At 68.8% G+C, this 52217-nt stretch carries 48 protein-coding genes, 1 tRNA gene and 1 pseudogene (1 of these 50 running past the window's edge); 37 read left to right on the top strand and 13 right to left on the bottom strand.

All coding sequences use genetic code 11. The features are described from left to right. The 8 genes and pseudogenes from tatB to dipM all read left to right on the top strand — a co-directional run. Positions 1-237: the 3' portion of a Sec-independent protein translocase protein TatB gene (gene tatB / locus V6S85_RS19735; protein ID WP_334349993.1), read on the top strand. It extends 375 nt beyond the left edge of the window; the window shows 237 of its 612 coding nt (coding positions 376-612); the start codon falls outside the window, past its left edge; its stop codon occupies positions 235-237. After that, a complete protein-coding gene (gene tatC / locus V6S85_RS19740; RefSeq protein WP_116567485.1) occupies positions 234-1136 on the top strand; it encodes a twin-arginine translocase subunit TatC in 903 nt (300 codons plus the stop codon). Before tatB ends, tatC begins: the two co-directional genes overlap by 4 nt. A 43-nt stretch (positions 1137-1179) precedes the next feature. Then, positions 1180-1428, top strand: coding sequence for a ribbon-helix-helix domain-containing protein (locus tag V6S85_RS19745; protein ID WP_116567483.1), 249 nt, complete (start codon positions 1180-1182; stop codon positions 1426-1428). Between the two features lie 10 nt (positions 1429-1438). Further along, a pseudogene (locus tag V6S85_RS19750) lies at positions 1439-1711 on the top strand (type II toxin-antitoxin system RelE/ParE family toxin); the annotation flags it as partial. Positions 1712-1793: 82 nt separating this feature from the next. Next, positions 1794-3089: a serine--tRNA ligase gene (gene serS / locus V6S85_RS19755; protein ID WP_334349994.1), complete on the top strand. Its 1296-nt coding sequence runs from the start codon at positions 1794-1796 to the stop codon at positions 3087-3089. Positions 3090-3248: 159 nt separating this feature from the next. After that, positions 3249-4055, top strand: a complete 807-nt coding sequence (surE, locus tag V6S85_RS19760; protein ID WP_116567479.1) for a 5'/3'-nucleotidase SurE — start codon at positions 3249-3251, stop codon at positions 4053-4055. Continuing rightward, on the top strand, positions 4055-4714 hold the full coding sequence (locus tag V6S85_RS19765) for a protein-L-isoaspartate(D-aspartate) O-methyltransferase (RefSeq protein ID WP_101716468.1): 660 nt from the start codon (positions 4055-4057) through the stop codon (positions 4712-4714). Before surE ends, V6S85_RS19765 begins: the two co-directional genes overlap by 1 nt. Positions 4715-4819: 105 nt before the next feature. Further along, positions 4820-6733, top strand: a complete 1914-nt coding sequence (dipM, locus tag V6S85_RS19770; protein ID WP_334349995.1) for a cell division endopeptidase DipM — start codon at positions 4820-4822, stop codon at positions 6731-6733. Between the two features lie 85 nt (positions 6734-6818). Here dipM and sodC read toward each other — a convergent pair whose 3' ends face one another. Continuing rightward, positions 6819-7343, bottom strand: a complete 525-nt coding sequence (sodC, locus tag V6S85_RS19775) for a superoxide dismutase[Cu-Zn] (RefSeq protein ID WP_116488633.1) — start codon at positions 7341-7343, stop codon at positions 6819-6821. A 114-nt stretch (positions 7344-7457) separates the two neighbouring features. On the opposite strand from sodC, the gene gyrA reads away from it, so the two are divergent. From gyrA to V6S85_RS19800, 5 genes are all read left to right on the top strand, one after another. Beyond that, the gene (gene gyrA / locus V6S85_RS19780; protein ID WP_334349996.1) at positions 7458-10214 is read left to right on the top strand and encodes a DNA gyrase subunit A; all 2757 of its coding nucleotides are present in this window, start codon (positions 7458-7460) and stop codon (positions 10212-10214) included. 21 nt (positions 10215-10235) lie between these two features. After that, positions 10236-10724, top strand: a complete 489-nt coding sequence (gene coaD, locus V6S85_RS19785) for a pantetheine-phosphate adenylyltransferase (protein ID WP_058349426.1) — start codon at positions 10236-10238, stop codon at positions 10722-10724. Positions 10725-10955: 231 nt separating this feature from the next. After that, positions 10956-11801, top strand: a complete 846-nt coding sequence (locus V6S85_RS19790) for a peptidylprolyl isomerase (protein WP_116567471.1) — start codon at positions 10956-10958, stop codon at positions 11799-11801. Positions 11802-11816: 15 nt separating this feature from the next. Next, complete coding sequence (locus tag V6S85_RS19795) at positions 11817-12698, top strand: peptidylprolyl isomerase (protein WP_116567469.1); 882 nt, start codon at positions 11817-11819, stop codon at positions 12696-12698. 96 nt (positions 12699-12794) lie between these two features. Next, on the top strand, positions 12795-13262 hold the full coding sequence (locus tag V6S85_RS19800; protein WP_116567467.1) for a peptidylprolyl isomerase: 468 nt from the start codon (positions 12795-12797) through the stop codon (positions 13260-13262). A gap of 51 nt (positions 13263-13313) precedes the next feature. Here V6S85_RS19800 and V6S85_RS19805 read toward each other — a convergent pair whose 3' ends face one another. Beyond that, complete coding sequence (locus tag V6S85_RS19805) at positions 13314-14294, bottom strand: endonuclease/exonuclease/phosphatase family protein (RefSeq protein ID WP_334349997.1); 981 nt, start codon at positions 14292-14294, stop codon at positions 13314-13316. A gap of 149 nt (positions 14295-14443) precedes the next feature. Between V6S85_RS19805 and queA the strand changes: the two genes are divergently transcribed. Further along, positions 14444-15550 (top strand): tRNA preQ1(34) S-adenosylmethionine ribosyltransferase-isomerase QueA, encoded by a 1107-nt coding sequence (gene queA, locus V6S85_RS19810; RefSeq protein ID WP_334349998.1) that lies wholly within the window; start codon positions 14444-14446, stop codon positions 15548-15550. Further along, the gene (gene tgt, locus V6S85_RS19815; RefSeq protein ID WP_334349999.1) at positions 15551-16666 is read left to right on the top strand and encodes a tRNA guanosine(34) transglycosylase Tgt; all 1116 of its coding nucleotides are present in this window, start codon (positions 15551-15553) and stop codon (positions 16664-16666) included. It abuts the gene before it with no gap. A 1147-nt stretch (positions 16667-17813) separates the two neighbouring features. Here the strand turns inward: tgt and V6S85_RS19820 are convergent. The 5 genes from V6S85_RS19820 to V6S85_RS19840 form a co-directional block, all read right to left on the bottom strand. Next, complete coding sequence (locus V6S85_RS19820; protein WP_334350000.1) at positions 17814-19103, bottom strand: outer membrane protein transport protein; 1290 nt, start codon at positions 19101-19103, stop codon at positions 17814-17816. A gap of 320 nt (positions 19104-19423) precedes the next feature. Continuing rightward, positions 19424-20332, bottom strand: coding sequence for an SDR family NAD(P)-dependent oxidoreductase (locus V6S85_RS19825; RefSeq protein WP_116567456.1), 909 nt, complete (start codon positions 20330-20332; stop codon positions 19424-19426). Between the two features lie 201 nt (positions 20333-20533). Next, positions 20534-21526, bottom strand: a complete 993-nt coding sequence (locus V6S85_RS19830; RefSeq protein ID WP_116567454.1) for an HlyD family secretion protein — start codon at positions 21524-21526, stop codon at positions 20534-20536. Position 21527: 1 nt separating this feature from the next. Next, positions 21528-22292: an ABC transporter ATP-binding protein gene (locus V6S85_RS19835; protein ID WP_116488621.1), complete on the bottom strand. Its 765-nt coding sequence runs from the start codon at positions 22290-22292 to the stop codon at positions 21528-21530. Next, complete coding sequence (locus V6S85_RS19840; RefSeq protein WP_116567452.1) at positions 22289-23431, bottom strand: ABC transporter permease; 1143 nt, start codon at positions 23429-23431, stop codon at positions 22289-22291. Before V6S85_RS19840 ends, V6S85_RS19835 begins: the two co-directional genes overlap by 4 nt. A 237-nt stretch (positions 23432-23668) precedes the next feature. Here V6S85_RS19840 and V6S85_RS19845 point away from each other — a divergent pair, with 237 nt between their 5' ends. From V6S85_RS19845 to V6S85_RS19905, 13 genes are all read left to right on the top strand, one after another. Next, complete coding sequence (locus tag V6S85_RS19845; protein ID WP_334350001.1) at positions 23669-25738, top strand: S46 family peptidase; 2070 nt, start codon at positions 23669-23671, stop codon at positions 25736-25738. Between the two features lie 364 nt (positions 25739-26102). Then, on the top strand, positions 26103-27023 hold the full coding sequence (locus V6S85_RS19850; RefSeq protein WP_334350002.1) for an EF-hand domain-containing protein: 921 nt from the start codon (positions 26103-26105) through the stop codon (positions 27021-27023). A gap of 279 nt (positions 27024-27302) precedes the next feature. Continuing rightward, positions 27303-28586: a NupC/NupG family nucleoside CNT transporter gene (locus tag V6S85_RS19855; RefSeq protein WP_116567446.1), complete on the top strand. Its 1284-nt coding sequence runs from the start codon at positions 27303-27305 to the stop codon at positions 28584-28586. A gap of 73 nt (positions 28587-28659) precedes the next feature. Continuing rightward, the gene (locus tag V6S85_RS19860) at positions 28660-29031 is read left to right on the top strand and encodes an endonuclease domain-containing protein (protein ID WP_334350003.1); all 372 of its coding nucleotides are present in this window, start codon (positions 28660-28662) and stop codon (positions 29029-29031) included. Between the two features lie 75 nt (positions 29032-29106). Beyond that, complete coding sequence (locus V6S85_RS19865) at positions 29107-29724, top strand: glutathione S-transferase family protein (RefSeq protein ID WP_334350004.1); 618 nt, start codon at positions 29107-29109, stop codon at positions 29722-29724. A gap of 214 nt (positions 29725-29938) precedes the next feature. Continuing rightward, positions 29939-30859: a histone deacetylase family protein gene (locus V6S85_RS19870; protein WP_334350005.1), complete on the top strand. Its 921-nt coding sequence runs from the start codon at positions 29939-29941 to the stop codon at positions 30857-30859. 41 nt (positions 30860-30900) lie between these two features. After that, positions 30901-31521, top strand: coding sequence for a histidine phosphatase family protein (locus tag V6S85_RS19875; RefSeq protein WP_116567440.1), 621 nt, complete (start codon positions 30901-30903; stop codon positions 31519-31521). A gap of 65 nt (positions 31522-31586) precedes the next feature. Further along, complete coding sequence (locus V6S85_RS19880; RefSeq protein WP_116567438.1) at positions 31587-31856, top strand: exodeoxyribonuclease VII small subunit; 270 nt, start codon at positions 31587-31589, stop codon at positions 31854-31856. Then, positions 31856-32218 carry a tRNA-binding protein gene (locus tag V6S85_RS19885; RefSeq protein ID WP_334350006.1) on the top strand — a complete coding sequence of 121 codons (363 nt, stop codon included), beginning with the start codon at positions 31856-31858 and terminating at the stop codon, positions 32216-32218. Before V6S85_RS19880 ends, V6S85_RS19885 begins: the two co-directional genes overlap by 1 nt. Next, positions 32215-33096: a polyprenyl synthetase family protein gene (locus V6S85_RS19890; RefSeq protein ID WP_116567434.1), complete on the top strand. Its 882-nt coding sequence runs from the start codon at positions 32215-32217 to the stop codon at positions 33094-33096. The genes V6S85_RS19885 and V6S85_RS19890 overlap by 4 nt, the downstream gene beginning before the upstream one ends. A gap of 17 nt (positions 33097-33113) precedes the next feature. Then, entirely contained in the window at positions 33114-35033 is a 1920-nt protein-coding gene (gene dxs / locus V6S85_RS19895) for a 1-deoxy-D-xylulose-5-phosphate synthase (protein ID WP_116567432.1), read from the top strand. Between the two features lie 196 nt (positions 35034-35229). Continuing rightward, entirely contained in the window at positions 35230-35535 is a 306-nt protein-coding gene (locus V6S85_RS19900) for a PadR family transcriptional regulator (protein ID WP_334350007.1), read from the top strand. Continuing rightward, complete coding sequence (locus tag V6S85_RS19905) at positions 35535-36152, top strand: hypothetical protein (RefSeq protein ID WP_334350008.1); 618 nt, start codon at positions 35535-35537, stop codon at positions 36150-36152. The genes V6S85_RS19900 and V6S85_RS19905 overlap by 1 nt, the downstream gene beginning before the upstream one ends. Before the next feature lie 145 nt (positions 36153-36297). Here V6S85_RS19905 and V6S85_RS19910 read toward each other — a convergent pair whose 3' ends face one another. From V6S85_RS19910 to flgF, 5 genes are all read right to left on the bottom strand, one after another. Beyond that, positions 36298-36759 carry a hypothetical protein gene (locus V6S85_RS19910; protein ID WP_334350009.1) on the bottom strand — a complete coding sequence of 154 codons (462 nt, stop codon included), beginning with the start codon at positions 36757-36759 and terminating at the stop codon, positions 36298-36300. A gap of 140 nt (positions 36760-36899) precedes the next feature. Next, positions 36900-37631 (bottom strand): flagellar basal body L-ring protein FlgH, encoded by a 732-nt coding sequence (gene flgH, locus V6S85_RS19915; RefSeq protein WP_116567427.1) that lies wholly within the window; start codon positions 37629-37631, stop codon positions 36900-36902. A gap of 15 nt (positions 37632-37646) precedes the next feature. Further along, positions 37647-38408, bottom strand: coding sequence for a flagellar basal body P-ring formation chaperone FlgA (gene flgA / locus V6S85_RS19920; RefSeq protein ID WP_334350010.1), 762 nt, complete (start codon positions 38406-38408; stop codon positions 37647-37649). Between the two features lie 4 nt (positions 38409-38412). Continuing rightward, a complete protein-coding gene (flgG, locus tag V6S85_RS19925; RefSeq protein ID WP_116488609.1) occupies positions 38413-39201 on the bottom strand; it encodes a flagellar basal-body rod protein FlgG in 789 nt (262 codons plus the stop codon). Positions 39202-39214: 13 nt separating this feature from the next. Further along, a complete protein-coding gene (flgF, locus tag V6S85_RS19930) occupies positions 39215-39952 on the bottom strand; it encodes a flagellar basal-body rod protein FlgF (protein WP_334350011.1) in 738 nt (245 codons plus the stop codon). Between the two features lie 222 nt (positions 39953-40174). Between flgF and fliL the strand changes: the two genes are divergently transcribed. From fliL to V6S85_RS19955, 5 genes are read left to right on the top strand one after another with little or no spacing between them, the layout of a single operon-like run. After that, positions 40175-40789: a flagellar basal body-associated protein FliL gene (fliL, locus tag V6S85_RS19935; protein ID WP_116567422.1), complete on the top strand. Its 615-nt coding sequence runs from the start codon at positions 40175-40177 to the stop codon at positions 40787-40789. Positions 40790-40816: 27 nt separating this feature from the next. Further along, complete coding sequence (fliM, locus tag V6S85_RS19940; protein WP_058349208.1) at positions 40817-41971, top strand: flagellar motor switch protein FliM; 1155 nt, start codon at positions 40817-40819, stop codon at positions 41969-41971. Continuing rightward, positions 41968-42582 (top strand): DUF6468 domain-containing protein, encoded by a 615-nt coding sequence (locus V6S85_RS19945; RefSeq protein WP_334350012.1) that lies wholly within the window; start codon positions 41968-41970, stop codon positions 42580-42582. Before fliM ends, V6S85_RS19945 begins: the two co-directional genes overlap by 4 nt. Next, complete coding sequence (locus V6S85_RS19950) at positions 42579-43361, top strand: MotE family protein (RefSeq protein WP_334350013.1); 783 nt, start codon at positions 42579-42581, stop codon at positions 43359-43361. Before V6S85_RS19945 ends, V6S85_RS19950 begins: the two co-directional genes overlap by 4 nt. Positions 43362-43379: 18 nt before the next feature. Then, positions 43380-46262 (top strand): endoglucanase, encoded by a 2883-nt coding sequence (locus V6S85_RS19955; RefSeq protein ID WP_334350014.1) that lies wholly within the window; start codon positions 43380-43382, stop codon positions 46260-46262. A gap of 80 nt (positions 46263-46342) precedes the next feature. Here V6S85_RS19955 and pcaF read toward each other — a convergent pair whose 3' ends face one another. After that, on the bottom strand, positions 46343-47554 hold the full coding sequence (pcaF, locus tag V6S85_RS19960) for a 3-oxoadipyl-CoA thiolase (protein WP_334350015.1): 1212 nt from the start codon (positions 47552-47554) through the stop codon (positions 46343-46345). Positions 47555-47651: 97 nt separating this feature from the next. Between pcaF and V6S85_RS19965 the strand changes: the two genes are divergently transcribed. The 4 genes from V6S85_RS19965 (at position 47652) to V6S85_RS19980 (ending at position 51668) form a co-directional block, all read left to right on the top strand. Next, the gene (locus V6S85_RS19965; protein WP_116567411.1) at positions 47652-48056 is read left to right on the top strand and encodes a VOC family protein; all 405 of its coding nucleotides are present in this window, start codon (positions 47652-47654) and stop codon (positions 48054-48056) included. Between the two features lie 63 nt (positions 48057-48119). After that, positions 48120-48899: an acyl-CoA thioesterase gene (locus tag V6S85_RS19970; protein WP_334350016.1), complete on the top strand. Its 780-nt coding sequence runs from the start codon at positions 48120-48122 to the stop codon at positions 48897-48899. An 87-nt stretch (positions 48900-48986) separates the two neighbouring features. Further along, a tRNA-Thr gene (locus V6S85_RS19975) sits at positions 48987-49061 on the top strand. Between the two features lie 348 nt (positions 49062-49409). After that, positions 49410-51668, top strand: coding sequence for a TonB-dependent receptor (locus V6S85_RS19980; RefSeq protein ID WP_334350017.1), 2259 nt, complete (start codon positions 49410-49412; stop codon positions 51666-51668). Positions 51669-52217: the final 549 nt, after the last annotated feature.

Consider the following 52217-nt stretch of genomic DNA (forward strand, 5'->3'; position numbering starts at 1 on the left):
ACGCTCGAACCGCCGGCCAAGCCCGCTCGCAAGCGCGCGCCCAAGGCCGTGGCCGAGCCGACGGTCGAGATCGTCGCCAAGAAGCCGCGCGCCAAGGCCGCCTCCAAGGACATCGGCGTCGCCGCCAAACCGAAGGCAGCCAAGGCCCCGAAGGCCGAAGTCGCCGCGGCGGCCGCCAAGCCGGCCCGCAAGCGCACCACCAAGACCGCCGCCTCCAGCTCGGACATCGTCTCGTGACCAATTCGATCGGACATGATCCCGAAGACGAGATCGAGGCCTCGCGCGCGCCGCTGCTCGAGCACCTGACCGAACTGCGCTCGCGGCTGATCGTCTGCGTCGTGGCGCTGTTCGTCGGTTTCGGCGTCTGCTTCTACTTCTCCGACCAGATCTTCCTGTTCCTGGTGAAGCCCTTCACCGTCGGCCAGCAACTGCTGGCGGCCCAGCACTCGGGCGGCAAGCACGGGCCGTTCGACCTGCTGCTGGCGCTCGTCGGGCTGAAGGACATCCCCATGGGCAACGCCAAGGCCCTCGAGCTCGTCTACACCGCCGCCCTGGAATTCTTCTTCACCAAGATCAAGCTGGCGGGCTTCGGCGCCGTGGTCCTGACCTTCCCGGTCCTGGCCTGGCAGCTCTATCGCTTCGTGGCGCCGGGTCTCTACAAGAACGAGCGGGGGGCCTTCCTGCCGTTCCTGCTGGCCTCGCCGTTCATGTTCATCCTGGGCGCGGCGCTGGTCTACTACGTGATGCTGCCGTTCGTGCTGTGGTTCTCGATGAGCCAGCAGATCTCGACGACCGCCATCAACATCCAGCTACTGCCCAAGGTGTCGGACTACCTGACCCTGGTGACCTCGCTGCTGCTCGCCTTCGGCCTGTGCTTCCAGCTGCCGGTGGTCGTGTCGCTGCTCGGCATGGCGGGGATCATCGACTCGAAGATGCTGCGGGCCGGCCGCCGCTACGCCATCGTCGGCGTGTTCATCGCCGCCGCCATCCTGACCCCGCCCGATCCCATCAGCCAGCTGACCCTGGCGATCCCAATGTGCCTGCTCTACGAGATCGGCATCTGGTGCGTGTGGCTGATCGAGCGCAGCCGCGCCAAGCGCGAGGCCGAGGAAAGCAAGGACGTGGTGGCGGTCTAGGCTGTCGTTTGACAATCCGGGCGGCCGGTCTCAGGCTGAACCCATGGCGACGATGAACGTCTCTCTGTCGGAAGACGCCAAGGACTGGGTCGACGAACAGGCCCGGACCGAGCGCTACGACACGCCTGCCGACTATGTGCGCGACCTGATCGAGCGCGACCGCGTGCGCCACGCCAAGATCCAGGCGATGCAGGCGCGGGTCGACGAAGCCCTGGCGTCGGGCGACAGCGAACACAGCATGTCCGAGATCTTGGAGATCGCCCGGGCGAGGGCCAGCGCGCTCGGCCTTTAGGCTCAGCCGCCGAGCCAGGGACGATCTTGTCGATATCTATATCGAAGGCGTACGCGCTTTCGGCCGGCGACGGGCCGAGCGTTATCATGCGGGGCTCGAAGAGGCGTTCGGCTTTCTGAAGGCCTTTCCACGGGCCGCGACTGAACGCGCGGACATCACGCCGCCGGTCCGCATCCATCCCTACAAGTCGCATGTCATCGTCTACATGGTGGACGGTAGCGGCGTACGCGTGCTCCGCGTTCGGCATGCTCACGAGGATTGGAGCGCCAATCCTGTCGGCTGAGGCCGCGCGAAAAGGTTGGCGCCCTTGCCGACGCGCCTTAGAGAAGGGCGTTTCTTAACGACTTCCTGCCGAGCTCACTCCGATGCACGACATCAAGGCCATCCGCGAAAACACCGAAGCCTACGAAGCCGCCTGGTCGGCCAAGGGCCGTTCGGGCGCGGCGTCGGAAGCCGTCAAGCTCGACGCCCAGCTGCGCGCGGCCCAGACCGCCCTGCAGGAAGCCCAGGCCAAGCGCAACGAAAGCTCCAAGCTGATCGGCATGGCCAAGGCCAAGAAGGACGAGGCCGAAGCCGCCCGCCTGATGGCCGAGGTCGAGGCGCTGAAGGGCCGCATGGCCGAGGCCTCGGAAGAAGAGCACCTCGTCGGCGCCAAGCTGAAGGACCTGCTGGCCAGCCTGCCCAACATCCCCGCCGCCGAAGTGCCCGAAGGCGAGGACGAGGCGGGCAATGTCGAGCAGCGCCGCTGGGGCGACGCGTCCAAGCTGCCGGCCGGTCGTCTGAACCAGCCCAAGGACCACGTCGATCTCGGCGCGGCCCTCGGCGGCATGGACTTCGAGGCCGCCGCCCGCATGAGCGGCGCGCGCTTCGTGGTGCTCAAGAAGGAGATCGCCCGGCTGGAACGGGCGCTCGGCCAGTTCATGCTCGACCTGCAGACGGTGGAGCACGGCTATACCGAGGTCAGCCCGCCAGTCCTGGTCAAGGACGAGGCCCTGTTCGGCACCGGCCAGCTTCCGAAGTTCGCGGAAGACCTGTTCCGCACCACCGGCGACCACTGGCTGATCCCCACCGCCGAGGTGTCGCTGACCAATCTCGTGCGCGAGCAGATCACCGGCGAGGAAGAGCTGCCGCTGCGCCTGACGGCGCTGACCTACTGCTTCCGCTCGGAGGCCGGCGCTTCGGGCCGCGACACCCGCGGCATGATCCGCCAGCACCAGTTCCAGAAGGTCGAGCTGGTCTCGATCACCACGCCCGACCAGTCGGAAGCCGAGCACGAGCGCATGGTCGAATGCGCCGAGACCGTGCTGAAGAAGCTGGAACTGCCGTTCCGCACCATGCTGCTGTGCAAGGGCGACATGGGCTTCGGCGCGCGCAAGACCTACGACCTGGAAGTCTGGCTGCCGAGCCAGGCGACCTATCGCGAGATCAGCTCGTGCTCGAACTGCGGCGACTTCCAGGCCCGCCGCATGGACGCCCGCTACAAGAAGGCCGGCGAGAAGGGCACGCACTACGTCCACACCCTCAACGGCTCGGGCCTGGCCGTCGGCCGCACCCTGGTGGCCGTGCTGGAGAACTACCAGGACGAAGCCGGCCGCATCGCCATCCCGGCCGTGCTGCAGCCCTACATGGGCGGCCTGACCCACATCGGGGGCGCTGCGTGATCGGATCCGCCTTCAAGTTCCTCCCCCGTGAAACGGGGGAGGGGGACCACGAAGTGGTGGAGGGGGCGAGGCTGGGCGCTGTTGCGGCGGTCGCCCCCTCCGTCACGTCGCCGATGGCGCCGCGCCACCTCCCCCGTTTCCCGGGGGAGGAGCAGTAAGATGCGCATCCTCCTCACCAACGACGACGGCATCCACGCTCCGGGCCTCGCCAGCCTGGAGCGCATCGCCGCGGCCCTGTCGGACGACGTCTGGGTCGTCGCGCCGGAATACGAGCAGTCGGGCGCCAGCCGGGCCCTGACCCTGGCCGACCCGCTGCGGGTGCGGAAGATCAGCGAGCGCCGCTTCGCCGTCGAGGGGACGCCCACCGACTGCGTGGCTCTGGCCTTCCAGGAACTGGTCGAGGGCGGCAAGCCCGACCTCGTCCTGTCGGGCGTCAACCGCGGCCAGAACCTGGCCGAGGACGTCACCCTGTCGGGCACCGTCGCCGGCGCCATCGAGGGGATGGTGCTGGGCGTTCCGGCCATCGCCCTGTCGCAGGCCATGACCTATTTCGCCGACGAGGTCGTCGCCCACTGGGAAACGGCCGAGCACTTCGCGCCTGGCATCATCCGCCGCCTGCTGGAAGTGGGCTGGCCGTCCGACGTGGTGATGAACGTCAACTTCCCGCCGATCCCGCCCGAGCGCGTCGATGCCGTGGAAGTGACCCGCCAAGGCTTCCGCGACTCGCACTTGCGGCGCATTGAAAAGCGGACGGACCTTCGTGGTCGCGACTACTACTGGACCGGCTTCACCGCCAAGCCGTCCAATCCGCCGGAGGGCACCGATCTGAAGGCCGTGTACGAAGGGCGCATCTCGGTGACGCCCCTGCATATCGACCTGACGCACAACGCCACCGTCGCCGCCCTCAAGGGCGTGCTGGGCGGAGCGCCGCCTAAGCTCGCCCCAAAGCCGGAGCCCGGCCTGTGATGGCGAGCGCCAAGCGCCCGGAAACGCCTGAAGCGCTGCTGAAGCGGCTGCTCGACGCCCTGAGGGCTCAAGGCGTCACCGATCCCAACGTGCTGTCGGCGATCGAGAAGACCCCGCGCGACCTGTTCACGCCCGATCTCTTCAAGGAGCGGTCGTGGGAAGACTCGGCCCTGCCGATCGCCTGCGGCCAGACCATCAGCCAGCCGTTCATCGTCGGCCTGATGACCCAGGCCCTGACGGTCGAGCCGCGCTGCCGCGTGCTCGAGATCGGCACCGGCTCGGGCTACCAGACGGCGATCCTCAGCCGAGTGTCGCGCCTCGTCTACACGGTCGAGCGCTATCGCACGCTGATGAAGGAGGCCGAGGCGCGCTTTGCGACCCTGGGCCTGACCAACGTCATCACCAAGTTCGGCGACGGCTGGGAAGGCTGGCGCGAGCAGGCGCCTTTTGACCGTATTATGGTCACGGCTGCGGCGCAGGAAGAGCCTAAGGGGCTCCTGGCTCAGCTCAAGCCCAACGGCGTGCTCGTCGCGCCCGTTGGTCGCGGGCCTGTCCAGAGCCTTCGCCGCTATGCCGGCGACGGGAAGGGGGGCTTCACGGTCGAAGCCCTGTGCGACGTGCGTTTCGTCCCGATCCTGGAAGGCGTCGCCCGCGAGTAGTGCGGGCCCGGCGTCCACAGGTTCGGCGACGTCGCGCGTATTTGGTTAAGGTTTGATTTACCCTTGCGGCGGCGACTTGAAGGCTCCGCGAGGAAAGGAGAGGTCATGAGGCAGTTGTGGACGCAAGCGGCGGTGATCGCGCTGACGGCTGGAACGCTCGCGGCCTGCGAGACGACCGGCGCCCAGTATCCCACCCGCGCCGACGCCGGCGTCAGCCCGCCGCTCGTCCAGGCTCCGCCCGCCGTCCAGACCCCGCCGCCGGCCGCCCAGCCGCCTGAGGACGACGCCCCGCCGGTGACCGCGCCGGTCGCCGCCGGCGCCGTGTCCAGCCAGCCGCTGTCGCCCGTGCCCTCCGATATTCCGCCGCCGCCCCCGCCGCCGGCCGACAGCCGTCCGATCCCGGCGCCCGTGCAGCAGCAGCCTGCCATGCGCCCGGTCGTGGTGACGACCACCGGCGGCAAGGTCGTCGACGTCAGCGGCGGCCCGCAGACCTACACCGTCCAATCCGGCGACGGCCTCGACGCCATCGGCCGCAAGATGGGCATCTCGCGCGTCGAGCTGGCCAAGCTGAACGACCTGGAAGAGCCCTACCGCCTGAAGCCGGGCCAGAAGCTGAAGGGCCCCTCCACCAAGGCCAAGGCCTACGTGGTCGAGAGCGGCGACACCCTCAGCGCCATCTCGCGTCGCTTCAGCGTCACCCCGGCCGCCCTGGCCGAGGAAAACGACCTCTCCACCGGCGCCTCGATCCGCGCCGGCCAGAAGATCCGCCTTCCGGAAGGCTACAAGGACAAGGGTCCGTCCAGGACCACGGTGATGCAGCCGGTTCCGGGCGGCTCGTCCACCCTGGCCGGCGCCGCGCCGTCGCGTCCCGCGCCGACCGCTTCGGCCCCGTCGATCGGTTCGCGCCCGGCCGCCGCGCCGCCGCCCTCGCGTCCTGTCGTCGACGACGAGCCGGCTCCTGCCGCGACCACCACCACGACCGTCAGCATCACCGGCAAGGTGATCGAGGTCGCCGGCAAGCCTAAGATCCATACCGTGAAGTCGGGCGACGCCATCGACTCGATCGCCCGCGATCTGGGCACCACCCGCAAGGACCTGGTCGAGGACAACGACCTGAAGGCCCCGTACGTGATCCGTCCGGGCCAGAAGCTCAAAGGGCCGGCCACCACCGACAAGGCCTATGTGGCCGAAAGCGGCGACACCCTGGCGGGCATCGCCAAGCGCTTCAACGTCAGCGTCTCGGCCCTGGCCAAGGAAAACAACCTGCGCACCGGCGCGTCGGTCAAGAAGGGCCAGAAGGTCGTCCTGCCCGACGGCTACAAGGACCGCGGCCCTATCCGCACGACGGTGACGACGCCCGCGCCGCGGCCCGTGAGCCCCATGGCGACCCCGGCCCCGACCACGACCGCCCAGGCCCCGATCGGCGCCTCGCCGGCTCCCGCGCCGTCGACCAGCGGCCTGCCGTCCAGCCCGCGCCCCTACACGCCGTCGGGCTCGGCCTCCAGCTATCCGCGTCCCAGCGCGCCGGTCTCGGCCCAGCCGATCACCCCGCCGCCGGCCCCGTCGCGCCCGATCATCGAGAGCAGCGCCCCGCCGACCGAGGCCGAGATCACGGCCGCCGGCCGCGGCCGCTTCGTCTGGCCGGTGCGCGGCGAGACCATCTCGGACTTTGGTCCCAAGGGCACGGGCCAGCGCAACGACGGCCTCAACATCCGCGCCTCGGCCGGCGCTCCGGTCAAGGCCGCCGCCTCGGGCGAGGTGGTCTACGCCGGCAACCAGGTGCCGGGCTTCGGCAACCTCGTGCTGGTCAAGCACGCGGACGGCTGGGTCACGGCCTACGCGCACCTGGCGACCACCGACGTCAAGATGCGCCAGCAGGTCGGCCAGGGCGAACAGCTCGGCACCGTCGGCCAGACCGGCGGCGTCAACGAACCCCAGCTGCACTTCGAGGTCCGCTACGCCCCGACCCCGAAGGACAAGGCCAAGCCGATCGACCCGGGCCTGGTGCTGCCGCGCTGAGGTAGGGCATCCCAAAACAGAAACGGCCTCCGGAGCGATCCGGAGGCCGTTTTCGTTTCCGCCCGCTGGGGGAAGAGGGAAGGGGCTACTTCACCACCCCGCAGGCGCTGCGCGCGCCGGCGCCGCCGATCGGCTGGCTGGTGTGGTCGTCGGGGCTGGCGTGGATGACGATGGCCGAGCCGTCGGCGTCCAGCAGGGCCGGTCGGCCGCCCGCGCCTTTCAGCGACACCAGCGGCGAGAACACCTCGGTCACGGCCGAACCGTCGGCGGCGGCGTAGAGGTTGGGCAGGTCGCCGTTGTCGTTGCCGTTCGGGTTCAGCAGGCCGTGGACCACCGTGGCGGTCGTATGAACGTGGGCGCCGGCCGACTTGAAGTCGGGCGCGCCGCAGTCGCCCTTCTCGTGGAAGTGCAGGCCGTGCCAGCCGGGCGTCAGGCCCTTGGCCTCGATCTTCAGCAGCACGCCGTGCGGGGCCTCGGTGATCGTCCCGGTTCCGATCGTCTTGCCGTCGGCGCCCTTGATCTCGGCGGTCGCGGTGGCGGGCGCGTCGGCGGCGGAGGCCGTGGTGGCGGCCACGAGGCCGGCGGCGAGGAAGAGGGCGGTCAGACGCATGAAACTGCTCCGGTTCGCTTAGGAACGTTGGGGCGGCGAAGGTGGCGCCGTCCGTGTCAGAATGCTAACTGTTTCCGACTGTTCCGTGTTCGATTCTGACGGCGAAAAATCCCCTTGAACGACGATCAAAACACTCTGCCTCCCGAAGGGCCGCGCGGAGACATCGCCCCGATCAACATCGAGGACGAGCTGCGCCGCTCGTATCTCGATTATGCGATGAGCGTCATCGTCAGCCGCGCCCTTCCGGACGCGCGCGACGGCCTCAAGCCGGTGCACCGTCGGGTGCTGTTCTCGATGCACGAGCAGGGCCAGACGCCCGAGCGCCCGTACGTCAAGTCAGCCCGCGTCGTCGGTGACGTCATGGGTAAGTATCACCCGCACGGCGACGCCTCGATCTACTTCACCCTGGTGCGCATGACGCAGTCGTTCTCGATGGGCCTGGTGCTCATCGACGGCCAGGGCAACTTCGGCTCGGTCGACGGCGATATGCCCGCCGCCATGCGATACACCGAGTGCCGCATGGCGCCGCCGGCCATGTCGCTGCTGGCCGACCTCGACAAGGACACGGTCGACTTCGCCGACAACTACGACGGCAAGGAGCAGGAACCCACCGTCCTGCCGGCGCGGATCCCCAACCTGCTGGTCAACGGCGCGGGCGGCATCGCCGTCGGCATGGCCACCAACATTCCGCCGCACAACCTGGGCGAAGTCATCGACGCCTGCCTGCTGCTGATCGACGAGCCCGAGGTCACCACCGACCAGTTGCTCGACCTCGTGCCCGGTCCGGACTTCCCGACCGGCGGCGAGATCATCGGCCGCTCGCCGCCGCGCAACGCGCTGCTGACCGGGCGCGGCTCGGTCGTCATGCGCGGCGTCGCCAGCGTCGACGAGATCCGCACCGGCCGCGAAGCCATCATCATCACCGAGATCCCGTATCAGGTGAACAAGGCCAACCTGGTCGAGCACATCGCCGAGCTGGTCCGCGACAAGAAGATCGAGGGCGTCGCCGACATCCGCGACGAGTCCAACCGCGACGGCATGCGCATCGTGGTCGAGCTCAAGCGCGACGCCTCGGGCGAGGTGATCCTCAACCAGCTCTATCGCTTCACGGCGCTGCAAAGCTCGTTCGGCGTCAACATGCTGGCCCTGAACCGCGGCCGTCCCGAGCAGATGGGCCTGCGCAAGCTCCTGGAAGTGTTCGTCGAGTTCCGCGAGGAAGTCGTCGTCCGCCGCACCAAGTTCGAGCTGGGCAAGGCCCGCGATCGCGGCCACGTCTTGGTCGGCCTGGCCATCGCCGTGGCCAATATCGACGAGTTCATCCACATCATCCGCTCGTCCAAGGACCCGGCCGAGGCGCGCGAGCGCCTGGTGGCCAAGGCCTGGCCGATGGGCGACATGCTGCCCCTGGTCGAGCTGATCGCCGACCCGCGCTCGGTGCAGGAAGACGGCGGCTTCATCCGCCTGACCGACGAGCAGGCCCGCGCCATCCTGGCCCTGACCCTGTCGCGCCTGACCGGCCTTGGCCGTGACGAGATCGGCAACGAGGCGGCCCTGCTGGCCGAGGCCATCCGTGGCTATCTCGAACTGCTGTCCGACCGCGCCAACATCATGGCCGTGGTCCGCGAAGAGCTGGTCGAGGTGAAGGACAAGTTCGCCATTCCGCGCCGCTGCCAGATCGTCGACGGCGACGCCGACATGGAAGACGAAGACCTGATCGTTCGCGAGGACATGGTCATCACCGTCACCATGGGCGGCTACGTCAAGCGAACCCCGCTGGCCAACTACCGCACCCAGCACCGGGGCGGCAAAGGCAAGTCGGGCATGGCGACCAAGGACGAGGACGCCGTCACCCGCGTGTTCTCGGCCTCGACCCACGCGCCGCTGCTGTTCTTCACCTCGGGCGGCAAGGTCTACAAGATGAAGGTGTGGCGCCTGCCGCTGGGCGCCGCCAATTCGCGCGGCAAGGCGTTCGTCAACCTGCTGCCGATCGAGCCGGGCGAGACCATCACCTCGATCCTGACCCTGCCCGAGGACGAGGCCACCTGGGACGGCCTGGATGTGATGTTCGCCACCCGCTCGGGCAGCGTGCGTCGCAACAAGCTGTCCGACTTCGTCGACGTCCGCCGCAACGGCAAGATCGCCATGAAGCTGGACGAAGGCGACGGCATCGTCGGCGTCGCCGTCTGCAACGGCGAGCAGGACGTGCTGCTGACCACGGCGGCGGGCCGCTGCATCCGCTTCTCGGTCGACGAGGTGCGGGTGTTCGCCAGCCGCGATTCCACCGGCGTGCGCGGCGTGAAGCTGGCCTCGGGCGACACCGTCATCTCGATGGCCGTGCTGCGCAGCGTCGACGCCACGCCGGCCGAACGCGCCGCCTACCTCAAGCACCAGCGCGCCCTGCTGCGCGCCGCTTCGGGCGAGGAGGGCGACGAGGCCCCCGCGCCGGAGGAGACCGATGAAGAGGCCGGCGAGGCCAACCTCACGATCGAGCGCATCGCCGAGCTTGGCGCGGCCGAGGAGATCATCCTCACCATCTCGTCGGAAGGCTACGGCAAGCGCACCAGCGCCTACGATTTCCGTCGCACCGGTCGCGGCGGCCAGGGCCTGGCGGCCCAGGATCTGTCCAAGCGCGGCGGCAAGCTGGTGGGCTCGTTCCCGGTCGACGAGAGCGACCAAATCCTGCTGGTGACGGACGCCGGTCAGCTGATACGGTGCCCCGTCGCGCAAATTCGTGTTGCGGCGCGGAATACTCAGGGCGTAACCGTCTTCCGCACGGCGGCGGACGAGCATGTCGTGAGCGTCGAGCGCCTGGCCGAGGCCGGCGGCGACGAAGGGCAGGACGACGCAAGCGGGGCGGAAGAGACCCCGTAAGTCAAAGGCGCAGGGGGTTTCATGCGTATCGGTCTTTATCCCGGGACCTTCGATCCGGTCACCAACGGCCACCTCGACATCATCGGTCGGGCAGTCAAGCTGGTCGACAAGCTGGTCATCGGGGTAGCTGTCAACATCGGCAAGAACCCCCTGTTCTCGCTCGACGAACGGGTCGCCATGCTGCAGCGCGAGACGGCGCACCTGAGCGGCGCCGTCATCGAGGTCCGGCCGTTCGACAGCCTGCTGATTCACTTCGCTCGCGAGGTGAACGCCCAGATGATCGTCCGCGGCCTGCGGGCCGTGGCCGACTTCGAGTACGAATTCCAGATGACCGCGATGAACCAGCAGATGGATCGCGAGATCGAGACCGTCTTCCTGATGGCCGACCCGCGCCACCAGGCCATCGCCTCCAAGCTGGTCAAGGAAATCGCCTCGCTCGACGGCGAGGTCGGCAAGTTCGTCAGCCCCGGCGTCGCCACCGACCTGATCGCCAAGATCAAGGCGCGTTGATCCCAAGATCCTCCCCCTGTGGGGGAGGTGTCGCCAAAGGCGACGGAGGGGGGACGTTTTCAGCCGCGCTGCGCCTGAAGTTCTCCCCGCACCGATCGCTGCGCGATCGCCTCCCCCAGAAGGGGAGGTTCGTTGCGCGGGCCGCCCACAAGTGGCCGAAATCATCGACAAAGCTTGTGGTTCCGCTCCGCCCGTTCTACGCGGGGCGACGAGATCTGTTCGGGGAAATCCATGAAGTCTGCGTTCCGCGTTCTCGGCGTCGCCGCCCTGGCGCTCGTTTCGGCTACGGCCGCTTCCGCTCAAGTCGCCGCCCAAAGCGCCGAATGGCGTACGCCCGATCCGGAGAACGTACTGGTCGTCGAGACCAACAAGGGCCGCATCGTCGCCGAGCTGGTTCCCGAGGCCGCGCCGGGCCATGTCGAGCGCGTGCGCGAGCTGGCGCGGGCCGGCTTCTACGACGGCCTGACCTTCTTCCGCGTCATCGACACCTTCATGGCCCAGACGGGCGATCCCAAGAACGACGGCACCGGCGGCTCGGACAAGCCCGACCTGACGGCCGAGTTCAGCTTCCGCCGCCCCGGTTCGGGCGGTTCGTTCGCGCCGGTCGGCAAGGTCGGCTCGCTGGAGACCGGCTTCGTCGGTCCGCTGGCCGTGACCAGCCAGTCGTCGATGCTGGCGGCCATGACCGCCGACGGCAAGGTGCAGGCCTGGGCCAACTTCTGCCCCGGCGTGCTGGGCATGGCCCGCGCCGGCGACCCCAACAGCGCCAACAGCCAGTTCTTCTTCATGCGCCAGCACTATCCGTCGCTGGAGAAGGCCTACACGGGCTTTGGCCGCGTGCTGTCGGGCCTGGAGGTCGTGCGCGCCATCAAGACCGGCGAGCCGGTCGCCGACCCGCAGGACAAGATGCTCAGCGTCAAGGTGCTGGCCGACATCCCGGCCGACAAGCGCCCGACCGTGCAGGTGATGGACACCCGCAGCGCCGCCTTCGCCGAAGTGGTCAAGAAGAAGCAGGCCGAGCTTGGCGCCGGCTACAACATCTGCGACGTGGAAGTACCCGCGAAGGTCAGCAAGTAAGCCGAGGTCGACTGAATGCGCCTGCCGATCGTCTCCGCCGTCGCTCTTCTGGCCGCCGCGGCGGTTGTCCCGGCGGCGCAGGCCGCGCCCAAGGCCAAGCGGGCCAAGGCCGCCGCCGTCGCGGCGCCGGCCGGGCCCCGCGAATCCGACTGGCGCACGCCGGCGCCGGACACGGTGATGGTCATCGACAGCACCAAGGGCCGGATCCTCGTCGAGCTGGTCCCCGAGGTCGCGCCCGCCCACGTGGCGCGCCTGCAGGAACTGACCCGCGAGGGCGTCTACGACCGGCGCACCTTCTTCCGGGTCATCGACCGCTTCATGGCCCAGACCGGCGATCCGGAGGACACCGGGCAGGGGGCTTCGAGCAAGCCCAACCTCAAGGCCGAGTTCACCTTCCGCCGCGACCAGGCCCTGCCGTTCGTGGTCGCCGCCTCGCCGGCCGGCACGGAAGTGGGCTTCCTGAAGTCGCTGCCCGTGGTCAGCCAGGCGCTGAGCTGGAACACCATGACCAGCGACAAGAAGGTCGCCGCCTGGGGCACCTACTGCCCGGGCGTCCTGGGCATGGCCCGCGACGACGCGCCCGACAGCGCCAACAGCCAGTTCTTCCTGATGCGCCAGCCCTATCCGTCGCTGGACAAGCGCTACACCGCGTTCGGCCGGGTGATCTCGGGCCTGGAGGCGGTGCGGGCCATCAAGACCGGCGAGCCGGTGGCCGACCCGCAGGACGAGATGACCAGGGTGCGCCTGCTGTCCGACATCCCGGAAGCCGAGCGCCCCAAGGTGAGGGTGATCGACCCGAACAGCCCGTGGTTCCGGGGCCAGATCGCGGCCGTTCGGCGGGCCAAGGGCGCGGATTTCTCGGTCTGCGACCTGGAAGTCCCCGTCAGCGTTCAGTAACGGCGGTTCACAGCCGCTTTGCGGCGGGCTAAAGAGCGCCAGACTCAATTTCTCCGGCGGGCCTCGCTCGCCAAACCCCGTACCGAAGGGACGACCATGTCGGCTGACCTCGAAAACACCCTGATCCTGACGCTCGAGACCGGTCCGGTCACCATCCAGCTGCGTCCCGACCTGGCCCCCGGCCACGTGGAGCGGATCAAGGAACTGGTCCGCGAGGGCTTCTATGACGGCGTCGTCTTCCACCGCGTGATCCCGGGCTTCATGGCCCAGGGCGGCGACCCGACCGGCACCGGCCGCGGCGGCTCCTCCAAGCCCGACCTGAAGGCCGAGTTCTCGGCCGAGCCGCACGTGCGCGGCGTCTGCTCGATGGCCCGCACGCCGGATCCGAACTCGGCCAACAGCCAGTTCTTCATCGTCTTCGACGACGCCACCTTCCTGGACAAGCAATACACCGTCTGGGGCGTGGTCACCGACGGCATGGATCACGTCGACAGCCTGCCCAAGGGCGAGCCGCCCCGCGCGCCGGGCAAGATCGTCAGCGCCAAGATCGCCGCCGACGCCTAAAGTTCAAAGAGGGCCCCTTCGGAAACGGAGGGGCCCTTTTTCTTTGCGCGCCTAGCCGCGCCGCAGCGTGATCACCACCGGCCGGTGGTCCGAGCCCAGGTGCGGGCCGCGCTTGACCGACACCGTCTTCCACTGCTTGCCGGCATAGAGGTGGTCGATCGGCATGAACGGGAAGGGCGCCTTGAGCAGGCGGGTGAACGAGCCCGATGGCCAGGAGGGCAGGGCCAGGGTCCGGCGCTCCAGGCCGAACAGCCTGTCCTGTCGGCGCAGGCTCCACGACCAGGGCGTGGAGTTGAAGTCGCCGGCGACGATCATCGCCTTCTTGTCGAAGCCGTTCAGCATTTCGGCCAGGCGACGGCTCTGGGCCTGCTGGGCGCCGGCCGGGATAGGCCAGACATAGTGGGTGGCCACCACCGTGAACGGGCCGTTCGGATCGGCCAGGGTGGCCCAGGCCACCGACAGCGGCCGCTCGCGGTCATAGACGCCGCCCCGGGCGACCATCTTCTTCTTGCTGAAGATCCAGGTGTCGCACGGGCGGGTGTTGCCCACGCAGGAGACCACGAACGGATAGAGCCTGCGCAGCGGGCCGATCAGCGGCCAGGCGCTGCCGCCGCCTTCCTCGACGAAGAGGACGTCCGGATCCTCGGCCAGCACCCATTCCAGGGCCTGCGTCGGGTCGTCGTTCGAGGCCCAGACGTTGAACTGCATGACCTTCAGCGTCGCGGGACCCGGGTCGAGCTTGCGGGTCTGGGCGGCGATCAGTTCGGGGGCCATCAGGCCGCCGTGGGCCAGGATCGCCACCACGCCCATGACGACGATCGCCCAGCGCTCGCTCCGCCGCGAGACGATCGCCCCGACCAGGGCGCCGGCCAGGCCCACGACCAGCCAGACCGGCGCGAAGTGGTTGGCCACGTCCAGCCGGTCGCTGAAGGCGCCGCCGAGGCCGGCGAGGCCGAGCGCCAGGGCCAGCATGACGAGGGCCAGGGCCGTGCCGCGGCAGAACAGTCGGGCAAGGTGCAGGATCAGTTGCATGACTTCGCCCTTAGCACGGGCAGACGACGGTCGTGCAGGCCGGCATGCGTTTCTAAGCCCCCGGCGTAGCGGTTGCGCAGCCGCGCGGCGCCGATGCGGCCGCGCCGCGCCTTGACCTCGCGCCCCCTTCGTGGCCTTGAAGCCGGCCCATGCGCCTTTCCGACTTCGATTTCGACCTTCCTGACGACAGCATCGCCCTGCGCCCGGCCGAGCCGCGCGACAGCGCGCGCTTTCTCGTCGTGCGCCCGGGGCAGGCTCTTCAGGACCGCATCGTCCGCGACCTGCCCGATTTCCTGCGCCCTGGCGACGCCTTGGTGTTCAACGACACCCGAGTGATCCCCGCCCGCCTGTCGGGCCTGCGCGAGGGCCGCACGACCGGCGGGGCCGACGGAACGCCGGTGGCCGTCGAGGCGACCCTGCACCGCCGCATGGCGCCCGACCGCTGGAGCGCCTTCATGCGCCCGGGCAAGCGGCTTAAGGCCGGCGACCGGGTGGCCTTCGCCGCCCAGGGTTCGGTCGCGTGCGAGGCCGAGCGCCTGGACGCCACGGTGGTCGAGAAGCACGAGGGCGGCGAGGTCGTTTTGGCCTTTGACCTGTCGGGCCCCGACCTCGACATCGGCATCGCCCGGCATGGGATGATGCCGCTGCCGCCCTACATCGCCGCAAAGCGGGCCGAGGACGACCGCGACCGCGCCGACTACCAGACCGTCTATGCCCGCGAGGACGGCTCGGTGGCCGCCCCGACCGCGGGCCTGCACTTCACGCCGGACCTGCTGGACGCGCTGAAGGCCAAGGGCGTTTCCCTGCACTTCGTCACCCTGCACGTGGGCGCGGGCACCTTCCTGCCGGTGAAGACCGACGAGGTCTCCGAGCACAAGATGCACGCCGAGTTCGGCGAGGTCAGCGCGCAGACGGCCGAGGCCCTCAATGCCGTCCATGCCGCCGGCGGCCGCATCGTCTGCGTGGGCACCACGTCCCTGCGCCTGATCGAGAGCGCCACGGGCGAGGACGGCGTGGTCCGGCCGTTCGCCGACGAGACGGCGATCTTCATCACGCCCGGCTACCGCTTCCGGGCGGTCGACGTGCTGATGACCAATTTCCACCTGCCCAAGTCGACCCTGTTCATGCTGGTCAGCGCGTTCGCCGGTCGGGCGATGATGCGCGCGGCCTATGAGCACGCCATATCGACGGGCTACCGCTTCTATTCCTATGGCGACGGCTCGCTGCTGTTCCGCGCCGAAACCGAGACCGTCTAGATGGCCGCCTTTCCCTTCGAGATCAAAGCCACGGACGGCAAGGCCCGGACGGGCGTGCTGAAGACCCCGCGCGGCGACATCCGCACGCCGGCCTTCATGCCGGTGGGCACGGCCGGCACGGTCAAGGCCCTGACGGTCGACCAGGTCAAGGACACCGGCGCGGACATCATCCTGGGCAACACCTATCACCTGATGCTGCGCCCGACGGCCGAGCGGGTGAAGCGCCTGGGCGGGCTGCACAAGTTCATGCGCTGGGACAAGCCGATCCTGACCGACAGCGGCGGCTTCCAGGTGATGAGCCTGTCGGGGATCAGCAAGGTCACCGAAGAGGCCGTCACCTTCGCCAGCCATATCGACGGTGCCAAGCACGTGCTGAGCCCCGAGCGGTCGATGGAGATCCAGGCCGACCTGCTGGGCAGCGACATCGTCATGCAGCTGGACGAGTGCGTGGCCTGGCCGGCCGAGGAGAAGCGGGCGCGCGAGGGCATGGAGCTGTCGGCGCGCTGGGGCCTGCGTTCCAAGACCGCCTTCGGGACCCGCGACACCCAGGCGCTGTTCGGCATCCAGCAGGGCTCGACCTTCGAGAACCTGCGCCGGGAGTCGTCGGAGCGCCTGCAGGAGATCGGCTTCGACGGCTACGCCATCGGTGGTCTGGCCGTCGGCGAGGGCCACGAGGCGATGTGCGAGGTGCTGGACTACGCGCCGGGCCTGTTGCCGGCCGACAAGCCGCGCTACCTGATGGGCGTGGGCAAGCCCATCGATCTCGTGGAGGCCGTCTGGCGTGGCGTCGACATGTTCGACTGCGTGCTGCCGACCCGTTCGGGCCGCCACGGCCAGGCCTGGACCTGGGACGGGGCGATCAACATCAAGAACGCCCGCTTCGCCGAGGACGAGAGCCCGCTGGATCCGACCAGCGACTGCCCGGCCAGCCGCGACTATTCCAAGGCCTATCTGCGCCACCTGTTCAAGGCCGAGGAGATCTTGGGGCAGGTGCTGCTGTCGTGGCACAACATCGCCTTCTTCCAGGCCCTGACGGCGGCCATGCGGGACGCGATCGCCGAGGGGCGGTTCGAGCAGTTCCGGCGGGAGTTCGCGGCGAGGCAGAAGGGCGGGTAGGGCGCGCTGCGCGCGACCCCCTCCGGCCCTCCGGGCCACCTCCCCCAGAGGGGGAGGATCTTGGGGCCCGGCTTTGCGGCCTCTCGCGCGAAATCGCAGAGTTAGTGGAGAGGGCGCGGGGCGTCCGGGCTTCGCCCGGATGTGTGTGTTTCAAGTACCGTTTCGACGAAGCTGGACGCCCCGCGCGATCATTGTTCCTCAGGCCGGGACGCGCGGGCCTCTTCCGCCCTTTGTCCCTTCCCCATGCAATGCGCCCCCGTTTCTTGACGGCCAAGCGTGCATGGCGGCGCGAACCCTTGGACGGGCGGGAGCCTATTTGGGCAAGCTCCCGATGGATGGGTTTACGTCCCCCATCCTCATTTAAGCTTGGCCCGGCCCTGCTCACGCAACTCCGGCGGCCCCGCTCGATCGCATCCACGTCGCACGCTTCGGGCCGGATCCTTGCGCCCTCTCCCCGCGACGGGACCCGATGATTATTGCGCCGGGATTTGGCGCGTCTGATCCAGCACGCTGAGAAAGTTGGAAGTGGTTGATTGGGTTCAGGTCTGTTTGCTGAACGCCGGGGATCCACGCTGCTCTATCCCCGTCCACCTTCCCCTTCTCCCTGGAGGGAGAAGGTGGCCTGCGAAGCAGGTCGGATGAGGGGTTAGGGACGGTCGACGGCGTGCCGGCACGCCGGCTGGCGGCGTAACCCCTCACCCTCCCGGGCGGTCGCCTGGGCCCCTCCCTCTCCCTTCAGGGAGAGGGTCTGGGGAATGGCCGGCCAGCGCCTCGGAAGCTGAAGACGGGCCCCCACCGGCCTTTGGCCGCCTCCCCCACAGGGGGAGGTTCCTCATGGGCGCCTTCCTGGGTCTTGTGCCCAGGATCCAGGGGTCAGCCTGCTCAGACCTTTCGAGTTCGGCTCAGGTTTGAGCGGCGGCCGGCATGGGCCCTCGCCACGAGGGCGAGGGAGGCGGGTGTGGTGGGCAGGGAGAAGCGTAAAAACACCTGGGTCCCCGCTTTCGCGGGGATTTACGGGTGGGGGCTTGCGACGGCGGCGCAAGCGGGACCGGCGTCACCCGCCAACGGGAAGGGCTTTGGAAGACAAACAAAAAGGCCGCCTGGATCGCTCCAGGCGGCCTTTCCGCATTTCAGAGGCTGGGAAGCCTTAGAACGTCCAGCGGACGCCGGTCGACAGGACCGTGGCGTGGCCGGTGGCCAGGCCGTTGAGGGTCACCGACGAGCCGGTGGCGGTGGTGTCGGTGCGGTGGATCTCGGAATCGTCGAACGCGATGTAGGTCGCGGCGATGTCGAGGTTCAGGTTCGGCTTGGCCGCCCAGGTGGCGCCGACGGCGTAGAGCATGCGGTCGCCGTCCGGCACGCGGGCGGTGCGGCCCTCGTCCGGGGTCGGGGTCGGGTCCTTCTGGACGCCGCCGCGCAGGGTCAGGCGCGGGGTCAGCTGGTGATCCACGCCCACGGCCACGGTGGTGATGTCCTTGTAGTCCTGCTCGCTGACCGAGCCGCCGCCGGCGAAGGTGACGCGGATGGCGTCGAACTCGCTCCAGCCGACGCGGGCGACCTGGGCGTTCAGGGTGGTCTTGGGGGTCACGGCCCAGCGGGCGCCGAGGGTGGCCATCCACGGAGTGGTGATGGTGGCTTCACCGGCGACGGTGCGGTTGGCGGCGGTCGGCAGCGGGGCCAGGATGCCCGAGACCGCGACGTCGCCCTTCAGGGTGTGCTCGGTCTTCGAACGGTAGCTGGCGCCGAAGGTCAGGGCCGGAGTGGCGTGGAACTGGGCGCCCACGGTCCAGCCGTAGCCCCAGCCGTCGCCGGTCAGTTCCTGGCGGCCGTCGCCTTGCAGCGGCGAAGCGTTCGGCAGGGCGTTCGACAGTTCGGCGTCGGCGTAGACGCCGCTGATGCCCACGCCCAGGTCGAGCTTGTCGTTGACGCGGTAGGCCAGGGTGGCCTGCAGGTCGGCCGTCGTCAGGCGCGACTTGATGGCGTCGTAGCGAGCCCAGCTGTTGGCTTCGTACTCGGTGGTGAAGTTGTAGGGCGCGGCCATCGACAGGCCGACGACGATCTTGTCGTTCAGGCGCCAGGCGCCGGCGAAGTTAGGCACCACGCCGTCGTTGATGACGTCGGTGGCCGTGCCCGTGCCGCCCACCGGGGTGGTGACCGGAACCGGACGGGTGATGGTCGAGCCATTGTTGGTGACCTTGGAGTTCACCAGCACGGCGTGCAGGCCGCCGTAGACTTCGGCGTGCTCGACGCCGGCGATGGCGGCAGGGTTCCACCACAGGCTGGCGGCGCCGCTGTCGGCGACTTCGCCCGAATAGGCGCGACCGGCGCCGCGGGCGGATTGTTCCTGCAGGTAGAAGCCCGAGGCGGAGGCTTGCGAAGCGGCGGCGAGGGCGGTGAGCGCGGCGCCGGCGGCGAGGACTTTACGCGAGAGAGCCATGTGACTGACAGACCTTCTTGGGGAGGTTAGGTCCAACCAACACCTTGCGATGCTGGAGGTTGCCGCCGGCTCTAACGCATCTTTTCAAAAACCGTTGCTATTTATTCGCGTAACGGTGAATTTTGTTCTCGGCGTCAAAGAAAACGTGCCTTTTTGGCCTCTATTCATTCGTCGTTATGTCAAAATGAGTGCTTTCCCTTAGGTAAAGGCTTGTATTCGCCGCAATTCTTTCAGGTCGAGTTTTTTGTAATTTACGTCAAATGTGGCGATCACGGGCGCGGATGTTCCGGCGCCCGTGATCACGGCGTCCCGATGGGAGGTCAGCCGCCAGCCAGCTTGCGGAAGAACTTCTGGCCCTGCTCGCCGCCGTTGAAATAGGCCTGCTGGCCCGGCTCGGCGGTGATTGCTTCCCAGCTGTCGCGAACTTCCTCGGCCGAGAGGCCGCCTTCGCCCAGATAGACGCCCTCGGTCTCGAAGATGCGGGCCAGGGCGAAGACGCCGGCCCCGGCGGTGAGGATCGCGCCGGTGGGGGCGTCCTCCGACACCAGGTAGACGACGCCCGGTGTGACGTATTCGGGATTCAGCTTGGCCAGGATCTCGGGCGGCATCAGGCCCTCGGTCATGCGGGTGGCCGCGACCGGGCTGATGGCGTTGATCTTGACGTTGTTCTTGGCGCCTTCGAGCTTCAGCGTGTTCATCAGGCCCAGCACCGCCATCTTGGCCGCGCCGTAGTTGGACTGGCCGAAGTTGCCGTACATGCCCGAGGACGAGGTGGTGACGACGATGCGGCCGTAGTTCTGGGCCTTCATGATGTCCCAGACGGCCTTGATCGGCTTGAAGGTGCCGAAGACGTGGACCTGGATGACCGCCTCGAAGTCGGCCAGCTCCATCTTGGTCAGGGTCTTGTCGCGCAGGATGCCGGCATTGGCGACGAGGATGTCGATGCGGCCCCACTTGTCGATGGTGGTCTTGACCAGGTCGGCGACGCCGGCGTCGTCGGTGACCGAGGCGCCGTGGGCGATCGCTTGCCCGCCGAAGGCCTCGATCTCGGCCACCACGGCCTTGGCGGCGTCGGACGAGCCGCCCGAGCCGTCGACGCTGCCGCCCAGGTCGTTGACCACCACCTTGGCGCCGCGACGGGCCAGTTCCAGGGCGTGCTGGCGGCCAAGCCCGCCGCCCGCGCCCGTGACGATGGCCACCTGACCGTCGAAGCGAATGTCGTCCGCCATGCCCTTAGATCTCCCTCAAACGCGTGTTTGGTTTGCGCGTTTGTGCGACCGCGAGGAGGGGGCGTCAAGAAGGATCGCCATCCGCAAACAGGGGCGAAACCTCGCCCTTCGACAAGCTCAGGGTGAGGTTTTCCGGCGACCGCGCTTGCCAATGGTCCTCATCCTGAGCTTGTCGAAGGACGAGGACCACGCGCGGGTCGATCAGGTCTTGGCCGGATCGGGCGACTGCGGGCCGGTGCGCTTGGCGCCGGCGGTCTGGCCCGGCTTCATGAACTTCACCAGCACGCGCTGGCCGATCAGGAAGGGGGTCTCGTCGGCGCTGACCACCACCTCGACCACGCGGGCGTCGGTGCGCTCGGACGGGTCGTCCGATTGCAACTTGCGGGCCCCGAACACGGCGGCGCGGCGCAGGACTTTGCCGGTGTAGGTCTTCTTCTGGTCGGCCTCGGGGATGATCTCGACCGACTGGCCGATGGTGACGAACGGGATGGCCGACTCGCTGATCTCGGCGCGGACGATGCGGGCGGTGGACGGCTCGAGGTCGAACATCGAGGTGACGTTCAGGGTCGAGGCGCCCGAGCCGGGATTGGCGTAGCGGCGGGCGATGCGGCCGTCGGCCGGGGCGCGGATGATCGTCAGTTCCTGGTTGTAGCGGGCCTGGTTCAGCTGGGCCGCGAAGGTGGCCACCAGGGCGCGCTGGGCGTCGAGCTCGGCGTCGGCGCCGGCGATGGCGTCGCGGGCCTGGTCGAGGCGCTGGCCGGCCACGAAGTTCGAGGCGGTCAGGCCCTGAAGGCGGGCGTACTCGCGCTGGGCCGTGGTCTTGCGGACCTCAAGCACGCGGATCTGGGCCTTGGCCTGGGCGAGATTGGCCGACGCGGTCTCGGCGGCCAGGCGGACGTCGTCGTCCTCCTGCTTGGCCAGCGGCTGGCCCTTGTGGACCATGTCGCCTTCCTGGACGTAGACCTCGCTGACGATGCCCTGGCGGCGGGCGGCGACGGCGATCATGCCGCCCTCGACATCGGCCTTGCCGTCGGCGACGGCCCCGTAGGGGGTGGCGGGCGTGGCGGCGGCGGTCTTGGCGGCCTCGACCTTCTTGGCCTTGGCCTGGCTCTGCATCCAGAGGCCTCCGCCGAGGATGGCGAGGGCGCCGACGGAGATCAGCCAGAAGCGGCGACGACGGAACAGGGCGGGCATCTCAGGCTCCGATGAGAGGACGGTCGGCCGCGGCGGGCGCGGGCTGCGACGTGACGCGGCGGTCGTCGAGGATGCGGCCGTCCTCGATGTGGATGACGCGGTCGGCGAAGGATTCCATGCGGTGGTCGTGGGTCACGCAGATCACGGCCGCCCCATGCTCCTTGGCCGCCCGCTGCAGCAGGCGGGTGACGATCTGGCCGTTCTCGCCGTCGAGGGCCGAGGTCGGCTCGTCGGCGAACAGCAGCCGGGGCTGCTTGGCCAGGGCGCGGGCGATGGCCACGCGCTGCTTCTCGCCGCCCGACAGCTCGGACGGGCGCTGGTTGACGCGGTGGCCAAGGCCCACCTCGTCGAGCGCGACCATGGCCATTCGGCGGGCCTCGGCGACGTCGTAGCCCTGGTACTTCAGCACGGTGGTGACCTGCTGCAGGGCGGTGAGGGCGGGGAACAGGTTGAAGCCCTGGAAGATGAAGCCGCAGTTGTCGAGGCGGAACTTGTCGATCCGGCCCGACGGCAGCGACCACAGGTCCTGGTCCATGGCCCTGACCCGGCCTTCATCGGGCCGCAGCAGGCCCGACAGGCAGGCCACCAGCGTCGACTTGCCCGAGCCCGAAGGGCCCATGACCATGGTCACATCGCCGTGCAGGGCGTCGAAGTCGACCGATTTCAGCACCTCGATATAGGTGCGGCCGGTCTTGAAGCGCTTCTGCAGGCCCTTGGCGACGATCGCGGTCTTGCCCGGGGTGAGGAGGTGAGGGGATTGGCTCATCGCAGCAGATCCGCCGGTTGGCTCTTCTTGAGGATGCCCAGGGCCAGCAGGCCCGAGACGATGGCGATCAGCATCAGGAACCCGGCCGAGGCGATCACCATGGGGATCGGGAAGCTCATCGGCAGGCCGCCCATCTTGGCCAGCTGCGAGACGGCGCCGACCAGCACGGCGGTGGCCGCCAGGCCCGCGATGCCGGTCCAGAAGCCCAGCTCGATGACGATCATCCGCAGCGAGCCCATCGACACGCCCAGGGCGCGCAGGGAGGCGAACTCCTTGATGTTGGCCAGGATCGCGCCGCGCAGGGTCTGGGAGGTGATGCCCACGCCGATCAGGAGGCCCAGGAACACCGAGAAGCCCAGCATGATGCCGATGAAGCTCTCCTTCATCATCGCGCCGTCGTTGGCTTCGGACAGTTCGGCGCGGGTCCAGGCGCGGTAGGCCTTGTCGGAGGTCGCGTTCAGCTGGTCGCGGACGATCTCGGCGCGGGCCGGGTCCTTGATGCGCACCATCAGCGGGCCCACCCGGCTGCCGGTCGAGGCCTGGCCCAGCAGGCGCAGGGTGTCGCGCGAGACCACGACGGTCGGCTGCATCATGTTCGGATAGCCGTCGAGGATATAGCGGATGTAGACGGTCTTGCCGTTGATGCTGGCGCGGTCGCCCAGCTTCTGGATGCCCAGCTTGGCCATGCCGGTGCGGTCGATCGCGACCGAGTAAGGCTCCAGCAGCGCCACGCGGATGTTCTCGTTGTAATCGCGCGGCCAGGTCACCGCGTCGCTGCGGGTGTCGACCGCCGAGGTCTGGATCCACTCGCGCACGCGCTTCTTGCCAGGCGGCGGGTCGTTGCTCCACATGCCGCCGCCGCCGTCGAGATCGGCGACCTCGACGACCTCGGGGTGCATGTACATCTGGGCCATGACCCGGCGCGGCAGGCCGTTGCCGCCGTTCATCAGGCTCTCGGCCTTGGGGCCCAGCACCATGATGTCGGCCGGCGAGCGGTCGATGGTGGCGGTGAACGCCTTGCCGATGCCGGTGAACATCCCGACCTGGGCGAGCACCAGCAGGCCCGAGAAGGCCAGCGCGATGATCGCCGCCAGATATCGCCGCCATTCGTACAACAGTGTGGCCAACGCCAGCGACATGCCGACACGCTCCCCCAATCAACGGTTGCACAAGAACAGCGCAGAACCGCTCAGGCCAAGTTAAATCGGGGTAAGACGGAACTCTTCGACGGAATGTGATCGGGGCGCACGTTTGTTGCGTCGGGCGCCCGACCGACGAAACAAGGATGGCGAAACAGGGGTGGCTCTGGCGGCCTGGCTTGGCTATGGCTGTTACATTGTACGCCACGACGGCGCTGCGCCGTGCAAGGACGACTCATGAAGACTGTGACGCTGGCCGCCTCGGCCCTGGTTCTCTCGTTCGCCGCCGCCGGCGCGGCCCAGGCCGACGAGGGCATGTGGACCTTCGACAACTTCCCCTCGGCCAAGGTCAAGCAGGCCTACGGCGTCGACATCGACCAGAAGTGGCTCGACACCGTGCGGGTCTCGGCCGTGCGCCTGACGACGGGCTGCTCGGCCTCGGTGGTCTCCAAGCAGGGCCTCGTCCTGACCAACAACCACTGCGTGGCCGACTGCACCCAGGCGCTGTCGAGCGAGGGCAAGGACTACGTCAAGGACGGCTTCCTGACCGGCGCGCGCGAAGAGGAACTGAAGTGCGCGGGCATGCAGGCCGAGGTGCTGCTGTCGATCACCGACGTCACCGACCAAGTGAAGGCCGCCGGCGCGGGCAAGACCGGCCAGGACTTCGTCAAGGCGCGCGACGCCTCCTTCGCCACCGCCGAGCTGGCCGCCTGCGGCCAGGACAAGACGCTGCGCTGCCAGACCATCAGCTTCTACCGCGGCGGCCAGTACAAGGTTTACAAGTACCGCCGCTACGCCGACGTGCGCCTGGTGTTCGCGCCGGAATACGCCACGGCCTTCTTCGGCGGCGATCCGGACAACTTCAACTTCCCGCGCTTCAACCTCGATAGCGCCTTCCTGCGCCTGTACGAGGACGGCAAGCCGGCCAACACGCCCAACCACCTGACCTGGCGCGCCACCGCCCCGGTCGAGGGCGAGCCGACCTTCGTGGCCGGCAACCCGGGCACCACCCAGCGCCAGCTGACCGTCTCGCAGCTGGAGACCAACCGCGACCTGGTCATCCCGATCGGCCAGCTGCAACGCTCGGAGATGCGCGGCCGCCTGATCCAGTTCGGCGAGCAGTCCGAAGAGAACAAGCGCATCGCCAACCAGCCGCTGGCGGGTATCGAGAACAGCTACAAGGTGTTCTTCGGTCAGCAGTTCGTGCTGAACGACAAGACGTTCATGGACGCCAAGCGCGCCGCCGAGACCGAGCTGAAGACCAAGGTCGCCGCCGATCCGAAGCTCTCGGCCGAGATCGGCGACCCGTGGGGCGAGATCGACAAGGCGCAGGTCGCCGTGGCCGACCAGTTCGTGCCGATGCGCCAGCTGGAGACCTCGGCCGGCGGTGGTTCGGACCTCTACGGCTATGCCCGCACCCTGGTGCGCGGCGCCCAGGAGCGCGCCAAGCCGGCGGCCGAGCGCCTGCCGGAGTATGCCGACACCCGCCTGCCGCTGGTGGAGAAGCGCCTGCTGGACGTGCGCCCGGTCGATGCGCCGCTGGAGCGCATCTATCTTGAGCACTGGCTGCTGAAGACCCGCGAGTACCTGACCGCCGACGCCCCGGCCGTGAAGCTGCTGCTGGGCAAGGAAAGCCCCGAGGGCCTGTCGGCCCGCCTCGTCGCCGGCAGCAAGCTGGCCGACCCGGCCGTGCGCAAGGCGCTGTGGGACGGGGGCCTGACCGCCATCCAGGCCTCGGACGATCCGATGATCCAGTTCGTGCTGAAGACCGAAGGCCAGGGCCGCGAACTGCGCAAGGCCTACGAGGCCAGCGTCACCGCCCCGACCGACGCGGCCGCCGAACGCATCGCCAAGGCCCGCTTCGCGGTGCTGGGCGACAGCGTCTATCCGGACGCCACGTTCAGCCTGCGCCTGTCGTACGGCAAGGTCGCCGGCTGGACCCATCGCGGTCGCACGATCACCCCGTTCACCGACTTCGCCGGCTTCTACGACCGCGTCACCGGCGCCGAGCCCTTCGAGGCCGCCCCGCGCTGGATCGCCGCCAAGGACAAGCTGAACCTCAAGACGGTCTACGACTACGTCACCACCAACGACATCATCGGCGGCAATTCCGGCTCGCCGGTGATCGACGCCAAGGGCCGGGTGATCGGCGCGGCCTTCGACGGCAACATCCACTCGCTGGGCGGCGCCTTCGGCTATGACGGCTCGATCAACCGCACCGTCGTGGTCTCGACCGCGGCCATCACCGAGGCGCTGACCAAGGTCTACGGCCGCGACGCGCTGGTGAAGGAACTGGCGGGGAAGTGATCCTTTCCTCTCTCAATAGAGGGACCTGATCTCGAACGAACGCCGCGACAGCCGATCCGCTGTCGCGGCGTTCTTTCGTTGGAGCGGCGGGGACCTCTCCCTCCGTAAAATCCCCGCGAAAGCGGGGACCCAGGCTTTTTCTGCATCCACCGCACTCGACGATAAAACTCCTGGGTCCCCGCTTTCGCGGGGATTTTACGGGGAGGGGGAGCCGACGCGGAGAAGGACTGGAGAAGCCCGCATTTCAGCGCCGTAACCTCCCGAAATGTGGAATGTTTTTCGCTGGAGCCCGGGCGCGCCCAGGGCAAGGGCGCGCGTAACGCCCGCGCCATGATGCGCATCACCGGTTCCAGGAGACATCGCCTTGAGCGTTTCCAGCCTGAGCAGCACGTCGATCATGCAGCAATTGCTGCAGTCGATGCGCGGCTCCTCGACGACGTCGGCGGCCAGCGCCGCCTCGTCCTCCAGCGGCGCGTCCGCTGGGCAACAAATGCAGGTCGGCAGCGGTCAGCCGCCGCCGCCGCCTCCGCCGCCCATGAGCTCGCAGGGCTCCAGCGGCGAGAGTTTCAGCTCTGAAACCCTGGGCTCGCTCCTCTCCATGCAGGAAGGCGGCATGAGTCAGATGGGGGGCATGGGCGGTGGTCAGGGGATCTTCGAGAGCCTCGACACCGACGCCGACGGCGCGCTGTCGACGGACGAGCTGACCACGGCCCTGAGCAATGCGCTGGGCGAGTCCGACGACATCTCCTCGGCCGTGAACAACCTGATCTCCGACGGCGACACGGACGGCGACGGCGTGCTGACCGGCGGCGAGTTCGCGGCGCTGGCCCAGGCGTCGGGCGGCCCTGGCGGCATGGGCGGCCCGCCGCCCGGGCCTCCGCCGTCGGGCGGTGGTGAAGGCGGCGGCGCCGGTGGGGCTGGTGGAGGCGGCGGCGTCAGCCAGGTCTTCGACAGCCTCGACACCAACCAGGACGGCACGGTGTCGGCCGCCGAACTGGCCGCGGCCGACACCGACAGCGCCGATGCGGCCACCGTCGCCGCCGACCTGATCTCGGCGGCCGATACGGACGGCGACGGGAGCCTGTCTGGCCAGGAGTTCGGGGACCTGCTGAAGCAGGCTTCGGATTCTTCCAGCGCCACGACCCTGGCCGGCGCGCTGTCGAGCTCGTCCCTGGCTTCGGAAATGATGCAGAAGCTGTTGCAGCAACTGGCCGACGCCGCGACCAGCAGCGCCGCCAGCGGGGAGGGCGTCAGCTCGACCTCGTCGGTGAGCATCGCGGCCTAGTCGCTTAAGCCCTCCCCCTTGATGGGGGAGGGTTGGGTGGGGGTGGCTCGGGCCTCGCCGGCTGAACCGCCGTGTCACCCCCAACCCCGACCCTTCCCCCATCGAGGGGGAAGGGAGATATGATCATATCTCGACGCACAGCGCTCGCCGAGCGGGCGCCGCCGCTCGCCGCGCCGAAGGTCAAGCAAGCCGCTTGCGCCGGGCGCGCTTGTGTTGGACAAACTGGCCCCTTGGTCGGCGTCGCGGGGGCGTCGCTTCACAATTCAAGGTTCTGCCGTCTTGCTTTTCCGTCCTGAGAACGTTCAGGCCCTCGCGGGTCTGGCGCTCACCCTGGGCCTCTGCTGGCTCGTCTCCGAAAACCGCAAGCGCTTCCCGTGGGTGCTGGCCATCGGCGCCCTGATCATCCAGGTCGGCCTGGTGGTTCTGCTGTTCGGCCTGCCGCAGGCCCAGCAGATGCTGCGCGGCGTCAACGGCGCGGTCGAGGGCCTCGGCGCCTCTACCCAGGCCGGCACGGCGTTCGTGTTCGGATTCCTGGCCGGCGGCGACCAGCCCTATCCGGTCAGCAACCCGGGCGCGGGCTTCATCTTCGCCTTCCGCGTGATGCCGGTGATCCTGGTGGTCTGCGCGCTGTCGGCGCTGCTGTGGCACTGGAAGATCCTGAAGTGGGCCGCCCAAGGCTTCGGCTTCGTGTTCCAGAAGACGCTGGGCCTGCGCGGCCCGCCGGCCCTGGCCACCGCCGCCACCATCTTCATGGGCCAGATCGAAGGCCCCATCTTCATCCGCGCCTATCTCGACAAGCTGTCGCGCTCGGAACTCTTCATGCTGATCACGGTCGGCATGGCCTGCGTCAGCGGCTCGACCATGGTGGCCTACGCCACCATCCTGGCCGACGTGCTGCCCAACGCCGCCGCCCACGTGCTGACCGCATCGATCATCTCGGCCCCGGCCGGCGTGCTGCTGGCCCGCATCGTGGTGCCGTCGGACCCGCTGGAAAAGGGCGGCGATCTCGACCTGGCCGCCGAGGACAAGACCTACGGCAGCTCGATCGACGCCGTGATGAAGGGCACCACCGACGGCCTGCAGATCGCGCTGAACGTCGGCGCGACCCTGATCGTCTTCGTGGCCCTGGCCACCATGCTCGACAAGTTCCTGGCCATGCTGCCGGCCGTCGGCGGCCAGCCGCTGAGCCTGACGCGAGGCCTGGGCGTGATCTTCTCGCCGCTGGCCTGGTCGATGGGCATTCCCTGGAAGGAAGCCGGCGCCGCCGGCGGCCTGCTGGGCACCAAGCTGATCCTCACCGAGTTCACCGCCTTCATCCAGATGGCCAAGACCGGCGCGGCCAGCCTCGACGAGCGCTCGCGGATGATCATGACCTATGCCCTGTGCGGCTTCGCCAACATCGGCTCGGTGGGCATGAACGTCGCCGGCTTCTCGGTGCTGGTGCCGCAACGCCGCCAGGAAGTGCTGAGCCTGGTTTGGAAGGCGATGATGGCCGGCTTCCTGGCCACCTGCCTCACCGGTTCGCTGATCGGCCTGATGCCGCGGGTGCTGTTCGGGCTGTAATCAGTCCACGGTTGCCCTCGTCCCTCCCTTCCCCCTTGATGGGGGAAGGGCCGGGGATGGGGGTGGCTGCGGCGTGTCCGAACGAACACCGAAGCCGACGCACGCACCTGGCGCCGTCGGCCGAGCCCGCCGCCTTCGGCGGGACATGACCGCCAGCGAGCGGAACCTCTGGAAGGCGCTTCGAGCGCTGGATCTCCACATTCGCCGCCAGGCGCCGATCGGCCGGTATGTGGCCGACTTCGTCCATCACGGATCGCGCCTCGTCATCGAGGTCGACGGTGGATGGCACGATCTTCCCGAACAGCAATTGCACGACGCTGAACGCGATAGCTGGCTGGCGAGCCAGGGCTATCGCGTGCTGCGCGTGCGCGACGTCGAGGCGTTCGGTCGACCCGACGAGGTGGCGGAGCGCGTGGCGGCGGAGATACGGCGACTTGTCGTCTGACGCAGCGTCACCCCCATCCCAACCCTTCCCCCATCAAGGGGGAAGGGCTCTTATGGCGACGGGAGGACGACAAGAATGAAGCTCTACGACAGCCGGCGTGCGCCCAATCCCCGGCGGGTGCGGTGGTTCATGGCCGAGAAGGGGATCGAGGACGTCGAGATCGTCGAGGTCGACATCTTCGCCGGCCAGCACCGCACGCCCGACTACATGGCCAGGGCCGGCCTGCCCAACGTGCCCGCCCTGGAGATGGACGACGGCACGACGATCACCGAGTCGGTGGCCATCTGCCGCTATCTGGAGAACGTCTATCCCGAGCCCAACCTGTTCGGCGCCGACCCGCGCGAGGTCGCGGTGATCGAGATGTGGGCCAGGCGCGCCGAGATGCTGGTGGCCACGCCGCTGATGCTGACCGTGCGCCACAGCCACCCGGCCCTGGCGGCGATCGAGACCCAGATCCCGGAAGTGGCCGCCAGCAACCGCGCCGCCGCCGAGAAGGGGATCAGGGTGCTGGACCGGCGCCTCTCCGAAAGCCCGTTCATCGCCGGCGACCGGGTGACCATCGCCGACATCCTGGCGGTGACCGGCATCGACTTCGCGCGGATGGCCAGGTTCCGGCCGGACCCTGAACTGGTGAACGTCAAGCGGTGGCTGGACGAGATGAACGCCCGCCCGGCTGCGAAGGCGGGGGTGTAGGGGGCTCACCTATACTTCCCGTCATTCCCGCCCTTGTGGCGGGAACCCCTCTGTCAGCCGCATGGGCGAATGGGGCGGCGTGCTGAGCACGCCGCTGGCGCTTCACGCGCAAGCGGAACCAGGGTTTCCCGCCACAAGGGCGGGAATGACGGGAGGTGGGGGAGGGCGCCAGCCCCGCTTGGCTCCCGCGCGTCATCTGGCATAACCTTGTTCCATGGCTGTCTCGCTGTTCACCCATGCCGACATGCTCGACCACCGGCCGGGCCCGGGCCACGTGGAGAGCCCCGCGCGGCTGAAGGCGGTGATCGACGCGCTGGAGGACGAGGCGGGCCTTGATCTGGAGCCGTTCGAGGCGCCGCTGGTCGATCCGGGCGACCTGGCCCGCGTGCATCCGGCCGCCTTCGTCGATTCGATCTTCGCCGCCGCGCCGCACGCGGGAATCCATGCTCTGGACCCGGACACGGTGCTGTCGACCGGCAGCCTGGTCGCCGCCCGTCGCGCCGCCGGGGCGGCGGTTGCGGCCGTGCGGCAGGTGGCGGCGGGAGAGGCCAGGCGGGCCTTCTGCGCCGTGCGGCCGCCGGGGCATCACGCCGAGCCGGCCATCGCCATGGGCTTTTGCGTGTTCTCCAACGTGGCGGTCGCCGCCCGCGTCGCCCAGGCCAGCGGCCTGGCCCGGGTGGCCATCGTCGATTTCGACGTCCATCACGGTAACGGCAGCCAGGCGGCGTTCGAGCACGACCCGACAGTGATGGTCGCCTCGATCCACCAGTCGCCGCTCTATCCCGGCACCGGCGACCCGTCGGAGAGAGGTGTGGGCAACATCGTCAACGCCACGCTGGCGCCGGGCGCGCCGCGCGAATCCTGGCGGCGGGCGTTCGAGGGGCTGATGGAGCGAGTCGATGGTTTCGCGCCCGACCTGATCCTCGTCTCGGCCGGATTCGACGCCCACGAGCGCGATCCCCTGGCCGCGCAAAGCCTTCTCAGCGAAGACTTCGCCTGGGCCACAAGGGCGATCGTGTCGGTCGCCGACCATCGGGCCAGAGGGCGTATTGTCTCCTCGCTCGAGGGCGGGTACGACCTCGAAGCGCTCGGCCGTTCGGCCAAGGCGCATGTCAGAGCGCTTCAGGAAGGATGAGACCCGGCTCCGCGTCAGCGGCTATCGGGTCGTCGAGGAAAATGGCCGACGCACCGACCGCCGACCAGACCGCCTCGAGCGTGGTCCGCCCGCCCGGGGCCATCGTCCTGGCCCGCCACGGCGAACCGGCGCTGTCGCGCAAGGTGCGCTTCGACGCCAAGACCTATGGCGACTGGTGGGCCCGCTACGAAGAGGGCGGCCTGCTGCCCGGCCAGACCCCCCCCGACTGCCTGCTGGAGATCGCCGCGCGTTCGGAGGTGATCGTCGCCTCGACCCGCCTGCGCTCGATCGAGACCGCCCAGGCCGTCGCTGGCGGCCGCGACTTCCCGCGTGACCCGCTGTTCATCGAGGCGCCGCTGCCGCCGCCGCCGTGGCCCAGCTGGATCAGGCTGTCGCCCAAGAAGTGGGGCTTCTTCGCCCGCTTCTGGTGGTGGTTCTTCGACCACCACATGGGCCAGGAGACCCGCAAGCAGGCCGAACTCAGAGCGGAAGCGGCCGCCGACGCGCTGATCGCCCTGTCGCAGGACGGCCGCGACGTGCTGCTGGTGGCCCACGGCTTCTTCAACGTGATGATCGGCAACGCCCTGCAGGCGCGGGGCCTGAAGAAGACGCTCGACCAGGGCTTCCAGTACTGGTGCGTCAAGCGCTTCGAGCGCGCCTGACCTTTCACAGCCGTTGCCCGCCGGCCCCACGCCAACTAGGGTGCGAGCTTCTCCTTGGAGTAGAAATGACCGACGCCGCTTCTTCGACGACCAGTGTTGGCGCGCACGACCTCTCGGCCCTGAGCTTCGAACAGGCCCTGGCCGAGCTCGAGAAGATCGTGTCCGAACTGGAATCGGGCCAGGCGCCGCTGGAACGCTCCATCGACATCTACGAGCGCGGGGCGGCCTTGAAGGCGCACTGCGAAAAGAAGCTCGAGGCCGCCCGCCTGAAGGTCGAGAAGATCGTCCTGGGCCAGGGCGGCGCCGCGGGCGTCGAGCCGGCCGAGTTTTCCTGATGGGCCAGGCCTCGCCGAAACTGTCGCCGACGATCGCGTTCGAGGAGTTCGAGCGCGTGGACATCCGTGTCGGGACCATCGTTTCGGCCGAGGCCTTTCCCGAGGCCCGCAAGCCGGCCTACAAGCTGGCGATCGATTTCGGACCGGCGTTTGGCGTAAAGCGTTCGTCGGCCCAGGTTACCCGCCACTACACGATCGACCAGCTGGTCGGACGCCGGGTGGCGGCGGTGGTGAACTTCAAGCCGCGTCAGATCGGCCCCTTCATGTCGGAAGTCCTGTGCCTGGGCTTTCCGGATGACGAGGGCGAAGTCGTCCTCGTGACGGTGGATCGCGCGGCGCCCAATGGGGGAAAGCTGTTTTGAGCGACCTTGGCAAGCGCATCGCCCAGGCGGCCGACATCGTCACCGTGGCGCTCGACGAGCTGCTGCCGCGCGCCGAAGGGCCCGAAAGCCGCCTGACCGAGGCCATGCGCTACGCGGCGCTGGGTCCGGGCAAGCGCCTGCGGCCGTTCTTCGCGCTGGAAACCGGCAAGATGTTCGACCTGCCCGAGCGGCCGGTGCTGCGCGCGGCCTGCGCGCTGGAGTGCATCCACGCCTATAGCCTGGTGCATGACGACCTGCCGGCCATGGACGACGACGACATGCGTCGCGGCCGTCCGACCGTGCACGTGCAGTACGACGAGGCCACCGCCATCCTGGCCGGCGACTCGCTGCAGACGGCCGCCTTCGAGATCATGGCCCACCCCGACACCCACGACGATGGCCACGTCCGCTCGGAGCTGGTGCGCAAGCTGGCCATCGCGTCCGGCGCACGCGGCATGTGCGGCGGCCAGATGATCGACCTGCTGGGCGTCCGCGACGACCTGGGCGCGGTGGCGCGCATGCAGCGCCTGAAGACCGGCGCCCTGATCGCTTTCGCCTTCGAGATCCCGCTGATCATCGGCCGGGCCAAGGAAGCCGAGCGCGCGGCGCTGATGGGTTTCGCCCAGGACCTGGGGCTGGCCTACCAGATCGTCGACGACATCCTCGACGCCGAGGGCGACGAAGCCACCCTGGGCAAGGCCGCCGGCAAGGACGCCGCCAAGGGCAAGGCCAACTACGTCACGCTTCTGGGCCTCGATGCGGCCAAGGAGCGGGTAGAGCTTCTCGCAGCGCAGACCAAGGCGCATCTGGATATCTTTGGGGATCGGGCCGATCATCTGCGCGAAAGCGTTGATTTCGTGCTGGACCGCCGCAACTGACCGCGCTCTTTACAGACATGCCGACGCAAACTCCTCTTCTCGACACCGTCTCCTCGCCCGCCGACACGCGCGGGTTGTCGATCGCCGAGCTCAAGCAGCTGGCGCAGGAGGTGCGCGCCGAAACCATCGACGCCGTCTCCGTCACCGGCGGCCACCTGGGCGCGGGCCTGGGCGTGGTCGAGCTGACCGTGGCCCTGCACCACGTCTACGAGACGCCGAAAGACATCCTGATCTGGGACGTCGGCCACCAGGCCTATCCGCACAAGATCCTCACCGGCCGTCGCGACCGCATCAGGACGCTGCGTCAGGGCGGGGGCCTGTCGGGCTTCACCAAGCGGGCCGAGAGCGAATTCGACCCGTTCGGCGCGGCCCACGCGGCCACCTCGATCTCGGCGGCGCTGGGCTTCTGCGCCGCGCGCGACGCCAAAGGCGAGGACAACGCCGTCGTGGCCGTGATCGGCGACGGCTCGCTGGGCGCGGGCATGGCCTACGAGGCGATGAACGCGGCCACCGACGCCACGCGCCAGCTGACCGTCATCCTCAACGACAACGACATGTCGATCGCCCCGCCGGTGGGCGGGATGAGCGCCTATCTGGCCAACCTCGTCTCGGGCGGCGCCTATCGCAAGGCGCGCAAGCTGGGCAAGACGGTGGTGGAAAAGCTGCCGACCCCGATCCGCGACGCGGCCCGCAAGGCCGAGGAATACGCCCGCGGCATGGTCACCGGCGGCACCTTCTTCGAGGAGCTGGGCTTCCACTATGTCGGCCCGATCGACGGCCACGACATGGACGCCCTGGTCTCGGTGCTGAAGAACGCCCGGGAATTCAAGGAAAAGCCGGTTCTCGTCCACGTCGTCACCCAGAAGGGCAAGGGCTACGCCCCGGCCGAGGGCGCGGCCGACAAGCTGCACGCCGTGGCCAAGTTCGACGTGGTCACCGGCCAGCAGCAGAAGGCGGCCGCCGGCCCGCCCAGCTACACCAAGGTTTTCGCCCAGGAACTGGTCAAGCAGGCGGCCAAGGACGACAAGATCGTCGCCATCACCGCCGCCATGCCCTCGGGCACGGGCCTCGACATCTTCGAAAAGGCCTATCCGACCCGCACCTTCGACGTCGGCATCGCCGAGCAGCACGCGGTGACCTTCGCCGCGGGCCTCGCCGCCGACGGCATGAAGCCGTTCGCGGCGATCTATTCGACCTTCCTGCAGCGCGGCTATGACCAGGTGGTCCACGACGTGGCCATCCAGCGCCTGCCGGTGCGCTTCGCCATGGACCGCGCCGGCCTGGTCGGCGCCGACGGCCCCACGCACGCCGGCAGCTTCGACATCGGCTTCATGGGCGCTCTGCCCGGCATGGTGCTGATGGCCGCCGCCGACGAGCTGGAGCTGGCCCGCATGGTCGCCACCGCCGTCGAGATCGACGACCGTCCCAGCGCCTTCCGCTATCCGCGCGGCGAGGGCCTGGGCCTGGAACTGTCGGCCGGTCCGGCCGATCCGCTGGAGATCGGCAAGGGCCGCATCGTCCGCGAGGGGACCAGCGTCGCCATCGTCTCGTTCGGCACGCGCCTGAGCGAAAGCCTGAAGGCCGCCGACCTCTTGGCCGCGCGCGGCCTGTCGGCCACCGTCTGCGACGCCCGCTTCGCCAAGCCGCTGGACCTTGACCTGCTGCTGCGCCTGGCGCGCGAGCACGAGGCGATCGTCACGGTGGAAGAGGGCGCCATGGGCGGCTTCGGCGCCTTCGTGCTGCAGGCCCTGGCCCAGCACGGCGCCCTGGATCGCGGCCTGAAGATCCGCACGCTGGGTCTTCCGGACGTGTTCCAGGACCAGGACAAGCCCGACCTGATGTACGCCGAGGCCGGTCTCGACGCCGAGGGCATCCTGCGCGGGGCGCTGTCGGCGCTGGGCATGGACAATGTCAGCGCCGCGGGGCGGCGGGCGTAGCCGCCGCTTCTCGATACAAGCATCGAGCGCCGCGACGGTCACCGTCGCGGCGTTTTGCGTTTCCGGCTCGGACTGGATGCGGGTGATGCCTGAAACAATGTCGGTTCACGACCCGTTGCGGTCGCTCAGAAACTATATGTTGTCGTGGACGTCGCTGGGATATTGACTCAAGTCGATATATATCGAGTATGGGTGTATGGCATCGATACGCAAACCCTCAGCAGCGGCTCAGGCACTGCTCGCGGCATTCCTCGCCGCCCCGGCGAACTGGCGTCACGGCTATGATTTGACCAAGGAGACAAGTGTAGGCGCTGGCACGCTCTACCCTCTCCTTGATCGCTGGGCGCGTCAGGGCTTGCTTGAAGCCGAGTGGCGCAAGGCCGACGCTCCAGGACGCCCCGCGAGACACGCCTATCGCCTGACGGCGGCCGGGATCGTTTTTGCGCGGACCTGGGCAACGTCCCCCGCCGTAGTGGTAAATCTGAAGCCGAGCATGGCCTGATGCGCAAGTTCGCCAAGTGTCTAGTCACTCATGCGGCGGCCGTGATCGCCCCCCTACGACCGACGCAGGCCCGCGCGATGGTTGCCGAACTCGATCATATCGAAAGCGCGAGCGACGCTTTCGATTTCGCGCTGGGCTGCGTTGTCGCCGCCTATAGTCAACGGATGAGCGTTCTCGTCGCTCTGACTTTCTCCGTTCGTTTGGCTACCGCACTCGCGGCGGGTCTGTTCGGACTGCTGCATATCATTCAGCCCTGGTCCAATGTCGCCTTGAAAATGCGGCTGCTCGCGGATCCCGGTTTCACCGCCTGCGGAACGCGTTGCGAAAGCTGGATACGCATTGTCGGCGACCTACCGCTCAGTCATTGGCTATGGCAGCAAGGTGCTATGGCTGCGTTCGGGGCGTTGCATGTCGTCGCCGCAGTGCTCCTGCTACGCGGCAGTATTGGGCGCCTCGCTTGGATGAGCATGATTGTCGCCGCGCTTGCGCTCGCCATGCCAGCGCTTGGAGGCGGCGGTATTACGTTCCCGGTGATTTACATTCTTCTGATCGCAATGATGTTGGCCATGGGGCACGGCCTGGCCAAGCTGGAACATTGGAACTTTACGCGTCGCTAGATGGCTAGGACCTACAGCGCGTTAGCGCAGAAGCGTCCGCCATCCACCCATAGCCGACGTCCCATCCGCCCGGTTCCGCGCGATCGGTTGGTAGCGGTGAAGGTCGTCGCGGAGGAAGGCGGGCAGGCAAGCAAGAAATGCCGCCCTAAGCCCCGCAAGCCTCGAAGAACGCCTTCACGCGGCGGCGCTCGTCCGCCTTGGCGGCGATGCTGTGGCGCTGGCCGGCGTTAACGATTGCCAGATCACCCGTGCGGCGAAAATTGCCTAGTGCGGGGTCGCGCGTCGTCGCCGAGGCCAGCAGGAGGCTCCCGGTTCCACCGCCATCGACGGTCTTGGCGGCCAGGTGCGACGTCCGGTCGCGGCTGGCCAGCCCTATGGTTGCGCCTTCCAGCCCGTTGGCCGAAACCTCGACCGGTCCGCCCCTGGCGGGGCAGGCCAGCATCAGCAGAACCTCGTCGCTGGAGGGGCGGCCGTAGGCCAGCTTGGGGCCTTCGCCGGGCTCGTTGAGATAGGCCCAGGCATAGGCGGGATTTGCCGCCTGCTCGTGCGCGCAGCCGGCCAGCCCGAGGGCGGCGAGCAGCGCGGCGGCGACGAGGCGGGAAGACATGGCGGCGGATCTCCTTCGTCAGGAGAACGCCTCGCCGCCTAGGCGGTTTCTGCCGGTCTGCCTCCGCTCACCCTGGAGCGCGCGGAGGAGGGGCGATTGTACGCCGTCGTCCGGACCTGTCCGCAACGGCCCCTAGATCATCAGAACGGCGAGAACTTCTCGACCAGCGACTGGCCGGCCGGGGTCTTCTGCACGCGGCTGATGTCGCCGCGGCCGCCGTAGTTGATGCGGGCTTCGGCGATCTGGGTGTGCTTGATGGTGTTGGCCGAGGAGATGTCTTCGGGGCGAACGATGCCGGCCACGGTCAGCTGGCGCAGCTCGTTGTTGGTCTTCACCTCCTGGGTGCCCTGGATCACCATGTTGCCGTTGGGCATGACCTGGGCGACGATCGCGGCGACCGTCAGGTTGATCTTCTCCGAGCGGCTGACGCTGCCGGCGCCTGAATTGGAGAAGGCCGAGTTGGTGCCCACGGCGTTGGCCGGGTCGAAACCGCCCGGCAGAACCTTGCCGAGGCTCGATTCCAGACCGAAGAAGTTGCTCACGCCGGCGTTGCCGGTCGAGGTGCGCGAGGACTTGCTGGTGTTGGAGGTGCTGACGCTGTCGTCGATCTCGATCAGCACGGTGACGATGTCGCCGACGCGGCTGGCGCGCTGGTCGTTGAAGAAGGCGCGGGCGCCGACCCGCCACAGCGAGTTGGCCGAAGCGGCCTGCGGGGCCGGTTCGCGGGCCGAGACGTAGGTCGGGGCCATCGGGGCCAGCGAGGCGGGGTAGCCCACGGGGGCCAGTTCGGGGCCCTTCACCGCTTCGGTGACGGTCGAGCAGGCGGCGATCGGGGCGAGCAGGGCGAGGGCGACGAAGGCGGCGGGGCGCATGGGTGTCTTGCTCTCTTAGCGGGCGGCGTAGCGCACGGAGTTGGAACGGGCCTTGAGGGCTTGCGCCTCGGGGCCGACGGCGGCCGAACCGGGGCCGGTGGCCACCGCTTCGATGATCTTCTTGCTGGCGGTGTTCTGCACGCTGACGGATTCTCCGACGGCGGCGGCGCTCATGGCCTTGCCTTGCAAGGTGAGGGCCACGCCAGCGTAGTCGTAGGTGACTGCGACAACATCGCCCTTGGCGATGACCTGGGCGGCGGCGACGTCGCGCATCGAGGCGGCCGAGCCCTCGCGCAGGGGGCGCTTGGTGGTCATGCCGATCATGGCGTCGGCGTCGGACGGGGCGTCGAAGGGCGCCGAGGCGACCTTGATCCACACCAGGTCCTGCGGCTGCACGGTCTCGCCGGCGGCCAGGCTGCGGGCGTAGGCAAGAACCTCCACGTTGCCGCGCGGGGCTGCGGCCGTAGCGCTGGCCAGCTGGCCGCCGCCTTCGGCGCCCTGGCGCACGATGACGCGGCGCAGGCCCTGCGGGTTGGCCCAGTCGAGGCCGGCGCGGCGGGCGGTCATCTGCAACTGGGCGGCGTCGAGCACGACGCTGGGGCCGACGCGGCGGGCGATCACGACCGAACCGGCCGAGCCGGCGCCGTCGAAGAGTTCGCCCAGGGTGATGACGCCGTCGGCGTCGGTGGTGTCCTGGCGCAGGCTGACGGGCTGGCCGGCGAAGGCGGCCGGGGCGGCGATCAGCAGGGCGGCGGCGGCGAGAAGCAGGCTTTTCATGAGCTTACGACCGCAGGTTCGAGGTGGCCTGGAGCATCTGGTCGGCCGTGGTGATGACCTTGGAGTTCATCTCGTAGGCGCGCTGGGCGACGATCAGCGAGGTGATTTCGCTGACGGCGTCTACGTTCGAGGCTTCGGTGTAATTCTGTAGCAGGGTGCCGAAGCCGGGCTGGCCGGGGGCGGCGATGTTGGCCGCGCCGGACGCGCCGGTCTCGAGATAGAGGTTGTCGCCGATGGCCTCGAGGCCGCCTTCGTTCATGAAGTTGGCCAGTTCGATCTGGCCCACCGTCTGCGGCTCGGTCTGGCCGTCGAGATTGACCTGCACCAGGCCGGTCTTGCCGATCGAGATGCCGGTGGTGTTTTCCGGCAGGGTGATGCCCGGCTGGACCAGGTAGCCGTCCTCGGTGACGATCTGGCCCTGGTCGTTGGTCGAGAAGTTGCCGGCGCGGGTGTAGGCGGTCTCGCCCGAGGGCAGCAGGATCTGCAGGTAGCCCTTGCCCTGGATGGCCACGTCCAGCGGGTTGTTGGTCATGGTCGGCGTGCCCTGCTCGGTGATGCGGTACACCGAGCCGGCCTTGACGCCGCCGCCGACCTGAACGCCGGTCGGGACCACGTTGCCGTCGCTCGACGACTGGGCGCCGGCGCGCTCGATCGTCTGGTACAGCAGGTCCTGGAACTCGGCCCGTTGGCGCTTGAAGCCGACGGTGTTCATGTTGGCGATGTTGTTCGAGATGACCTCGACGTTCAGCTGTTGGGCCGACATGCCGGTCGCGGCGGTGCGCAGAGCTTGCATTGTTCGTTATCCCTTACTGGACCTTGCCCATGCGCTCGACGGCGGAGCGCGAGAGTTCGGCGGTCTGGTCCATCATCTTGGCGATGCTCTCGTAGGCGCGGCTGACCTCGATGAGCTTGGTGATCTGCTGGATGGGCTGGACGTTCGACCCCTCCAGCATGCCTTGGTGGATGATCGCGTCGGTGGCGGACTGCGGGGTCTCGTTGCCGACGTTGCGATAGAGGTTGTCACCGTCCTTGCGCAGCGAGGCGAGGTCGGAGAAGCGGGCGACGCCGATCTTGCCCACGCGCACCTGGCCCTGGGTGACGATGCCGTCACGGCCGATGCTGACGGGGCCCAGTTCCGGGTCGACGGTGATCTGGCCGCCGCCGTCGTCCAGCACCGGAGCGCCTTCCTGGGTGGTCAGGACGCCTTCGGGGTTGGTGGTGAAGCGGCCGTCGCGGGTGTAGCGCTCGCCATCGCCGGTCTGGACCTTGAAGAACCCCTGGTTCTCGATGGCCAGGTCGAAGGTCCCGCCGGTCTGGTTCAGGGCGCCGGGCGTGAAGTCGCGGACCACGCCGTCGTCCAGCACGAACTTGATCGGCGCCGGGCCGCCCGCGGTGCGCGCGGGCTTGGCCGGTTCGGTGCGGACCATCAGGTCCTCGACCTTGAAGCCGGTGGTGTTCGCGTTGGCGATGTTGTTCGCGACGATGTCCAGCTCACGACGGAGCGTCATCTGCCGCGAAAGGCCCACATACAGCGCGTTGTCCATGACGATTAACTCGCAGTTTGGCGCGACAAATGCGCCGCAACCCTGCAAGCAAGGCCCGTGCCAACTCGAAAATCGCAATGAAATCAGCGGAGAGGGTGGTTAACGGCGGCGCTTTGCCAGAGTCCGCCGGGCAGATTCGACCTGCGACCAAATGGCCTTCAAAAGAGATCGTTAACCATGCTCGCGCATGAGTACGGGTCATAGATTTCAAGGAACCTGCGCGTGGCCAAGAAACCCCCCAAGGAAGCTCCCGCCCCGGAAGGCGAAGAGGGCGCGGCCGAGGGTGAAGCTCCCGCCAAGAAGAAGCCGCCGATCATCCTGATAGCGGCGGCCGCCGGCCTGCTCGTGGTCGCTGGCGGCGGGGCCGCGGCCTTCTTCATGATGAAGCCCAAGCCGGCCGCCGAGGGCGAAGCCGGCCACGGCGAGGAGAAGAAGGAAAAGAAAAAGGAAAAGAAGAAGGAGGAGGGCGGCGAGGGCGCCAAGACCGCCGAGGGCGGCGCCGGCGCGCCGGTCGTCAAGGAAGGCCCCGACGGCGTGGTGTTCTACACCCTGCCCGACATCGTCGTGAACATGCAGTCGGCCGACGGCAAGTCGACCTTCCTGAAGCTGAAGCTGACGTTCGAGCTGCCCGACGAGGAGACGGCCGACGCGCTGACGCCGAACCTTCCGCGCCTGACCGACATGTTCCAGACCTTCCTGCGCGAGCTGCGTCCCGAGGACCTCGCCGGCAGCCAGGGCAGCTACCAGCTGCGCGCCGAACTGCTGCGCCGGGTGAACCTGGTGGCCGCGCCTTCGAAAGTGAACGCCGTCCTGATCGAGGAGATGCTGATCAACTAGCCTTCGGGCCGGCTGAGGCGAACCATCATGGCAGACGAGATCGACGATCAGGCCGCGATGGCCCAATGGGCGGCGGAGAACCCCCCGGGGACCTTCGACGCCTCGGGCGGCGGCGAGCTGAACAACAGCTTCGGCGACTTCAGCGGCGGCATGGCCGGCATGGCCGGCTGGGACGACGGCGGCGGCGACGGCATGGGATCCGAGCGGATCCTGAACCAGGACGAGATCGACAGCCTGCTGGGCTTCGACCTGTCGGGCGACGGCGGCGACGACCGCACCGGCATCCGCGCCATCATCAACTCGGCCCTCGTTTCGTACGAGCGCCTGCCGATGCTGGAAATCGTCTTCGACCGCCTGGTGCGGTTGATGACGACGTCCTTGCGCAACTTCACGTCCGACAACGTCGAGGTCAGCCTCGACAACATCAGCTCGATCCGCTTCGGCGACTACCTGAACTCGATCCCGCTGCCGGCCATCCTGGCGGTGTTCCGGGCCGAGGAGCTGGACAACTACGGCCTGCTGACGGTCGACTCCAACCTGATCTACTCGATCGTCGACGTGCTGCTGGGCGGCCGTCGCGGCACCGCGGCCATGCGCATCGAGGGCCGTCCCTACACCACCATCGAACGCGTGCTGGTGCAGCGGATGGTCGAGGTGGTGCTGAACGACGCCAAGGCCGCCTTCGAGCCGCTGCATCCGGTGTCGTTCACCCTGGACCGCCTGGAGACCAACCCGCGCTTCGCCGCCATCGCCCGCCCGGCCAACGCCGCGATCCTGGTGAAGCTGCGCATCGACATGGAAGACCGCGGCGGCCGCATCGAGCTCTTGCTGCCCTACGCCACGCTTGAGCCCATCCGGAAGATGCTGCTGCAGCAGTTCATGGGCGAGAAGTTCGGCCGCGACAACATCTGGGAAGGCCACTTGGCCACCGAGCTCTGGACCACCCAGATGGAGGTGCGCGCCGTGCTCGACGAGCAGCAGCTGCCGCTTTCCAAGGTGCTGAACCTGCAGGTCGGCGACACGTTGATGCTGAACGCCACGCCCGACAGTCTGGTGGAGTTGCGGGCGGGGTCGATTCCGCTTACCCGCGGCCGGATGGGTCGCCGTAACCATTCCATCGCCATTCGGGCCGACGCCCCGCTGACGCCCGCGGCGAAGAAGGCGGTTCAGAAGCTGAAATGAGCCTGATCTCGGTCGCCTTGCAGGTTCTTCTGGCGGTGCTGCTGATGGTGGCGCTGGTCTTCGGCTGGCGCCTCGAGCGCAAGCTGAAGGCGCTGCGCGACGCCCAGAGCGGCTTCGCCAAGGCCGTGGCCGACCTGGACAACGCCGCCCAGCGCGCCGAGCAGGGCCTGGCCGACCTGCGGGCGGCGACCGACGAAGCTTCCGAATACCTGGCCGACCGCATCGAGAAGGCCAAGGCCCTGGCCGCCCAGCTGGACGAGCGCATGACCCGCGCCGCCGCCGCGCCGCGCATCGAGGCCCGCCCCGAGCCGGCCCCGCGCCCGGCCCGCGAGCCGCGTGATTTCGCCGCGCCGCCCGCGCCCGAGGCCCCGTCGGCCGGCGGCCGCCGCCTGAATGCGCAGGACTTCGAGGCCATGCTGGAGCGCGAGGCCCGCGCCCGCGGCGCCAGCCCTGCGACCTCGCGTCCCGCGACGCCTGCGCAATCCTCGCCTATTTCGTCCGCCACGCCCGCGCGTGAAACCCCGCGTTCACGCGCGCGGGTGGATGATGACCTGTTCGACGGCCCCGACCCCGCGTCGCGGCCCGGATCGCCATTCAGAGACCGTCGATGAAGAACGTTCCTCGCATCCTGCCGATCGTCGGCGTCGCCGTGGTCGGCGTCCTGGCGGTCAACGCCCTGGCCGGCGCCAAGTCGGTTCCCGACCTGCTGAGCGGGGCGAAGGCCTTCGCCGAGGGCGCCAAGGCCGACAAGAAGGACGCCAAGGGCGAGGAAGCCGCCTCGGCCGAGGGCGCGTCGACCGACGCCGCCGCGAAGGCCGCGCCGCCGCGCATCTGCGCGCCGTCGGCCACCGACCTGGCTAAGGAAGCGGGCCTGTCGCCGGCCGAACTGCGCGTGCTGCAGAGCCTGGGCGCGCGTCGCGGCCAGCTGGACCAGCGCGAGCAGGACATCGACGTCCAGCTGCAGCTGCTGGCCGCCGCCGAAGCCAAGCTCGACGCCAAGATGAAGACCCTCAACGGCATGAAGGGCGAGATCCAGGGCCTGCTGGGCCAGGCGGACAGCCAGAAGGCCGCCGAGGTCGATCGCATGGTCACCGTGTTCTCGGCGATGAAGCCCAAGGACGCCGCCGCCCGCCTGACGGTGCTGGACGACAGCGTGCGCCTGCCGATCGCCGCCAAGATGAAGGAACGCACCCTGGCCATGATCCTGGCCAACATGGCGCCGGGCGACGCCAAGGTGCTGACCGAGCGCCTGGCCAGCCGTTTCTCGGGCGACGCCATCGCCAAGGGCAAGGCCGCCGTGGCCGAGAACGCCGCCGCGCCGGCGGCCGGGGGGCAACAGGCCGCGGCTCCGCCGCTGGCCGGCGCCGCCGCGCCGAAAAAGGCCGGCTAGGGGCAAGCTGGGGGGCTCATGAACCTGCGGGGGGCGTTGAAGGCGAGCGTTGCGGCGATCTGTATCGCCAGCGTCGTCGCGCCCACCGTCCTGGCCGCCGCCCCCGCCGCGGCGCAGGCCGCGCGTCCCGCCGCCAATCAGGGTGATCTGGTCGTCCGCGTCGCCCAGGCCCCCGACTTTTCGCGGCTGGAGTTCCGCTGGAGCGGCCGTGTTCCGGTGATGAAGATGCGCCGCGAGGGCCAGCAGGCGATCCTGCGTTTCGGTCGCGACGCCAACCCCAACCTGGCCAGCCTGCGCATCGCCCCGCCGCGCTGGGTGAAGACCGTCGAGGCCCGCCACGTCGGCGGCGCGCTGGAACTGGTTTTGACCCTGACCGACGACGCCGACCTGCGGGTGGGGCGCGCCGACGGGATTGACTTCGTCAACGTCTTCGCCAAGCCGCCGCAAGCCGGGGCGCCCGCCGCGCCGACGCCCGCGCCCGTTCCGCGCGATCCGCGCCGGCCCAATCCCGCGCCCGCCAGCGGCGTGGTGGCCGTGACCTACAACAAGACCGACGGCCAGACCCAGTTCGTCACCACCTGGGCCGCGCCGGCCGCCGCCGCCGTGTTCAAGCGCGGCGAGGCGGTGTGGGTGGTGTTCGACGCGCCGGTCCGGCTGGACCTGGGCCGCACGCCTCAGACCGGCCCCAGCCACACCAAGATCCAGGTGTTCCGCGGCGCCGACTATTCGGCCCTGCGCATCGTCGCCAAGCCCGGCGTGCCGGTCTATGCCGAAGGGCAGGGCAACAACTGGACCGTGGCCCTGGGCGCGGGCCTGCAACGCGAACCCGACCCGGTGAAGGTCGCCCGCGACGAGGCCGCCACGCCTGCCAGCCTGTCGGCCAACCTGGCCGGCGCCGCGCGCCCGGTGTGGGTCAGCGATCCCGCCGTCGGCGACCGCATCGGCGTCGTGCCGGCCCTGGCCCCGTCCAAGGGGCTGGCCTCGCGCCGTGAATATGTCGAGATGGCGCTGCTGCCGTCGGCCCAAGGGCTGGCGGTCGAGGCCTTCGCCAGCGACGTGCAGATCCTGACCGAGGGCGACATCGTCCGCATCGGCCGGCCCAAGGGGCTGGTGCTGTCGCCCGCTTCCGTCGGCGGGGCCGCCGCCGAGGTGGTGACGGGCGCGCCGCAGCCTGCGGCCATGCCGGCGGTCATCGACCTGGAGAACTGGCCCAAGACCGGCTCGGGCGGCTTCCTGGCCCGCTACAACGCCTTGCAGGCGGCCATCGCCGCCGTCGATCCGGCCGACCGCCAGGGCGATATCGCCGCCCGCATGGCGCTGGCCCGCTTCCTAGTCGGCTCTGGCCTGTCGTACGAGGCCATCGGCGTGCTCAACGCCGCCGCCCGCAAGCAGCAGGCGCTGCTGGGCGACGGCGAGTTCCGCGGCCTGCGCGGCGCGGCCAAGGCCATGGCCGGCCGCTGGGCCGAGGCCGAGGCCGACTTCTCCTCGCCCGTGCTGTCGGACGATCCGTCCAGCGCCCTGTGGCGCGGCTATGTCGCCTACAAGCAGGGGCAGTGGGTGGACGCCCGCAACAAGTTCGCCGCCGGCGGCCAGGCCATGAACCTGTTCCCGGCGGTCTGGCAGGCGCGCTTCCTGGGCGCCCAGGCCGATTCCGCGGCCGCCACCGGCGACGGGATCGGCGCCGAGCGGCTGGTCAGCCAGGCGCTGAAGCTGCCCAAGCTGCCGATCGTCGACCAGCTGGAGCTGCGCCTAGTCCAGGCCAAGGCGTTCGAACTACAGGGCCGCAAGGACAAGGCCCTGAAGATGTTCCAGGCCATCGGCAAGGCGCCGAACGACCGCATCGCCACGCCGGCCGTGCTGCACGCCACCCAGATCCGGCTGGAGAAGAACCAGATCTCGCCGGCCGAGGCCGCCAGGACCCTGGACCAGCTGCGTTTCCGCTGGCGCGGCGACGGCGTCGAGCTCGACGTCGTGCGCGCGCTGGGCAAGCTCTATATCGACCAGGGCCGCTATCGCGAGGCGCTCGAAGTGCTGCGCTCGGCCAGCAAGGTGCTGCCCGACCTGCCGCAGGCCGTGGCCCTGCAAAACGACCTCTACGGCGCTTTCCGCACCCTGTTCCTCGACGGCCTGGCCGACGGCATGCAGCCGATCCAGGCCGTGGGCCTGTTCTACGACTACCAGGACCTGACGCCGATCGGCGCCGACGGCGACCAGATGGTCCGCAACCTGGTGCGCCGCCTGGTGGACGTCGACCTGCTGGACGAGGCCGCCAAGCTGCTGAAGTACCAGGTCGACAACCGCCTGAACGGCGTGCCCAAGGCCCAGGTGGCCACGGACCTGGCCTGGATCTACCTGATGGACCGCAAGCCCGAGGACGCCCTTGCGGCGATCAACGGCACGCGCACCACGATCCTGCCGCCGGTCCTGAACGCCGAGCGCCGCCTGGCCACCGCCCGCTCGCTGATGACCCTGGGCCGCTATGACGACGCGCTTGAGGTGATCGAGGGCGACAAGGGCAAGGACGCCCAGGACATCCGCGGCGACATCGCCTGGAAGCAGCGCAACTGGGCCCTGGCCGGCAAGCTGTACGAGGCCGCCCTGGGCGACCGCTTCAAGAACGCCGCGGGCCTGTCGCCTTCGGACGAGGCCAAGCTGATGCGCGCGGCCGTGGCCTACAGCCTGTCGGACGACGACGCCTCGCTGGGGCGCCTGCGTACGCGCTACACCAACCTGATCGGCACGGGCCGCAATCCCGAGGGCCTGCGCGTGGCCCTGGCCGGCGTCGACGGCGTCGCCTCCAGCAGCGACTTCGGCCGGGTGACCGCCGAGAACGAGGTGTTCAACGGCTGGGTCGCGAAGATGAAGGACCGCTTCCGCGCGGCCGCGACGCCGAAGGTTTAGGGCGGGGAAGCCCCTCCGACTTTCTCAGAACACATCTGGCGCTTTCTCCTCCCCCGCTAAAGCGAGGGAGGAGTAGGGCCTTACACCCGCTCCAACCCCAGCGCCGCGCCTTGTCCCACGCCGATGCACAGCGTCGCCAGCGCCCGCTTGCCGCCGGTCGCCTCCAACTGGCGCAAGGCCGTCAGCGCCAGGCGCGTTCCCGAGGCGCCGAGCGGGTGGCCAAGGGCGATCGCCCCGCCATTGGGGTTCACGTGCGCGCCGTCGTCGGGCAGGCCCAGCTGTCGCAGAACCGCCAGGCCCTGGGCGGCGAAGGCTTCGTTCAGCTCGACCACGTCGAAGTCGCCGATCGAAAGGCCGGTGCGCGCCAGCAGGCGCTGGGTGGCGGGCACGGGTCCGATCCCCATGACGCGCGGGGCGACGCCAGCGGTGGCGTAGCCCAGCACCCGGGCGCGGGGCGTCAGGCCGTGGCGCTTCACCGCGTCCTCCGAGGCCAGGATGATCGCCGCCGCGCCGTCATTGACGCCCGAGGCGTTGCCGGCGGTGATCGTGCCGTCGGGGCGCACGATCGGCTTCAGCCTGGCCAGGGCTTCCAGCGTGGTCTCGCGCGGGTGCTCGTCGCGGTCGACGATCGTGGGGCCGGCCTTGCCCGGGATCTCGACCGGCGTGATCTCGCCCTCGAAGAAGCCGGCCTTGATCGCGGCGGCCGCTCGGTCCTGGCTGCGCAGGGCGAAGGCGTCCTGGTCGGCGCGACTGATCGCGTAGTCGGTGGCGACGTTCTCGGCGGTCTCGGGCATGGAATCCACGCCGTAGGCCGCCCGCATGGCCGGATTGACGAAGCGCCAGCCGATGGTGGTGTCGAAGATCTCGGCGCTGCGCGAGAAGGGGCTGTCGGCCTTGCCCATGACGAAGGGGGCGCGGCTCATGCTCTCGACGCCGCCGGCGACGACGAGATCAGCCTGGCCCGACAGGATGGCCCGGGCGGCGTAGCCGACGGCCTTCAGGCCCGAGGCGCACAACCGGTTGACGGTGACGCCGGGCACGGTTTCCGGCAGGCCCGCCAGCAGCAGGGCCATGCGGGCGACGTTGCGGTTGTCCTCGCCGGCCTGGTTGGCGCTTCCATAGGCGACTTCGTCCACCGCGCTCCAGTCGAGGCCGGGATTGCGCGCCATAAGGGCCTTCAGCGGGATCGCCGCCAGGTCGTCGGCGCGGACCTTGGCCAGGCCGCCGCCGTAGCGGCCGAACGGGGTGCGGATGGCGTCGCAGACATAGGCGACCTTTGGGGCGGTGGTCATGACGGTTCCCGAAGCGGCGTTCGGTCTGCATTCAAACGAACGTTTGCGATCAGCGCAATGCGCTTGCGATGGGCTGGCAGGGGGCTAGGCTGGCGGGATGAGCCCCACCGTGCAGCCCTTCCTGATGTTCCAGGACGGCGTCGGCCCCGACGCCCTGGACTTCTACGTCTCGGTTTTCCCGGGCAGCGTGGTCGAGGAGGTCGAGCTCTACGGGCCGGCCGGCCCCGGGCCGCAGGGCACGATCAAGACCGCGCGCTTCACGATCGGCGGCCAGAGCGTGATGTGCAGCGACAGCTTCATCAAGCACGCCTTTACCTTCACGCCGTCGTTCTCGTTCTTCGTCACCTGCGCCTCGCCGGCCGAGGTCGATCGCCTGGCCGCGGTGCTGGGCGAGGGCGGCGGGGTGCTGATGCCGCCGGGGAACTACGGCTTCAGCCCGTGGTTCGCCTGGGTGTCGGACCGGTTCGGCGTCTCCTGGCAACTGAACGTCGGGGAAGATTGACGTCAGTTTCGAATTAAGACTATGTCGATCGCGCGCCGCTCCAGGCGCGGGAGACCAAGCACCGTGCCCAGCTACAGCGAACTGATCGACGCCCTGCGGATCGACGGCGAGACGGTGATCGCGACCGTGGGCGACGACTGGAAGCAGGGGCGCACCACCTATGGCGGCCTGTCGGCGGCCCTGTGCCTGGAGGCGGCCGCGCGGCGCCTGCCCGACGCCCCGCCGCTGCGCTCGGCCCAGTTCGCCTTCGTCGGGCCGGCGGCTGGCGAACTGTCGGCGAAGGTGGAAGTGCTGCGCCAGGGCAAGTCGGCGCTGTTCGCCAGCGTCGACCTGGCCGGGGAAGGAGGCCTGGCCACCCGCGGCGTGCTGACCTTCGGCGCCGGGCGCGCCTCCAAGCTCGATCATGTCGACCTGCCGGCGCCGGCCGTTCCCGCGCCCGAGGCCTGCGACCTCTTCATCCCCGAGGGGGCGGGGCCGGCCTTCGCGCGCCAGTTCGAGTTCCGCTACGTGGCCGGCGGACGCCCCTTGAGCGGCGGGCCGCCGGACTTCCTGGTGTGGATCCGTCACCGCGACCCGGCCGCCCGGTCGCTGGCGGCCATGGTCGCCCTGGCCGACGCCCTGCCGCCGCCGGCGCTGTCGGTGTTCGACCAGTTCGCGCCGATCTCGACCATGACCTGGTCGATGGACGTGCTGGGCGATGCGCCCGAGGACGACGGCTGGCGGCTGATGAGCAGCCGGGCCGAGACCATCCGCGACGGCTATTCGGCCCAGGCCATGACCCTGTGGAGCCGGGACGGGACGCCGCTGATCGCCGCCCGCCAGACGGTGGCGGTGTTTCTCTGAAGCGCGCCTAGGGGAGGGGCGAGGGCATTGCCTCGCCCCGTCGACTGCGGCTAAGGAGAACGCTCGTTCGCGAAAACGCGTCGGCGCGCCGGTTTAGCTCAGCGGTAGAGCAGCGGTTTTGTAAACCGAAGGTCGGGGGTTCAATCCCCTCAACCGGCACCAGTTTCCCCACCCAATCGTGATCCGGATCCGGCGGGCGCCGCCCGCCGATGCACGGCCGCGCGTCGATCTTGTCGCCAATTCATTCGTTCACGGAGCGTTGTTCGGGTAAGTTGTGTCTTACTTGCTGATCGCGCGGGCCAGATCGTTGCGCCAAGGCGCTCGAGTAAGATTATATATTGTTGTTATTCTAGTTCGATTTTATGCAGTAATTGCAGTCCTCAAGCTGTGGCCAGATTAGGCACAACGTCGAGTGTCGTGAAAAATTCAAGCAATAGCGCCGGTTTTTTATAGCCCCGCCGTAACTTCGCGGCGTAGGCAGCGCCCCTATAATTTACAGGGGATAGACCTATGAACCATCGCCACAATTGGCTTGCTCTGTCGGTGAGCGGCCTTGCGCTGCTGGCCAGCGCGCCGGCCCTGGCCCAGCAGGCGCCGGCGGCCGACGCCACGATCACCGAGGAGATCGTCGTCACCGCCCAGCGCCGCAGCGAAAACATCCGCGACGTGCCGTTCGCCGTCACCGCCCTGGGCGGCAAGACCCTGGCGGCCGTCTCGGCCGGCGGCGGCGACGTGCTGTCGCTCTCGGCCCGCGTGCCCAGCCTGCAGATCGAAAGCTCGAACGGCCGCTACGCCCCGCGCTTCTACATCCGGGGCCTCGGCAACGTGGACTTCGACTTCAACGCCTCGCAGCCGGTGTCGGTCGTGCTCGACGACGTGGTGCTCGAGAACGTCTTCCTGAAGGGCTTCCCGCTGTTCGACGTCGAGCAGCTGGAAGTGCTGCGCGGCCCGCAAGGCACGCTGTTTGGCCGCAACACCCCGGCCGGCGTGGTCAAGATCGACACCGCCAAGCCGACCGACAGCTTCGGCGGCTTCGGCTCGGTGGCCTATGGCAACCTGGGCGCGGTGCGGGCCGAGACGGGCGTGACCATCCCGGTCAATGACACCCTGTCGGTGCGCGTGGCCGGCCTGTGGAACCATCGCGACGACTGGGTCAACAACGCCTACAACCCCTCGTTCGCCGGCGACGGCGACGACCTGGGCGGTTTCGACGACGTCGCCGCCCGCGTTCACGTGGCCTTCAAGCCCACCGAGCGCCTTTCGACCCTGCTCACCCTGCAGGCCCGCGACTACATCGGCACCGGCACGCTCAACCGCGCCAACGTGCTGACCAAGGGCTCCAACGAGCTGAACGGCAACTTCGACCGCGACACGGTCTATTACGACGGCGGCCGCAACAACCCGCAGAAGCAGCACACCACCTCGCAGAGCCTGCAGGCGGCCTACGACTTCGGCCCGGTCACCCTGACCGGCGTGGTCAGCGCCTATCAGGGCCGCTCGTCGGGCGACGGCGACATCGACGGCGGCGTGGCCTCGGCCGCGGCCACCGCGCCCTACAAGACGCCGTTCAACTCCGAGACCGGCACCCTGTCGAGCGATCTGGACCAGAAGACCATCGAAGTCCGCCTGGCCTCGAACGGCGACACTCGCTTCGGCTGGCAGGTCGGCGCGTTCTTCTGGGACGAGCGTTTCAACCTTGTCTCGGGCACTTTCAACGGCGTCGGCGGCCTCGCCCCGATCGTCGTGGGCGACGTCGTCCAGCGTTCGGAATCCTGGTCGGTGTTCGGCCAGGCCAACTACAAGGTCACCGACGCCCTGAAGATCACCGGCGGCCTGCGCTATACCGAGGACAGCCGCGACTTCTCGGGCGACCGGATCATCCCGGCCGGCAGCACCAGCACGGCCCGTCCGCTGTACGACGTGCGTCGTTCGGTCGGCGACGAGCAGGTCAGCTGGGACCTGAGCGCGCTCTACGAGGTCAATGGCGATCTCAACGTCTTCGCTCGCGTCGCCAAGGGCTATCGCGGTCCCTCGCTTCAGGGCCGCATCACCTCGTCGGACATCATCACGGCCGCCAATTCGGAAACCGTGATGTCGTACGAGGCCGGCCTGAAGTCGCGTCTGTGGGAAGGGCGCGCGCGCTTGAACGCCACGGCCTACTACTACGAGGTCAGCGACCCGCAGTTCACGGCCATCGGCGGCGAGGGCAACTTCAACCAGCTGATCAACGCCGACAAGGGCGTGGGCTACGGCCTCGAGATCGACGGCGACGTCTATCTGGGCGCCGGCTTCAGCCTGGCCGGCGGCTTCGCCTACAATCACACCGAGATCAAGGACAAGGACCTGCTGGTCGCCTTCTGCGGCGCCAACTGCACCGTGACCGATCCGATCGTGACCGTGGGCACGACGCGCCGCGCCAACATCGACGGCAACCCGTTCCCGCAGGCCCCGAAGTACACGGCCAACATCACGCTGAACTACGTGCATGGCCTGCGTAACGGGACCGAACTCTTCGCCTCGACGGACTGGGTGCTGCAGAAGGACTTCAACCTGTTCCTCTACGAGTCGGTCGAGTTCATGCAGGACACTAGCTTCGAGGGCGGCGCCCGCGCCGGCTGGCGTGATCCGGTCAAGGGCCTGGAGGCGGCGGTCTATGTCCGCAACCTGACCGACGAGGCCAATGTCATCGGCGCGATCGACTTCAACAACCTGACCGCCTTCGTCAACGAACCGCGCACCTACGGCGTGCAGGTGACGAAGCGATTCTAAGGCTGACGGTCCCGGCGGCGCTCTTTCGAGCGCCGCCGGTGATCCGGGATTCGTCCCGATCTGCGATTTCCGGCGCACAAGGCGCGCCGAAGCGGCGTCTTTCCGACGGCCGATTCCCGCCGAGGCCGGCGGATGACCCGATTTTCCATTCCCTGTTTCTCCGTTTCGCCGCCTGACGCTCTTTCGCGGGCGAGGGGAGGGGGCTTCGTTCGTCCATATGCAGCGGGCTTTTCGGGCGGTTCGCGAAGAAAATCGTCAAAGTGCGTTTCGGTGCGCTTGACTCAAAAAGGGCTCCCGCATAAACACCGCCCTCCCGACGCGGCCCGCCGCTTCGGGGGCTCATTCGAAGCTCTCTCTTCTTTCCGAGGCGCTGAACTCCATTCGGCGCCGCGGAGCGGTTCGGCCTCCTTCGAGGCGGAACGGTCCGGAAAAGAAAGTTGAAAATAGAGTTTGACAAAATGAGGCGCTGGTTTAAATAGCCGCCTCCGCCGACACCGGGCGCTAAACGGTGGGGCCGCTCCCCGGTTACGGAGGCGGCTCGGAGCTCCG

The sequence above is a fragment of the Caulobacter sp. CCNWLW153 genome (assembly GCF_036889365.1).
Taxonomy (GTDB): domain Bacteria; phylum Pseudomonadota; class Alphaproteobacteria; order Caulobacterales; family Caulobacteraceae; genus Caulobacter; species Caulobacter radicis.

Bases quoted from the DNA above. Each gene is read 5' to 3' on its own strand.
- V6S85_RS19745 (WP_116567483.1), top strand. From the start codon at position 1,180: ATGGCGACGATGAACGTCTCTCTGTCGGAAGACGCCAAGGACTGGGTC.
- serS (WP_334349994.1), top strand. From the start codon at position 1,794: ATGCACGACATCAAGGCCATCCGCGAAAACACCGAAGCCTACGAAGCC.
- surE (WP_116567479.1), top strand. From the start codon at position 3,249: ATGCGCATCCTCCTCACCAACGACGACGGCATCCACGCTCCGGGCCTC.
- V6S85_RS19765 (WP_101716468.1), top strand. From the start codon at position 4,055: ATGGCGAGCGCCAAGCGCCCGGAAACGCCTGAAGCGCTGCTGAAGCGG.
- dipM (WP_334349995.1), top strand. From the start codon at position 4,820: ATGAGGCAGTTGTGGACGCAAGCGGCGGTGATCGCGCTGACGGCTGGA.
- sodC (WP_116488633.1), bottom strand. From the start codon at position 7,343: ATGCGTCTGACCGCCCTCTTCCTCGCCGCCGGCCTCGTGGCCGCCACC.
- coaD (WP_058349426.1), top strand. From the start codon at position 10,236: ATGCGTATCGGTCTTTATCCCGGGACCTTCGATCCGGTCACCAACGGC.
- V6S85_RS19790 (WP_116567471.1), top strand. From the start codon at position 10,956: ATGAAGTCTGCGTTCCGCGTTCTCGGCGTCGCCGCCCTGGCGCTCGTT.
- V6S85_RS19795 (WP_116567469.1), top strand. From the start codon at position 11,817: ATGCGCCTGCCGATCGTCTCCGCCGTCGCTCTTCTGGCCGCCGCGGCG.
- V6S85_RS19800 (WP_116567467.1), top strand. From the start codon at position 12,795: ATGTCGGCTGACCTCGAAAACACCCTGATCCTGACGCTCGAGACCGGT.
- V6S85_RS19805 (WP_334349997.1), bottom strand. From the start codon at position 14,294: ATGCAACTGATCCTGCACCTTGCCCGACTGTTCTGCCGCGGCACGGCC.
- queA (WP_334349998.1), top strand. From the start codon at position 14,444: ATGCGCCTTTCCGACTTCGATTTCGACCTTCCTGACGACAGCATCGCC.
- tgt (WP_334349999.1), top strand. From the start codon at position 15,551: ATGGCCGCCTTTCCCTTCGAGATCAAAGCCACGGACGGCAAGGCCCGG.
- V6S85_RS19820 (WP_334350000.1), bottom strand. From the start codon at position 19,103: ATGGCTCTCTCGCGTAAAGTCCTCGCCGCCGGCGCCGCGCTCACCGCC.
- V6S85_RS19825 (WP_116567456.1), bottom strand. From the start codon at position 20,332: ATGGCGGACGACATTCGCTTCGACGGTCAGGTGGCCATCGTCACGGGC.
- V6S85_RS19830 (WP_116567454.1), bottom strand. From the start codon at position 21,526: ATGCCCGCCCTGTTCCGTCGTCGCCGCTTCTGGCTGATCTCCGTCGGC.
- V6S85_RS19835 (WP_116488621.1), bottom strand. From the start codon at position 22,292: ATGAGCCAATCCCCTCACCTCCTCACCCCGGGCAAGACCGCGATCGTC.
- V6S85_RS19840 (WP_116567452.1), bottom strand. From the start codon at position 23,431: ATGTCGCTGGCGTTGGCCACACTGTTGTACGAATGGCGGCGATATCTG.
- V6S85_RS19845 (WP_334350001.1), top strand. From the start codon at position 23,669: ATGAAGACTGTGACGCTGGCCGCCTCGGCCCTGGTTCTCTCGTTCGCC.
- V6S85_RS19865 (WP_334350004.1), top strand. From the start codon at position 29,107: ATGAAGCTCTACGACAGCCGGCGTGCGCCCAATCCCCGGCGGGTGCGG.
- V6S85_RS19870 (WP_334350005.1), top strand. From the start codon at position 29,939: ATGGCTGTCTCGCTGTTCACCCATGCCGACATGCTCGACCACCGGCCG.
- V6S85_RS19875 (WP_116567440.1), top strand. From the start codon at position 30,901: ATGGCCGACGCACCGACCGCCGACCAGACCGCCTCGAGCGTGGTCCGC.
- V6S85_RS19880 (WP_116567438.1), top strand. From the start codon at position 31,587: ATGACCGACGCCGCTTCTTCGACGACCAGTGTTGGCGCGCACGACCTC.
- V6S85_RS19885 (WP_334350006.1), top strand. From the start codon at position 31,856: ATGGGCCAGGCCTCGCCGAAACTGTCGCCGACGATCGCGTTCGAGGAG.
- dxs (WP_116567432.1), top strand. From the start codon at position 33,114: ATGCCGACGCAAACTCCTCTTCTCGACACCGTCTCCTCGCCCGCCGAC.
- V6S85_RS19900 (WP_334350007.1), top strand. From the start codon at position 35,230: ATGGCATCGATACGCAAACCCTCAGCAGCGGCTCAGGCACTGCTCGCG.
- V6S85_RS19905 (WP_334350008.1), top strand. From the start codon at position 35,535: ATGCGCAAGTTCGCCAAGTGTCTAGTCACTCATGCGGCGGCCGTGATC.
- V6S85_RS19910 (WP_334350009.1), bottom strand. From the start codon at position 36,759: ATGTCTTCCCGCCTCGTCGCCGCCGCGCTGCTCGCCGCCCTCGGGCTG.
- flgH (WP_116567427.1), bottom strand. From the start codon at position 37,631: ATGCGCCCCGCCGCCTTCGTCGCCCTCGCCCTGCTCGCCCCGATCGCC.
- flgA (WP_334350010.1), bottom strand. From the start codon at position 38,408: ATGAAAAGCCTGCTTCTCGCCGCCGCCGCCCTGCTGATCGCCGCCCCG.
- flgG (WP_116488609.1), bottom strand. From the start codon at position 39,201: ATGCAAGCTCTGCGCACCGCCGCGACCGGCATGTCGGCCCAACAGCTG.
- flgF (WP_334350011.1), bottom strand. From the start codon at position 39,952: ATGGACAACGCGCTGTATGTGGGCCTTTCGCGGCAGATGACGCTCCGT.
- fliM (WP_058349208.1), top strand. From the start codon at position 40,817: ATGGCAGACGAGATCGACGATCAGGCCGCGATGGCCCAATGGGCGGCG.
- V6S85_RS19945 (WP_334350012.1), top strand. From the start codon at position 41,968: ATGAGCCTGATCTCGGTCGCCTTGCAGGTTCTTCTGGCGGTGCTGCTG.
- V6S85_RS19950 (WP_334350013.1), top strand. From the start codon at position 42,579: ATGAAGAACGTTCCTCGCATCCTGCCGATCGTCGGCGTCGCCGTGGTC.
- V6S85_RS19955 (WP_334350014.1), top strand. From the start codon at position 43,380: ATGAACCTGCGGGGGGCGTTGAAGGCGAGCGTTGCGGCGATCTGTATC.
- pcaF (WP_334350015.1), bottom strand. From the start codon at position 47,554: ATGACCACCGCCCCAAAGGTCGCCTATGTCTGCGACGCCATCCGCACC.
- V6S85_RS19965 (WP_116567411.1), top strand. From the start codon at position 47,652: ATGAGCCCCACCGTGCAGCCCTTCCTGATGTTCCAGGACGGCGTCGGC.
- V6S85_RS19980 (WP_334350017.1), top strand. From the start codon at position 49,410: ATGAACCATCGCCACAATTGGCTTGCTCTGTCGGTGAGCGGCCTTGCG.